This window comes from Acetobacter sp. (assembly GCF_052102375.1).
Taxonomy (GTDB): Bacteria; Pseudomonadota; Alphaproteobacteria; order Acetobacterales; family Acetobacteraceae; genus Acetobacter.
This window is the reverse complement of sequence record NZ_JBQDXI010000017.1, coordinates 1-57,671: the sequence shown is the minus strand read 5'-3', so window position 1 is coordinate 57,671 and position 57,671 is coordinate 1. Positions and strand designations below refer to the sequence as shown.

47 protein-coding genes and 1 pseudogene (1 of these 48 running past the window's edge) are annotated in these 57,671 nt (G+C 53.7%); 20 read left to right on the top strand and 28 right to left on the bottom strand.

All coding sequences use genetic code 11. The features are described from left to right. From ACTIDN_RS08955 to ACTIDN_RS08935, 5 genes are all read right to left on the bottom strand, one after another. Positions 1–2,266, bottom strand: the 5' portion of a protein-coding gene (locus tag ACTIDN_RS08955; protein WP_441376771.1) for an HWE histidine kinase domain-containing protein. 296 nt of this gene lie to the left of the window's left edge; only the first 2,266 of its 2,562 coding nucleotides appear in the window; the start codon lies at positions 2,264–2,266; its stop codon lies beyond the left edge, outside the window. Beyond that, the gene (locus ACTIDN_RS08950) at positions 2,259–2,831 is read right to left on the bottom strand and encodes a biliverdin-producing heme oxygenase (RefSeq protein ID WP_441376770.1); all 573 of its coding nucleotides are present in this window, start codon (positions 2,829–2,831) and stop codon (positions 2,259–2,261) included. Before ACTIDN_RS08950 ends, ACTIDN_RS08955 begins: the two co-directional genes overlap by 8 nt. A 318-nt stretch (positions 2,832–3,149) precedes the next feature. Then, complete coding sequence (locus ACTIDN_RS08945; RefSeq protein WP_441376769.1) at positions 3,150–4,703, bottom strand: PepSY-associated TM helix domain-containing protein; 1,554 nt, start codon at positions 4,701–4,703, stop codon at positions 3,150–3,152. Positions 4,704–4,707: 4 nt separating this feature from the next. Continuing rightward, a complete protein-coding gene (locus ACTIDN_RS08940; protein ID WP_441376768.1) occupies positions 4,708–4,983 on the bottom strand; it encodes a hypothetical protein in 276 nt (91 codons plus the stop codon). Beyond that, positions 4,980–5,264: a hypothetical protein gene (locus ACTIDN_RS08935; protein WP_441376767.1), complete on the bottom strand. Its 285-nt coding sequence runs from the start codon at positions 5,262–5,264 to the stop codon at positions 4,980–4,982. The genes ACTIDN_RS08940 and ACTIDN_RS08935 overlap by 4 nt, the downstream gene beginning before the upstream one ends. A gap of 199 nt (positions 5,265–5,463) precedes the next feature. On the opposite strand from ACTIDN_RS08935, the gene mntR reads away from it, so the two are divergent. The 4 genes from mntR (at position 5,464) to ACTIDN_RS08915 (ending at position 10,986) form a co-directional block, all read left to right on the top strand. Beyond that, entirely contained in the window at positions 5,464–5,910 is a 447-nt protein-coding gene (gene mntR / locus ACTIDN_RS08930) for a manganese-binding transcriptional regulator MntR (RefSeq protein WP_441376766.1), read from the top strand. A gap of 172 nt (positions 5,911–6,082) precedes the next feature. Next, positions 6,083–7,561, top strand: coding sequence for an IMP dehydrogenase (gene guaB, locus ACTIDN_RS08925; RefSeq protein WP_441376765.1), 1,479 nt, complete (start codon positions 6,083–6,085; stop codon positions 7,559–7,561). Between the two features lie 9 nt (positions 7,562–7,570). Then, complete coding sequence (locus tag ACTIDN_RS08920) at positions 7,571–8,893, top strand: RsmB/NOP family class I SAM-dependent RNA methyltransferase (protein ID WP_441376764.1); 1,323 nt, start codon at positions 7,571–7,573, stop codon at positions 8,891–8,893. A 245-nt stretch (positions 8,894–9,138) separates the two neighbouring features. Next, positions 9,139–10,986 carry a cation:proton antiporter gene (locus ACTIDN_RS08915; protein WP_441376763.1) on the top strand — a complete coding sequence of 616 codons (1,848 nt, stop codon included), beginning with the start codon at positions 9,139–9,141 and terminating at the stop codon, positions 10,984–10,986. Here the strand turns inward: ACTIDN_RS08915 and ACTIDN_RS08910 are convergent. Further along, on the bottom strand, positions 10,971–11,486 hold the full coding sequence (locus ACTIDN_RS08910) for a L,D-transpeptidase family protein (protein WP_441376762.1): 516 nt from the start codon (positions 11,484–11,486) through the stop codon (positions 10,971–10,973). The genes ACTIDN_RS08915 and ACTIDN_RS08910 overlap by 16 nt on opposite strands. A 152-nt stretch (positions 11,487–11,638) precedes the next feature. Between ACTIDN_RS08910 and ACTIDN_RS08905 the strand changes: the two genes are divergently transcribed. The 3 genes from ACTIDN_RS08905 to ACTIDN_RS08895 all read left to right on the top strand — a co-directional run bounded on the left by ACTIDN_RS08905 (position 11,639) and on the right by ACTIDN_RS08895 (position 13,154). Beyond that, positions 11,639–12,358, top strand: a complete 720-nt coding sequence (locus ACTIDN_RS08905) for a response regulator transcription factor (protein ID WP_048837146.1) — start codon at positions 11,639–11,641, stop codon at positions 12,356–12,358. 227 nt (positions 12,359–12,585) lie between these two features. Then, positions 12,586–12,954, top strand: a complete 369-nt coding sequence (locus ACTIDN_RS08900; protein WP_441376761.1) for a class I SAM-dependent methyltransferase — start codon at positions 12,586–12,588, stop codon at positions 12,952–12,954. Further along, on the top strand, positions 12,951–13,154 hold the full coding sequence (locus tag ACTIDN_RS08895) for a hypothetical protein (RefSeq protein ID WP_441376760.1): 204 nt from the start codon (positions 12,951–12,953) through the stop codon (positions 13,152–13,154). The genes ACTIDN_RS08900 and ACTIDN_RS08895 overlap by 4 nt, the downstream gene beginning before the upstream one ends. A 26-nt stretch (positions 13,155–13,180) precedes the next feature. Here the strand turns inward: ACTIDN_RS08895 and ACTIDN_RS08890 are convergent, their stop codons facing one another. From ACTIDN_RS08890 to carA, 4 genes are all read right to left on the bottom strand, one after another. Next, on the bottom strand, positions 13,181–14,377 hold the full coding sequence (locus tag ACTIDN_RS08890) for a threonine ammonia-lyase (protein WP_441376759.1): 1,197 nt from the start codon (positions 14,375–14,377) through the stop codon (positions 13,181–13,183). Between the two features lies 1 nt (position 14,378). Then, a complete protein-coding gene (greA, locus tag ACTIDN_RS08885) occupies positions 14,379–14,852 on the bottom strand; it encodes a transcription elongation factor GreA (protein WP_415508454.1) in 474 nt (157 codons plus the stop codon). A 142-nt stretch (positions 14,853–14,994) separates the two neighbouring features. Then, positions 14,995–18,249, bottom strand: coding sequence for a carbamoyl-phosphate synthase large subunit (gene carB, locus ACTIDN_RS08880; protein ID WP_441376758.1), 3,255 nt, complete (start codon positions 18,247–18,249; stop codon positions 14,995–14,997). 104 nt (positions 18,250–18,353) lie between these two features. After that, on the bottom strand, positions 18,354–19,763 hold the full coding sequence (carA, locus tag ACTIDN_RS08875) for a glutamine-hydrolyzing carbamoyl-phosphate synthase small subunit (RefSeq protein WP_441376757.1): 1,410 nt from the start codon (positions 19,761–19,763) through the stop codon (positions 18,354–18,356). 178 nt (positions 19,764–19,941) lie between these two features. Here carA and ACTIDN_RS08870 point away from each other — a divergent pair, with 178 nt between their 5' ends. The 8 genes from ACTIDN_RS08870 to ACTIDN_RS08835 all read left to right on the top strand — a co-directional run bounded on the left by ACTIDN_RS08870 (position 19,942) and on the right by ACTIDN_RS08835 (position 27,817). Next, entirely contained in the window at positions 19,942–20,397 is a 456-nt protein-coding gene (locus ACTIDN_RS08870) for a GatB/YqeY domain-containing protein (protein WP_415508451.1), read from the top strand. Between the two features lie 52 nt (positions 20,398–20,449). Continuing rightward, complete coding sequence (dnaG, locus tag ACTIDN_RS08865) at positions 20,450–22,279, top strand: DNA primase (protein WP_441376756.1); 1,830 nt, start codon at positions 20,450–20,452, stop codon at positions 22,277–22,279. A 150-nt stretch (positions 22,280–22,429) separates the two neighbouring features. Beyond that, on the top strand, positions 22,430–24,400 hold the full coding sequence (gene rpoD, locus ACTIDN_RS08860) for an RNA polymerase sigma factor RpoD (protein WP_441376755.1): 1,971 nt from the start codon (positions 22,430–22,432) through the stop codon (positions 24,398–24,400). Beyond that, a complete protein-coding gene (locus tag ACTIDN_RS08855) occupies positions 24,390–24,971 on the top strand; it encodes a GNAT family N-acetyltransferase (protein WP_441376754.1) in 582 nt (193 codons plus the stop codon). The genes rpoD and ACTIDN_RS08855 overlap by 11 nt, the downstream gene beginning before the upstream one ends. Positions 24,972–25,125: 154 nt before the next feature. Next, positions 25,126–25,596 carry a 30S ribosomal protein S6 gene (rpsF, locus tag ACTIDN_RS08850; protein ID WP_441376753.1) on the top strand — a complete coding sequence of 157 codons (471 nt, stop codon included), beginning with the start codon at positions 25,126–25,128 and terminating at the stop codon, positions 25,594–25,596. 6 nt (positions 25,597–25,602) lie between these two features. Then, a complete protein-coding gene (gene rpsR / locus ACTIDN_RS08845) occupies positions 25,603–25,878 on the top strand; it encodes a 30S ribosomal protein S18 (protein ID WP_048837136.1) in 276 nt (91 codons plus the stop codon). A gap of 11 nt (positions 25,879–25,889) precedes the next feature. Further along, positions 25,890–26,489 carry a 50S ribosomal protein L9 gene (rplI, locus tag ACTIDN_RS08840; RefSeq protein WP_441376752.1) on the top strand — a complete coding sequence of 200 codons (600 nt, stop codon included), beginning with the start codon at positions 25,890–25,892 and terminating at the stop codon, positions 26,487–26,489. Between the two features lie 110 nt (positions 26,490–26,599). Next, on the top strand, positions 26,600–27,817 hold the full coding sequence (locus ACTIDN_RS08835) for a class I SAM-dependent methyltransferase (RefSeq protein WP_415508655.1): 1,218 nt from the start codon (positions 26,600–26,602) through the stop codon (positions 27,815–27,817). Between the two features lie 133 nt (positions 27,818–27,950). Here the strand turns inward: ACTIDN_RS08835 and rsmA are convergent, their stop codons facing one another. The 8 genes from rsmA to cysG form a co-directional block, all read right to left on the bottom strand. Then, positions 27,951–28,784: a 16S rRNA (adenine(1518)-N(6)/adenine(1519)-N(6))-dimethyltransferase RsmA gene (rsmA, locus tag ACTIDN_RS08830; RefSeq protein ID WP_441376779.1), complete on the bottom strand. Its 834-nt coding sequence runs from the start codon at positions 28,782–28,784 to the stop codon at positions 27,951–27,953. Positions 28,785–28,788: 4 nt separating this feature from the next. Further along, a complete protein-coding gene (locus ACTIDN_RS08825; RefSeq protein WP_441376751.1) occupies positions 28,789–30,150 on the bottom strand; it encodes a peptidylprolyl isomerase in 1,362 nt (453 codons plus the stop codon). Positions 30,151–30,230: 80 nt separating this feature from the next. Further along, positions 30,231–32,558, bottom strand: a complete 2,328-nt coding sequence (locus ACTIDN_RS08820; protein WP_441376750.1) for an LPS-assembly protein LptD — start codon at positions 32,556–32,558, stop codon at positions 30,231–30,233. 6 nt (positions 32,559–32,564) lie between these two features. Further along, positions 32,565–33,680: an LPS export ABC transporter permease LptG gene (gene lptG / locus ACTIDN_RS08815; RefSeq protein WP_441376749.1), complete on the bottom strand. Its 1,116-nt coding sequence runs from the start codon at positions 33,678–33,680 to the stop codon at positions 32,565–32,567. 14 nt (positions 33,681–33,694) lie between these two features. After that, positions 33,695–34,843: an LPS export ABC transporter permease LptF gene (lptF, locus tag ACTIDN_RS08810; RefSeq protein ID WP_441376748.1), complete on the bottom strand. Its 1,149-nt coding sequence runs from the start codon at positions 34,841–34,843 to the stop codon at positions 33,695–33,697. 170 nt (positions 34,844–35,013) lie between these two features. Beyond that, the gene (locus tag ACTIDN_RS08805) at positions 35,014–35,841 is read right to left on the bottom strand and encodes an aldo/keto reductase (RefSeq protein WP_441376747.1); all 828 of its coding nucleotides are present in this window, start codon (positions 35,839–35,841) and stop codon (positions 35,014–35,016) included. Between the two features lie 92 nt (positions 35,842–35,933). Continuing rightward, positions 35,934–37,577: a porin gene (locus ACTIDN_RS08800; RefSeq protein ID WP_441376746.1), complete on the bottom strand. Its 1,644-nt coding sequence runs from the start codon at positions 37,575–37,577 to the stop codon at positions 35,934–35,936. Between the two features lie 410 nt (positions 37,578–37,987). Continuing rightward, positions 37,988–39,394: a siroheme synthase CysG gene (gene cysG, locus ACTIDN_RS08795; protein ID WP_441376745.1), complete on the bottom strand. Its 1,407-nt coding sequence runs from the start codon at positions 39,392–39,394 to the stop codon at positions 37,988–37,990. A gap of 250 nt (positions 39,395–39,644) precedes the next feature. Here cysG and ACTIDN_RS08790 point away from each other — a divergent pair. Together ACTIDN_RS08790 and ACTIDN_RS08785 are read left to right on the top strand one after the other, a co-directional pair. Continuing rightward, a pseudogene (locus ACTIDN_RS08790) lies at positions 39,645–41,458 on the top strand (ABC transporter ATP-binding protein). After that, entirely contained in the window at positions 41,455–42,141 is a 687-nt protein-coding gene (locus ACTIDN_RS08785; RefSeq protein ID WP_415508646.1) for a GntR family transcriptional regulator, read from the top strand. Before ACTIDN_RS08790 ends, ACTIDN_RS08785 begins: the two are co-directional and overlap by 4 nt. A 91-nt stretch (positions 42,142–42,232) precedes the next feature. Here ACTIDN_RS08785 and minE read toward each other — a convergent pair whose 3' ends face one another. From minE to minC, 3 genes are all read right to left on the bottom strand, one after another. Further along, positions 42,233–42,529, bottom strand: a complete 297-nt coding sequence (minE, locus tag ACTIDN_RS08780; protein WP_415508645.1) for a cell division topological specificity factor MinE — start codon at positions 42,527–42,529, stop codon at positions 42,233–42,235. Beyond that, entirely contained in the window at positions 42,526–43,341 is an 816-nt protein-coding gene (gene minD / locus ACTIDN_RS08775) for a septum site-determining protein MinD (protein ID WP_415508644.1), read from the bottom strand. Before minD ends, minE begins: the two co-directional genes overlap by 4 nt. 145 nt (positions 43,342–43,486) lie before the next feature. Further along, on the bottom strand, positions 43,487–44,179 hold the full coding sequence (gene minC / locus ACTIDN_RS08770; RefSeq protein ID WP_441376744.1) for a septum site-determining protein MinC: 693 nt from the start codon (positions 44,177–44,179) through the stop codon (positions 43,487–43,489). A gap of 169 nt (positions 44,180–44,348) precedes the next feature. On the opposite strand from minC, the gene fzlA reads away from it, so the two are divergent. Then, entirely contained in the window at positions 44,349–45,017 is a 669-nt protein-coding gene (fzlA, locus tag ACTIDN_RS08765) for an FtsZ-binding protein FzlA (protein ID WP_415508642.1), read from the top strand. A 25-nt stretch (positions 45,018–45,042) separates the two neighbouring features. Continuing rightward, positions 45,043–46,242, top strand: coding sequence for an NAD(P)/FAD-dependent oxidoreductase (locus ACTIDN_RS08760; RefSeq protein WP_441376778.1), 1,200 nt, complete (start codon positions 45,043–45,045; stop codon positions 46,240–46,242). A gap of 3 nt (positions 46,243–46,245) precedes the next feature. On the opposite strand, the gene rsmI is transcribed toward ACTIDN_RS08760, so the two are convergent. After that, a complete protein-coding gene (gene rsmI, locus ACTIDN_RS08755) occupies positions 46,246–47,205 on the bottom strand; it encodes a 16S rRNA (cytidine(1402)-2'-O)-methyltransferase (RefSeq protein ID WP_441376743.1) in 960 nt (319 codons plus the stop codon). Here rsmI and ACTIDN_RS08750 point away from each other — a divergent pair. Then, the gene (locus ACTIDN_RS08750) at positions 47,199–48,575 is read left to right on the top strand and encodes a penicillin-binding protein activator (RefSeq protein ID WP_441376777.1); all 1,377 of its coding nucleotides are present in this window, start codon (positions 47,199–47,201) and stop codon (positions 48,573–48,575) included. The genes rsmI and ACTIDN_RS08750 overlap by 7 nt on opposite strands. Positions 48,576–48,730: 155 nt before the next feature. Here the strand turns inward: ACTIDN_RS08750 and ACTIDN_RS08745 are convergent, their stop codons facing one another. The 6 genes from ACTIDN_RS08745 to ACTIDN_RS08720 all read right to left on the bottom strand — a co-directional run bounded on the left by ACTIDN_RS08745 (position 48,731) and on the right by ACTIDN_RS08720 (position 57,260). Further along, a complete protein-coding gene (locus tag ACTIDN_RS08745; protein WP_441376742.1) occupies positions 48,731–49,924 on the bottom strand; it encodes a lipase family protein in 1,194 nt (397 codons plus the stop codon). Positions 49,925–50,117: 193 nt separating this feature from the next. After that, positions 50,118–50,795 carry a TetR/AcrR family transcriptional regulator gene (locus ACTIDN_RS08740; RefSeq protein WP_441376741.1) on the bottom strand — a complete coding sequence of 226 codons (678 nt, stop codon included), beginning with the start codon at positions 50,793–50,795 and terminating at the stop codon, positions 50,118–50,120. A gap of 125 nt (positions 50,796–50,920) precedes the next feature. Next, complete coding sequence (locus ACTIDN_RS08735) at positions 50,921–52,405, bottom strand: TolC family protein (protein WP_441376740.1); 1,485 nt, start codon at positions 52,403–52,405, stop codon at positions 50,921–50,923. 6 nt (positions 52,406–52,411) lie between these two features. Beyond that, complete coding sequence (locus tag ACTIDN_RS08730) at positions 52,412–53,539, bottom strand: ABC transporter permease (protein WP_441376739.1); 1,128 nt, start codon at positions 53,537–53,539, stop codon at positions 52,412–52,414. Next, positions 53,539–56,277, bottom strand: a complete 2,739-nt coding sequence (gene rbbA / locus ACTIDN_RS08725; protein WP_441376738.1) for a ribosome-associated ATPase/putative transporter RbbA — start codon at positions 56,275–56,277, stop codon at positions 53,539–53,541. The genes ACTIDN_RS08730 and rbbA overlap by 1 nt, the downstream gene beginning before the upstream one ends. Positions 56,278–56,279: 2 nt before the next feature. Further along, positions 56,280–57,260, bottom strand: a complete 981-nt coding sequence (locus ACTIDN_RS08720) for an HlyD family secretion protein (protein WP_441376737.1) — start codon at positions 57,258–57,260, stop codon at positions 56,280–56,282. Between the last annotated feature and the right edge of the window lie 411 nt (positions 57,261–57,671).

Here is a 57,671-nt window from a genome sequence, read left to right as displayed (position 1 = left end):
CCAGGGCCTGCTCAATATCCATGGCGATCAATAGCTGGTCTTCAACAACCAACACGGAAGCCTGCGCCAGCAGCCCTTTGTTCTGCGTGTTGACTGTCGGAATTTCCGTTATCGTATTCATCGGGCTTTCCTCGTGTGTTACCAGTGCAGCATGGCGTCTTGGTAGATCAAAACGAATAAAGAGCCCGTTGGTTCTAAAGTCTTTTGTCGTCTTTCCACCTAATTCATGCGGAATGGCACGATCAACCAGAACAGACCCAAACCCTTTGCGTGTAGACGCCTTGACGGAAGGGCCACCACTTTCCTGCCAAGTGAGCACCCAGTTCTGGCTGTCTTCATCAAACCACCATTGCACATGCAGTTTGCCTTCCCTCCGAGAAAGGGAGCCGTATTTGGCGGCGTTTGTTGCCAGTTCATGAATGACAAGTGCGGAGACAGACAGCGCACGGCCTGTAAGCCATATATCTGGCCCACTCAATTGTATGGTATCTGCTTCAAGCCGATAGGGTTCCAGCTCAGCTTCCAGTAAGGGGCGTAATAAGCCACCGCCGTCAGCGCGTACAACCTGATCGTGCGCCTGAGCCAGCGCGTTGACACGCGCCTTGAGAATTTGGAAATGCTTCTGAGCACTCCGGCCTTCCGGCACGGGGCGGGCCATGAGCGACTGCACGACAGCCAGAATATTTTTGACCCGGTGGCTGAGCTCTTCATTCAGCATACGCTGCCGCACATCTGCCTCAGCGCGTTCCTTGAGCTGTTGCTGGTGATAAGCGCCCATCACCTCAATTAAGGCGGAACGCAACAGACTTGCGGCTTCAAGGTCATTCGCAGTCCAGGGGTACGCGCGCTCCTGAACCTGCTCTTTCCAGATGGCGAAGCTGGTGCGGGGCGTAAGCCGTGGGCCATGAGGGCCGGACTTGTAGGTTTTGTTGGGGTCGCCGCCCCAGTTCAAGGTCTGAATTATCTCTTTCCGGAACAGAAAGAGATAATCCGCAGGTTGGGGAGAAATGGGGATAACCAGCACGCCAGCTATGTCTGGCAATAGGTCACGTGCCCACTCAAATGTTTCGCACAGATGTGTTGTATGCCAGACCTGATGCGCGGCGAGGGTGCCTGCCGCACGGGCTAGTTCAGCCACAATTTCCGGTTTGTTGGGTGTGAGCCCGTGGGATGTCCAATCCTGATCAATCCAGAGGCCAATCCCATCACACGGCACAAGTGGCTCCAGATCCGCAATACGGCTGCGGAGATAGGATGGCATATTGCTCATGGAGACTGAGTCGCGCAGGAAGTTCTCAATCAGGGTATGGGTACGCTGTGTTACCAACAGGCGGCTGGTGCGAAGCAGCACAACAATTCGTAGGGCTAAGAATTCACCAAACATTTTCACAATGACACGTTCGGCAAGTGTCAGGTTTTTGGGGGAGTAGTTATGGCAGGCAATCATGCCCCATAGCTCCCCATCCACAATCAGGGAAATGGACATGGATGCCCCAACACCCATGTTTGTCAGATACTCGCAGTGAATAGGGGATACGCTGCGTAGTTGGGAGAGCGACATGTCCAGAGGTTCGGCGCCGGGCACTTCTTCTAGGGTGACCGGTGTGTAAGAAGCATCTCCAATAACCCGGATCAGGGCGCGGCGGTATAGGTCGCGCGCCTGTGCAGGGATATCTGCGCTTGGGAAATGCTGGCCTAAAAAACTTTCCAGTACGGGGGAGCGTGCTTCTGCCACTACTTTGCCGGACCAGTCCGGGTCAAACCGATAAACCATGATCCGGTCATAATGCAGCAGACCACGCATGAGCTTGACAACCGTGTCAAACAGGCGGTCCATATCCGCAATGTCCCGAATACGGTCCAGCATCATCCGTAACTGGCTGATAACGCGCTGACTGGTTTCTGGTGAGCCTGCTGGCTCACACTCTATGACAACCTCCCGCCCCGAGACGTGCACAGACACGTCAAAATTACGTTGTGGCGAGAAAAAAACATTAAAAAGGTAAGAAGGTCGCTTAAGGGACAAGCTGTTAGTCAGGGCATTACGAATTTCGTGCAGGGTTTCGCCGGGCAGGTGGTCGGATAACGCACTGCCGGGTTCAATAACGGAGAGCCCGAGCATGTCGGCTGCGTTAGTTGACACACGGCGGACGGTAAAATGCTCAAGATCGCAGCTTATCAGGCAACCATGGGGCTGAATGCTGCCGGGAATATGGATGGGCTCTTTATCGCAGCTCGTCAGGTCAGCTTGGCCAAATTTAACCATGTTTTTGCACTTCCAGTGCTGCATCAGCACGGTGAACAGCCGCCATGGCGTAAGAAAAAAGGCTCAGCGCGGTTTCTGTCGCTAATAATTCGTCAAATTCAGGAGCTTGGTCCAACACGGTAAGGAAGTGTGTCCATTGGTCACTCTCTGCAACCTGCTGTGTGAGGTGGCGCGCGCCAAAGTCTGAAGTCATGCCAAGAGAGGCTGCTTGCCTGACAAGAAGTCTTGCTCCCAGTGATGCACCTTCAGTGACATACAAGGCACCCAGAAGGGAGGAAATATTCGAAAATGTAGGTAACGGCTGGGTAGGAGGGGCAGCAAGGCCAAGGTCAGCCAAGTCTTGCTCCATAGCGGCCACAAGCGTGATTGGCCGCCACGTGCCAAAATGCTCGGGCCAAGTGACCTCATGTATTGCGGACTCAAAGCTTTTGCGAAGCGTGTAAACAGCTAACAGATAACGCTTATAGGCAGCCAGAGTGTTAAGCGGCCCGATAAGGGCATCCAGTTCCTGATGTGTGGCCCAAGTGCCTTGGCGAAGGCAGAAACGCCGGGAAGATGAAGACATTTTCTGAGCCGTTTTTGTGAGTGGTTTTATGCAACAAGACGGAACAGAAAATAGGAAGGAGCACTCACTCTATTCAACCCCAGCACATTGCTACACATCATGCCAGCAGCGGAACACAAAGGCAACAGGAGGATATGCAAATCCAAACGCAGCATTTCCTGTAGGCAAAAGGTTGTTTTGCACTTTGGTTCAGAACTACATTCGAAATATTCAGGAGTGCAATGTTTTAGCGGGCAATGCTTTCGTTTTTATATCAACACGTTTCTGTGAGGGGGTGTCCGACCTAAAAATAAATAATACGTTAAGTTTGGAAAGTGCTTATGCCTTTTGGCGTATTTTATACGCCATGAAGAAAAAACTACATGCTGCAAGCGTTGCAATAAGGTTCATAATTTGCTCGGTTGCCCCAGTGACGGGAGATGCGGATAGCCTGATAACATAGGTGCCCCATAGATTGGAGAGGGCAATGCTTAGTGTAATGAGGCCACAAAGGCCAAGAAGATGCCAGCTTGCACGCTGCGATTTTATGATAAAAGCCCATGCAACACAAAGAGTAAAAACGCAGTAATACAGTATGACGCTGCTTATGTCCGGTGATTGACTGTAATGAGACAACCAGCGGGCAGCTAAAATGATTGCGGAAATGCCCGCAATGCAGCCGCTCGTAACCCCCACGGTCAGAGAGCTTAAAATTTTATGAGATAATTTTGGGGGTGTTTGTGCCGCTTGAGAGCCCTTTTTGCGTCGCGTTTCCAGCCACAAAATATTTCCCGAGTAAAAAATGAAAGCCCCAGAGGCACCGAGTATAAAATAAGCCCATAGCATTGCAGTGCCACCAAAGCTGCCAAAATGCAGTGCAAAAAAGCTTGTGAGCACAGCAGAGCTGGTGGATTGCAGGCCCGGCATATACTCCTTTTGCGTGATCGTGCCTGTGTAGGCGTCCAATGTCACAAAACCACCGGTCAACGAGCGCATGGGATGATGAAGGTCCATACCCTGAACTTGCGTCATAACAGAACCATGCGGGCCAGCGTGAGCAGACAGAGATGTTGGTTGGAAATGGGGTGCCTGTACCTTGAGAGCGTTCAGCAATTCTGGTGGGGTCAATAAACGACCGGTTTTGTTTATGGAGGGCGTGGGAGCTCTGGCTGCGGCAAAGGTTTTGTTGAGGTCATGATGATAAAACAACGCATCCTGTGCGGCATAAAACACATCATGAAAGGCAAAGGTTACAGAGGTGAGGGCAATGATAAGATGAAATGGAAGACTGAAAACACCTAAGACATTGTGAATATCCAGCCACATTTTCTTTTTGTTTGTGCCAACACGGACAGCAAAAAGATTCTTTTTGAGGCCTGGTAAGAAAATAACGATACCAGTTATCAGCGCTAGTCCGTAAAGCAGCGCTACCCATCCCATAATGAATTCCGAAATTGTATGGTTGAAGGGCAGGCCAATAGTTTGATGGATTTTATTAATGATTTCTCCAGTATGGGCTGGATTGATTTTTTGGACCTGAAGCGTGTTTGTGTCATCCAGAAAAGCTGTGAATGCTGAAGCCCCCTCATTCCGTCGGCCATGGCCGCCTGTGTAACCAATGAAGGTGCTTTTGTTGCCGTTTGGGTCCATAAGAGTAATTGTATAATTTTTTAAAAGATCACTTCTTTCATCATGTATTTTTTCTAGGAGAGAAGACATGCTGTCCAGAGGGGCCGGGTGCAGAAAGTCATTTTGTACCCACTGATCTATAGCGGGTGAGAACATGGTTATGGCGCCTGCATAAAAGGCAATGAACAGGAATAATCCGCAGACTATGCCAACCCATGTGTGAATTTCTTTGTAGAGCAGGACAAGGCTTGTGTTGATTTTCATGAGTTTAGACGTAGCCAGCAATGAAGAGGATGAGAGCAATCGTGCTCATGAAAAACCATGCGCGATAAGCGGTGGAAAACAGAAAACAAACTGAAAGACAGGCGAGCCAGAGTGGAGGCATAACCCACATGGCAAGCTGCACCGTGACAAGGGAGCGGGATACAAAAACCTGATTGATTAAAATACCTGAAAAAGCCAAGGCAACGGCAAAGCCCATTAATACGCCAGCCATGCTTTTGCCTACCCACCCTTTAAGGGTGTAGATGTGTGGCTTGGTCATGGGCGCTTACCTCCATAAGTATGGCGCACAGCCAGCAACAAGGGGAGTAAGTTGGCGACAATAATAGTCGTGGCGATACTGCATAAAAACGCAATACCTCCTCCCAGAGGTGCATACAGAAACGCAAGCCCAAGGCTCCACAGTATCAAGGCAATCGGAGCACTAAAGCGGAAGGGGATGGGCGTAGCCAAAAGCTTCTGATTGGGGGAGGTTGTGTAGAGCAGCCCAATGGCAACAGCAGTGCAACCGTACCCCACAAGCAGGGTTACTATGTCACTCATTTTTGCGCACTCATATTCTTTGGTAAAAGTTAATAATGATTATCAATATCATAAATGAGTAGAAAGTAAACCTGATCTTGGCGCGTTCTGATAACAAGTTTCGTGCGGAGCGAGGGGAAATTGCCAGCTTTTGCTCTCTCCTGAGTTCCGGTATAGCACCCCAACCCCCTAGCCGACACATGTGACGCGGAGACCTACGGTGAAACAGCAAAAGCCAGTTCTGCTTGATGCAGAAAGCCAAAGCGAAGGATTTCGCCATGCGCGGGAGGCCCGCCGGAACGTCCTGATAGAAGATTACGTAGAACTGATTGATGATTTGCTGGCAGAAGGCCGAGAGGCACGGCAGGTCGATATTGCAGACCGCCTTGGGGTGTCTCAGCCAACGGTAGCCAAAATGCTGACGCGGTTGGTGGCGGAAGGCTTTGTCACCCGTAAACCGTATCGCGGTATTTTTCTGACAGAAGCAGGTGCAACACTGGCTGAGGCTGTGAGAGCCCGGCACCAGATTGTTGAGGAGTTTCTGCTGGCTTTAGGGGTTGATGTCTGTACCGCCCGGATGGACGCGGAGGGCATGGAGCATTTTGTCAGTGATGAAACGCTGGACGCTTTCCGTCGCGCCATGAAAACGGGTCGGCTTGCTCCCTAAAGGTGATTGCAGGGAAAGACATGACAGTTTTAAAAACATGTCAATTCTGCGTCTTTCATCTTGCCTTTCGTGTCCCAACGCCATAAGAGGAAGCGCCAATGGTCAGGTGACCTGAGGCAAACCACTGCTATCGGGTGACCCCAACCGCACTTTAGTTAAGGGCTCCCGTGGTATGACGTCTTCCCCATATAGCCGTGTAATTGAAGCCTTGGCGTTTGATGACGTTCTGGTTGTTCCTGCCGCCTCCGAGGTTGTGCCAAGCCAGACTTCCGTCCGTACCCGGCTGACACGCTCCATTGAATTGAATATTCCTCTGGTTTCCGCCGCCATGGACACGGTAACGGAAGACCAGATGGCTATCGCCATGGCCCAGCAGGGTGGCTTGGGCGTTATTCATAAAAACCTGACACCAGAAGAGCAGGCTGAACACGTCCGTCGTGTTAAACGCTTTGAGTCTGGTATGGTGGTCAACCCCGTGACTGTTGGTCCGGAGCAGACGCTGGCTGAAGTGCGTGCCATCATGCAGAGCAACGGCATTAGCGGTCTGCCTGTGGTCGAGCCAGCAAGCCAGAAGCTTGTGGGTATTCTGACCAACCGTGACGTGCGCTTTGCGACAGACCCTACCCAGCGCGTTTCTGAACTGATGACCCGCGATAATCTCGTGACCGTGCGTGATGGCGCTGATGCGGATACAGCACGCCAACTCCTGCACAAACACCGGATTGAAAAACTGCTGGTGGTTGATGACGCTGAGCGTTGCGTTGGGATTATTACCGTCAAGGACATGGATAAGGCTGTCGCCTACCCACTGGCCATCAAAGATAATTTGGGACGGTTACGCTGTGCTGCGGCGACGGGTGTGGGAGAAGATGGGTTCAGCCGGGCAAAACTTCTGGTTGAAGCCGGTGTGGACGTCTTGGTTGTTGATACAGCTCACGGTCACTCTTCTGGTGTGTTGCGGGCGGTCGAACGCCTGAAAGCCCTTGATAATTCCATCCAGATTATTGCTGGTAACGTAGCAACCCCGGAAGCGGCTCAAGCACTGATTAACTCAGGCGCTGATTGCGTGAAAATTGGTATTGGCCCAGGGTCAATCTGCACGACACGTATTGTTGCAGGCGTTGGCGTCCCACAGTTCTCAGCCGTGCTCGAAACGGCCATTGCCTGCCATGAGCTCAATACACCTGCCATCGCGGATGGCGGTATCCGGACCTCTGGTGACATCGTTAAGGCCATTGGGGCCGGTGCGGATGTGGTTATGGTTGGCTCTCTGCTGGCAGGAACTGAAGAAGCACCGGGTGAGGTTTTCCTGTATCAGGGCCGGTCTTACAAATCTTATCGTGGCATGGGCAGCCTTGGCGCTATGGCTCGTGGGTCTGCGGACCGGTATTTCCAGCAGGAAGTGCGGGATTCCCTCAAGCTGGTGCCAGAAGGTATTGAAGGCCGTGTGCCCTATAAGGGCAGCATGGCAGCCGTCATTCACCAGTTGGTTGGTGGCTTGAAGGCAGGCATGGGCTATACTGGTTCAGCCGAATTGCCAGACCTACAGGCACGCGCCCGTTTCCGCCGTATTACGGGAGCAGGTCTGCGTGAAAGCCATGTGCATGATGTATCCATCACGCGCGAAGCCCCTAACTACCGTCGGGACTAATATTTAATCATGACACCTTCAGCCCGGCTTTCAGCCTCCATTGACCTTCTTGCCGCTATGGAGGCAACGCCCCGTAAACCAGCGGATGCCGTTGCGAACAGTTTTTTTCGTGAACGGCGCTATATTGGTGGCGGGGACCGCCGGGCAGTCTCAGGCCTTGTCTGGGATATTATGCGGGCTTGGCGCCGGATTGGCTGGCATCTGGCAGAAATTGGGGCACAGCCTACCCCGCGCCTGCTGGTTGCGGCCTCTCTGGTTTTAAAAGGCACAGGGTTGGAGGAGGTAAGCGCTCTTTTTGAAGAAGGGCGTTTTGCAGCAGGGGCTCTCACGCTTAAAGAGCGGGATAGCGTACACGCTCTGGCGCGCAGAACCCTTGATATGGAGGGCATGCCCCGCGTCGTAAAGCTTGAACTGCCAGACTGGCTGATGCCGGAACTGGAGGCGACCTTTGGGGATACGCTTGAGCAGGAACTTGCTGCCCTGTCCGAACCAGCAACGCTGGATTTGCGTGTGAACATGTTGCGCGCAACCCGGCCAGAAGCGCAGAAAGCTCTGGCACGGGAAGGATTGCATGCAGAATTAACACCTCTTTCGCCTTGGGGCTTGCGCTTGAGTGGTCGCTTGCCTGTTACGTCTTCAACTCCGTTTCAGGATGGGCGTGTTGAAATTCAGGACGAAGGGAGCCAGCTTGTAGCCGCTATTCTGGGGGCTGCCCCCCATATGCGCGTTCTGGATTATTGTGCAGGGGCTGGAGGAAAAACTCTGGCTCTGGCCATGATGATGGAAAACAAGGGGCATATCGCAGCGTGTGACGTTGCGGAAAAACGTCTGGATGGCGCGGTACGCAGGTTGCGTCGTGCGGGTGTGCACAACGTGGAGCGGCATTTACTGACTGCCGGAGATAAGTGGGCCAAACGGCGGTCTGGGTCTTTTGACCGGGTGTTGGTGGATGCACCATGTAGTGGTACGGGTACGTGGCGCCGCAACCCGGATGCCCGCTTGCGCACGACACGTCAGGACCTTGATGAACTGCTGGTCAAACAGGCGCAAATTCTGGATAAGGCGGCAACATTGGTTAGGCCGGGTGGTCGGCTGGTTTATGCAACCTGCTCCATTCTGTCCGCAGAAAATACACAGCAGATAGACGCATTTCTTAAAAGGAACAGCGGGTTCCACCTTGTGCCGTCTGATAGTACAGAGCTGCCTGAAAGCCTGAAGCAGACGTCCATGTTTGCGCTAACGCCGCACAAAAATGGTACGGATGGTTTTTTTGCGGCTGTGCTTGAACGGAAAGCTGAGCCCGCAACTGCGTCCTTACCAACGGAAAACTAAAACATACGTCCTGCACTCTGCAGCAGCATTTTTCTATTTTTGAAAACTGTTGCAGAGGTAAGCTCTGTTGTTACAATAAAAATAGACTGACGCTGCAAAATATACAATTTTTTATAAGAAGAACGCATTTTCAGAAAACCAATTTGTGCATATTCGTGTAAACTGTAGCATCTTGTCTCGCACGATATCCGTTGCGGTGGTTCTGGTAGAGAGCCCTCCGCAACACAGCAGCACATTGGATCACCATGACTGAAAGCGTACTTCTCAGCATCTTTTTTGTTCTTGGCGGAAGCATGCTGGCGCAGTGGACTGCGTGGCGGTTCAGGTTGCCTGCCATTGTTTTATTGTTCGCCCTAGGGTTGTTGTACGGCCCGGTGCTGGAAGTCTTGCATCCAACACGCATGATAGGCCCGGCCTTTCACTCTCTTGTCTCGCTTGCTGTGGCGCTGATTGTCTTTGAGGGTGGGCTCGCGCTGGATTTCAGGCAGTTAAAGGAAGCCGGGGAGGGCGTGTTGCGTCTGACCTTGGTAGCTCTGCCTATTAATCTCATTCTTGGTACTGTTGCCGCGCATTATATCGGTGGGATGAGCTGGGGCGCTGCTTTCCTGTTCGGGGCGATTATTGTGGTTACCGGGCCGACTGTGGTTCTACCGTTGTTGCGCAATGCCAAGCTACACCCGCGCGTTGCTGCTTTCCTGCGATGGGAAGCGATTGTGAACGACCCTATAGGGGCTATTCTGGCGACCTTGGTGCTCGAAGTGCTGCTCATGCGCCCAGACGAGGGGTCTGGCACATTTTTCGGGTTTATTCTGCCGCACATGATCGCCAGTGCAGGGCTGATGATTGCATTGGGCATTGGTGCGGCATGGGGTATGCGCTGGCTCTGGGTGCGGGACATGATGCCAGAAGTCCTGAAAATTCCAGTACTGATTACATCGGCGCTCGTTTTGTTTTCACTGGGAACGCTTGCCATGGATGGTGCTGGTCTTATGGCGTCTACTGTTTTTGGTATGGCTCTGGTGAATTTGCGTATTCCCGGCATGGCTGAAATCCAGCGCATGAAGGAAGCGCTGGTAGTGCTGATTGTCTCCATTCTCTTTGTGCTGCTTACGGCTGATTTGCAGCGTGCTGAACTGGCGCATCTTTCATGGTCTATCGGTGCGCTTACGCTTGCTGTGCTGTTTCTCGTGCGGCCATTGGGTATTCTTCTGGCAACAGCCCGCTCCAGCATGCCGTGGGCAGAGAGAATTTTTGTTGGTTGGATTGCACCGCGCGGTATTGTCGCGGCGGCTGTGGCTGGTGTGGCCGGTCTGCGTTTGCAGGATGCGGGGTATCCCGGTGCAGGGCAGGTGATGCCAGCGGTATTTGCTGTTATCGCCTCAACCATGATCCTGCATGGCTTTTCCCTCGCACCTCTGGGTCGTAGGCTTAAGCTCACTTTGTCTGATGAGCCTGCGCTAGCCATTGTCGGGGCAAACGACTGGTCCAGCAAGCTGGCTATTGCCGTACACAAGGCGAATGTGCCGGTTCTTCTGGTTGATAATTCCTCGCTTGATCTGACACGCGCACAGGCTGCCGGTGTGCCCGTGTTGCCTGCGGAAGTCCTTTCTGAAGAAGGCGCAGAAAGTCTGGAAGAACGTCCCGCGGACTATCTGATATGCACCACTCCAGACGCCATTTACAACGGGCTTGTCTGTGCTCATCTCACGCCGCATTTTGGGGGGCAACGTGTGTATCAGGTCAGCCCCGGCATAGCCCGGCTTGACCAGTATCGTGGTCTGAGCCGTGAAGCGAGGGGTAAGGTGCTTGGTGAGCCTTCGTGGAATTTCACCTTGCTTGAAACTCTGGTCAAGGAAGGCTGGCGTTTTATCAACCTGACAGTAACGGACGAAAACAAGGAGGCTATTTTTTACGAAGGAAGCAATCTTCTGCCTTTTCTTGTTTTACAAAAAGGCGTCTCCATTACGGTTCTTTCTGCTGAAGACCAAGCGCGTCCTCAGCTTGAAAATGGACATTGTGTGGTTGCCCTCGTACCCCCTGACTTTTCAGAGAATTCCTTGTTTCAGGATGCATCTCATCACGTTGGGGCATGAATAAGAATATGCGTAGCCTGACTGGCTAGTACAGCCAGAAGGTCAGATTCACTTAGGGCTACGCATCCTTCTGTAGGGGAGCGGTCAGGCCGTTGCTTGTGCATGAAGATGGCGGAGCCACGCCCCGCTTGTACCGGGTCATCATTATAACCAATCACGACAATAATGTCGTACACATCATCATCCCGCCACAGAATTTCGTGCCGAGCTTGGTTGGGTAAGGTCAATTTTTCATTATAATACGGGGATGTAGAGTCATCGCACCATCCGTCTGTCCGGCTTATGGCTTCTGTTGGCAGGCAAGTTTGTGGACGGGCGATTTTATCTGCACGGTAAAACACCCGGCGGAGGGGGAATAGCCCTAAAGGGGTTGCATTGTCTCCCTCTTGTTTACAAGGGGTTACACCATTTTTACCTATAATCGCGGTCATGATTTTGTGTCCGCAATGCAGTTGTGCATTGTGGTTACTGCGCGCGGCAGGGTGAACGTGTATCATCATCGAGATAACAAAGCCTATATCGTATCTTATGAAGAAAAAGCGGATTATGCTTGAGCTATTGGTTTGAAGCGGAATTCGTGAGAGAGTTCTAAAATCAAAAGGTTGAGTCCGCCAAGAGACTTCGAGGCTGACACGAAGGAGAAGAAACACTCATGACAGGTGCACGTCCCATATTGGTTGTCGATGATGATCAGATACTTCGACAAACACTTGTCGAGCAATTGCAGCTTGATGGTGAATTTGCCGTCAAGGAAGCAGCCAGTCTTGCTGAAGCCCGCGAAAAACTGAAAGCACCAGATAGCCGTTTTGATGCCGTTTTGCTGGATGTCACCCTCTCTGATGGAGACGGGCGTGACTTCTGTGCGGAGTTGAGAAAAGACGGTTTCCGCATGCCAATCATCATGCTGACAGGCTCTGACGATGAGGCAGACATTGTGCGCGGGCTGGATGCCGGGGCCAATGATTATGTTGCCAAGCCTTTCCGTATTGCCGAGCTGCTGGCGCGACTACGGGCGCAGCTTCGCCTGTTTGAAAACAGTGAGGACGCAGTCTTCTCTATTGGGCCATATACGTTCCGCCCTTCAGCCAAGCTGTTGCAGGAGCCGGTTAAAAACAAGCGTATTCGTCTGACAGAAAAAGAGACGGCTATTCTGAAGTTTCTTTACCGCGCAGGCACACGCCCAGTGCCACGGCAGGTGCTTCTGAATGAAGTGTGGGGCTATAACGCTGCGGTGACAACGCATACGCTTGAAACCCATATTTATCGCCTGCGCCAGAAAATTGAGCCGGATCCGACCAACGCCAGCCTTCTGATAACGGAAGGTGGTGGTTACAGGCTTAACCCGGAAGCAAAAACGGGTAGTGCGGTCTAAGTTACCAAGAGCAGAGGATAACCCCTCTGCTCTTTCTTTATGAGAATAAAAATTACTGCATTTTAATATTATTTTTCGCTACATCAAAGGTCCCGGTTACGGCCCTCTCTCTTCCTGCAGTTCCTCCTCTACCCAAGAGGTTTTTACGGAACGCTCGTCTTCTGCCAAGCCGTGATGATATTCTTCCATTACTGCCAAAGCATGCTGTTATTGCGGAAGTAGGCCTAATGAAAGGAGCATTTTCCAGAAAAATACTGGATGTATGCAAGCCTTCCACTTTTTACGCTATTGACGAATATAGGGTGCATACGCTGCCAGAAGTTTGGGGGTGCCCCATAACGGAATTTTTTGAAGGCAAAACACATCGGGGCTTTTTTGAAAGTAAGTTTGGCGCAGACATAGCGACTGGCGTTGTGAAAGTGCTTGAGGGTGATAGTGGCGCTATGCTGAACGCTCTTCCCGATAAAAGCGTGGACGTTATTTATCTGGATGCCGACCATAATTATCTGGGCGTTGTACGTGACCTTGAAGTTATACGGCGCAAGATCAAGCCGGTGACTGGGCTGATTATCCTGAATGATTATTGGGAATCATGAGAGATGATAACGGCCCTTATGGTGTTATTCAGGCCGGTCATGAATTCATGCTGCGTGATCGGTGGGAGATGGTCGCTTTTTGTTTGGAAGAAAAAATGTATTGCGATGTTGTTATTCGCAAACTGTCCGATAGCCGTGTTCGGCGTATTATTCAAAGCTTGGCGTATAATCTTGGGTACGAAAAGCTGGGGCGGTTCTAGGCCACGCCCAGCATTTACGGGTAGTTTTAGGCGCGCCTGACAATATAGGAATGGCCAAGTGCTTTGGTAATTAGTGCTGCGTGTTCAGGATCTCGTGCCTCAATCATCACCTCAAGTTCGGCAGCTTGGACGGACGGAGCCGCAAATAGCCTTTGATGTGAGACCTCAATAATGTTCCCGCCAGCTTCACCAATTGTCTTGGAAATATCGGCCAGTACGCCAGGGCGGTCAGGAATTTCCATTACCAGACGCAAAATACGGCCATCGCGCAACATGGCGCGGAGGAGCGTGTTGGCAAGAATGCGGCTGTCGATATTCCCACCAGAAATAGGGAGAGCGACATTTTTCCCGCGGAACAGGTCCGGGTAAGTCAGAATGGCAGCCAAACCGACAGCGCCAGCACCCTCACTAACCTGCTTTGCGCCCTCAGCCAGCAGCGTAATGGCATTTTCTACAGCACATTCAGGCACAACCAGTACTTTGGAAACCAAATTGCGGATAACTTGGTCAGGAGCCTTGCCTATCTGGAGAACGGCAATGCCTTCTGCAATGGTTGAGCCACCATTAGGGCGTGTGGCTGCGCCGGGAAAGGCTGACAGTGAATTGTAATTTTCAACCTGTACGCCAATCAGTTCGACATCGGGACGGATGGCCTTGCTGGCAACAGAACAGCCACTGAGCAGGCCGCCACCACCAATGGGCGCTACCAGCATATCCAATGGTCCCGCATCTTCCAGCAGTTCTAGGGCGCATGTTCCCTGACCAGCCATAACTGCGGGGTCATCATAAGGATGAATAAAGGTTCGGCCTTCACGCGCCTGAAGATCCTGAGCGAACATGAGAGCTTCTGCAAAGCTTTCACCTTCCAAAATAACGCGCGCACCCCAGTTGCGGGTACGGACCACCTTACCGGCCGGTGTGAACTTTGGCATGACAATAACTGCGTCAATACCAAGTAGGCTGGCATGGCGTGCAACGCCCTGTGCGTGGTTACCGGCAGAGACGGCAATAACACCGCGCTGCCTTTCCTCTGGCGTGAGCAAGGCCAGCTTGTTAGCAGCCCCACGCTCCTTGAAAGAGCCAACGGCCTGAAGGTTTTCAAGCTTTAGGGTGATGTTGGCTCCCGTAGCTTTGGAGAGGGCGTGAGAGGAAATCGTGGGCGTGCGGAGTACCTTGCCCTTGATCCGTTCCGCGGCCGCCGTGATGTCCTCAAACGAGATCATATCAGATGAATTTCACAGAAAGAATTTCGTAAGTTCGGTCACCGCCGGGAGCAGGAACGGAGATGGTGTCGCCTTCATGTTTGCCAATCAGGGTTTTGGCCAGAGGGGAGGACACGGAGAGGAGCTTCTGTTTAATGTCAGCTTCGTAAACGCCAACAATCTGATAGGTCGCTTCTTTGTCGGTATCTTCATCAACCACCGTAACGGTGGCACCGAACTTGACCTGATCACCGGAAAGGGTGGTGGGATCAATGACCTCGGCTGTCGAAACAATTTCTTCCAGCTCGAGAATACGCCCTTCTACAAACGACTGCCGTTCACGCGCAGCGTGATATTCTGCGTTTTCTGAAAGGTCACCGTGGCTACGGGCTTCCGCAATGGCGCGGATGATAGCCGGACGTTCTTCGGACTTGAGTTTGCGCAGTTCGTCTTCAAGCCGCTGCAAGCCCTTGCCCGTCATCGGAGTTTTCTGCAAGGCGTATCCCCAGAGTAAAGCTGCCGGCAACATGCCGGCAGAGAAGTTACACAGATAAGCGGACACCTACCGCACAGCGAAAACGCAGGCAGTTTTCAGTCCGCAACAGAATGGGCGAGGGGGTTAGCCCCGCCCGGTCTGCTTAGAATGTTCCACTAAAGTATGACTGAAGTGGCGCAACATCAAGCGGTCCTTCCCGCATGGCCGCAATTGCATGAATTGCAGCCCGTGCGCCTGCAACCGTTGTGTAGTGTGGAATGCCCAAAACAAGCGCTGAACGGCGGATGTCAAAGCTGTCTGCTACGGACTGTGCGCCGCGTGCCGTGTTAATAACCATCTGCACTTCACCTGAGCGGATGGCATCCACACAGTGTGGGCGGCCTTCCAGCACCTTGTTGACGACGGTTACGTCAATCCCTGCTTCGCGCAGTTGTTTGGCAGTGCCGCGCGTTGCCAGAATTTTCAGACCCATGCGGGCAAGCTGACGCCCCAGAGCCGGCAGATGCACCTTGTCATTATCCCGTACGGACAGGAACACCGTTCCTTCTGTTGGCAGGCGGACACCAGCACCAAGCTGGGATTTGGCAAAAGCCCGCTCAAAAGAGGTGTCAAGCCCCATGACCTCACCGGTGGAGCGCATTTCCGGACCAAGGATAGTGTCCACTTCCGCAAAGCGGTTGAAGGGGAACACGGCTTCCTTAACCGCGACATGCGGGGTCACTGCGCGGTCATCAAGGTTAAAGCTGGTCAGTTTGTCGCCAGCCATAACGCGGGCACCAATCTTGGCAACCGGCACCCCAGTGGCTTTAGCCACAAACGGTACAGTGCGGGAGGCGCGTGGATTGACCTCCAGCACGAAGATATCCTGATCCTTTATGGCGTACTGAACATTCATCAGACCGACAATGCCCAGCTCACGGGCCATGGCTTCGGTTTGTGCCTTTAGCTCTGTTACGATCGCAGGGGAGAGAGTGTAAGGCGGCAGGGCGCAGGCGCTGTCACCAGAGTGAATACCTGCTTCTTCAATGTGCTCCATCACCCCGGCAACATACACTTCCGTGCCGTCAGAAATGCAGTCAACATCGGCTTCAATAGCATCGTTCAGGTAATGGTCAATCAGCACGGGGCCGTTGGCAATATCCGCTCCGGCCAGTTGCAGGGCAACGCGCATATAGCGCTGAAGGGCCTGACGATCATAGACAATTTCCATGGCGCGACCACCCAGAACGTAGGATGGGCGTACTACCACGGGGTAGCCAATGCGTTCGGCAATTTCTTCCGCTTCCTGCGGGTTACGGGCAATGCCGTTTGCTGGCTGCCGCAGCCCTAGCTTGTGGAGCATGGCCTGAAAGCGCTCCCGGTCTTCAGCGCGATCAATGGCGTCTGCCGGTGTGCCCAGCAGTGGAATACCGGCTTTTTCCAGCGCATGAGACAGTTTGAGCGGGGTTTGCCCACCATACTGAACAATGCAGCCTTTAATCTTGCCTTTCTGCTGCTCACACCGGATCAGTGCAATGACGTCTTCCGCTGTCAGTGGTTCGAAATACAGGCGGTCCGATGTGTCATAGTCCGTTGAAACAGTTTCTGGGTTACAGTTGACCATAATGGTCTCGAACCCGGCTTCACGCAGGGCATAGGCTGCGTGCACACAGCAATAATCGAACTCAATACCTTGACCGATACGGTTAGGGCCGCCGCCAAGAATAACGATTTTTTCACGGTCGGTCGGGTCTGATTCGCAGACCGGCGGCGCAAACATGCCTTCATAAGAGGAATACATATACGGCGTGCTGGATGCGAACTCACCAGCACAGGTATCAATGCGCTTGTAAACCGGAGTGACGCCTGCGTCCGTGCGCAGTTTGGCAACTTCTTCAGCCTGTAGGCCGGACAGCCGAGCCAGTTGCACATCAGAGAAGCCGAGGGCCTTCAGGCGGCGCAGGCTCTGTGCATCGCGCGGCAGGCCGTGGTTTTCAACCTGACGTTCTGCCTGAATCAGTTTTTCAAGCTCGCGCAGGAACCACGGTTCAAAGCGGCAGGCTTCATGAATGTCTTCAACAGACAAACCAGCGCGCAAGGCCTGTGCTGCCATGAGGATGCGCTCTGGCCGTGGCTGGGAGAGGGCCGCGCGGAAGGCATCTTCTCCGCCGTCACCAGGAATTTCCACAGGGTCCAGACCATGCAGGCCGGTCTCCATCGAGCGCAGGCCTTTCTGCAAGGCTTCAGGGAAAGAGCGACCAATGGCCATAGCCTCCCCAACAGACTTCATGGAAGTGGAAAGCAGAGCTGGCGCACCGGGGAACTTTTCAAAGGTAAAGCGCGGGATTTTGACGACCACATAATCAATCGTTGGCTCAAAGGAGGCCGGTGTTGTTGTGGTAATGTCGTTTTTCAGCTCATCCAGCGTGTAGCCAACAGCCAGTTTGGCGGCAATTTTGGCAATGGGGAAACCGGTTGCCTTGGAGGCAAGAGCGGAGGAGCGGGAAACACGGGGGTTCATTTCAATAACCACCATGCGGCCGTCTGCCGGGTTTACGCCAAACTGCACGTTGGACCCGCCGGTTTCCACCCCGATGGCGCGCAGGCAGGCCAGAGAGGCATCCCGCATACGCTGGTATTCTTTATCCGTCAGCGTCAGGGCAGGGGCAACGGTAATGGAGTCACCCGTGTGGATGCCCATGGGATCAATATTTTCAATGGAACAGACGATGATGCAGTTGTCCGCTTTGTCGCGCACAACTTCCATTTCGTACTCTTTCCAGCCCAGAACGGATTCTTCAATCAGCACTTCTGTCGTGGGGGACGCATCAAGACCAGACGCGACAATCTGCTCAAACTCTTCACGGTTGTAAGCAATACCGCCGCCAGAACCGCCCATGGTAAAAGAGGGGCGGATAATGGTGGGGAAGCCAATTTCCTTCAGCGCTTCATTGGCTTCTGCCATGGTGTGCGCAATCAGGCTGCGTGGGCTTTCAATGCCGATAGCATCCATGGCTTCACGGAATTTCTGGCGGTCTTCAGCGCGGTCAATTACTTCCGCATTGGCGCCAATAAGTTCCACACCGTGTTTTTTCAGAAAACCTGAAGCATCCAGCGCCATGGCGGTGTTCAGGGCCGTCTGGCCACCCATTGTTGGCAGGACTGCGTCGGGCTTTTCCTTCAGGATAATGCGCTCAACACATTCCGGCGTAATAGGCTCCACATAAGTGGCATCGGCCAGACCGGGGTCAGTCATGATGGTGGCGGGGTTGGAGTTAACCAGAATAACCCGGTACCCTTCCTCGCGCAGGGCCTTACAGGCTTGCGCGCCGGAATAATCGAACTCACACGCCTGTCCGATCACAATGGGACCAGCGCCAATAATGAGGATGGAGCGAATATCTGTCCGTTTGGGCATGGTACGTTCAGTCCTGACAGGCAGCCCACACGGGGCTGGATAAGCAAAAATGAGGGCGAATGCAGGCTTCCACCATGCGGTGAGGCATGGCAGGCCGGGGCTGGTTAGTTTTTGCTGGCATGAGCATCAATCAGCGCCACAAACTGCTCGAACAGGTAAAAACTGTCAGAGGGGCCGGGGCTGGCTTCCGGGTGATACTGGACGGAAAAAGCCGTGTAGCGGTCAGATGCCAGACCTTCGTTGGAACCATCGAACAGGCTGACATGCGTGACATGCGCATCAGATGGCAGGCTGTCTGCATCAACCGCAAAACCATGGTTCTGGCTGGTGATCTCAACGCGGCCTGTAAGAAGATTTTTGACTGGCTGGTTGGCGCCACGGTGGCCGCGTGTCAGCTTGTATGTTGTGCCGCCCAGAGCTTGCGCCAGAAGCTGGTGGCCAAGACAAATGCCAAACAGCGGAATACCTGCATCCAGCACGCCTTTAATGGCAGGGACAGCATAGGTTGCTGTTGCAGCAGGGTCACCCGGACCGTTGGACAGGAAAACCCCTTCAGGCTTCAGGTCCAGAATTTCCTGTGCGGTAGTAGTGGCGGGCACCACTGTAACATCGCACCCGGCGGCGACAAGGCAGCGCAGGATGTTGCGTTTTGCGCCGTAGTCCACAGCCACAACCTTGCGGCGTTTGCCTTCAACCGTGCGGGTGCCGTTAGGCCATTCCCAAACGCTGTCGGACCATGTGTAGGGCGCTGCACATGTGACTTCTTTTGCAAGATCCATACCTTCAAGGCCAGGCCATGCCTGAGCGGCAGCCAGTATGCTGGGGAAGTCAAACCGGCCATCTTCAGGGTAATAAAGAGCCGCAGTCTGCGCGCCTTTGTCACGAATTTTCAGGGTGAGGGAGCGCGTGTCCACCCCGGCAATACCCGGCACATTACGCTCTTTCAGCCAATTTTGTAGGCTGTCGGTTGCGCGCCAGTTGGCCTGCTCCGTCACATCTTCCTTCACAACCAGCCCGCGTGCACATACTTTAGTGGCCTCATTATCGGCATCGTTCGTGCCAACATTGCCGATATGCGGGAAGGTGAAAGTAATAATCTGACCGGCGAAGGACGGGTCTGTCAGGGTTTCCTGATAACCTGTCATGCCAGTGGAAAAGCAAATCTCGGCCAAGGCGGGCTGCTTGGTAAAAGCACCAAAGCCTTTGCCCCAAAGAACGGTTCCATCTGCAAGAACAAGGGCGGCTGTTGCGCCATCCGGGCGGGCGTGGGGCATGGATGATCCTGTTGTGCTGCTGCCCTGTGTTGGGGCTGGAGAGGCTGTGTTGGCTGCTTGTGCGGGCTGTAGTTCTGCCAAAGACAGGCCAGTTGCCTGTGCAATGACTGGCCAATGACGGGAGGGAATGGCCTGTGCCTGCCGCCATTTGCGGATAGCTTCTGTTCCAACGCCCGTCAGGCGGGCTGTTGCATCCGGTCCGCCAAGGCGGGCGATTATGGTGTCGATTGACATAGGCATAGGGTATGTTGTTCCTCCCGTAGTCTGTCCTTTACCAGTTTGTGATGTCCGTGGGAAGAAATTTCCCACCGCACGCTGAGTGATGGGGTGGGTTATGGGAAATTTTTTCCCACCGCTAAAAACATGCTCTGCAGACAATATGCGGAGCCTAATTTTAAAAACGGAAGTAGGAGTGATCATGTCTTTACGCGAACGCCTGATGACGGACCTTAAGGCGGCAATGAAGGCCGGAGAAAGCGGGCGTGTAGGCGCCATCCGCATGATCACGGCAAAAATGAAAGATGTGGAAATTGCTGCCCGTGCAAAGGGTGGCGAAGGTCTGGATGAAAATGAGGCTATTTCCGCCCTGCGCGGAATGGTGAAGTCTCGTACCGAGTCCGCCACAATGTATCGTGATGCGGGGCGGCCAGAGCTGGCGGAAAAAGAGGAAAGCGAAATTGAGATTATTCGCAGCTACCTGCCGCCGGAAATGGACGAAGCCGCTCTGGATGCAGCCGTGAAAGACGCGATTGCTGAAGCCGGAGCAACCAGCATGAAGGAAATGGGCAAGGTTATGGCTGTGTTAAAAGCCAAATTCGGTGCCGCGCTGGACATGGGGCGTGCCAACGGGCTTGTGAAAGCGCAGCTAAGCTAAGCAACGTGATCGGGGTGGATGTGCGTAAACAGGATAGACGGCTGGAGTATTTATGGCGATAGAGCCGGGTTTTCTGGATGAACTGCGCGCACGTACCCCGCTGGCGTCCGTTATCGGGCGGCGTGTCAAGTTGGCGCGCTCAGGGCGGAACTGGAAGGGCTGCTGCCCATTCCACGGGGAGAAAACGCCCTCTTTTTACGTTTACGATGATCACTTCCATTGCTTCGGCTGCGGTGTGCATGGCGATGTCATTTCATTTGTTATGCAGATGGAAGGGAAAAATTTTCCGGAAGCCGTGGAGGAACTGGCAGGTTCCGCGGGCATGGAAGTGCCCAAGGATACGCGGCGCACGCGCGAAGAGGTGGCGCACAGCCAGTCTCTGGAGGATGTGCTTGAACACACACAACAGATTTGGTCTCAGGCGCTCTATTCTCCTGCCGGAAAAGCCGGGCTTGATTATCTGACACGGCGCGGCCTGACGTGTCAGACCATTGAGGAGTTTGGATTAGGGTGGGCTGCTGAGGGGCGTGGCGCCCTGACAGAGGCTCTGGCCCCGAAAGGCATTACGCCCCAGATGATGGCCGAAGCAGGCCTGATGCGTATTGATGAGGATGGGCGGCCTAAGGGTGAGCTTTTCTGGGGGCGCGTGACTTTTCCCATCCGGGACCGGAAAGGGCGGCTTGTTTCCTTTGGTGGGCGCATATTGGGCGACGGGCAACCAAAGTACCTGAATGGCCCTGAAACCTCCCTGTTTTCCAAGCGCCGTTTGCTTTTCGGGCTGGATAAGGCGCGGGCAGCGGTCAGGGCGCCCCGTCCGAAAGGTGTTGCTCCCACAGACCTGATTGTGGTGGAGGGCTACATGGACGTTATTGCTCTTCATCAGGCTGGTTTTCGGGGGGCTGTAGCGCCTCTTGGCACAGCCTTGACGCCCGAGCAGCTTGAAGTGTTGTGGCAGGTCGATCGCGCTCCCATTCTGTGTTTTGACGGGGATACCGCAGGGCGGCGTGCCGCCGCACGGGCTGCGGAGGTTGCCTTGCCGCTGGTCAAGGCGGACCATTCCCTACGGCTATGTTTGTTACCAGAGGGGGAAGACCCTGACAGTCTGGTGCGCTCCAAAGGCGCGCAAGTTGTTGGTGAGATGTTTGCAACCGCCAGCCCGTTGTCTGAAGTGCTGTTCGATTTGCTGACAGTCGGCGTCAGTAATCCGGGGCCAGAAGAGCGCGCAACCCTGCGGCATAAGCTGGTAGAGGTTGCCGGGCTTATTCCCGATAAGGCCTTGGCCTCCGAATATCGCTCAACCCTGCTTGATCGGTTCTTTGAGACCTTTCGGCGGAAGAAAAGCGGAACACGCGGCGGTGCGGTTGCCCCAGCACGCTCTGTGGTGCGGGATAGTGGGCCTGTAGCCCTTAACGCCATGGAGGAACGGCAACGTATCCTGCTGGCACTCCTGTTGCGTTATCCAGAAGTGGTGCCGGAAGTGGAGGATGCCCTCTGCCGTCTAGCCTTGCCCCCTGCCTTTGCTGAGGTGAGAGACCTGTTGCTTGATCTTTCAGCAGAGGGCATGTTGCCGGAAACGGGGGATGCACTGTTGAGCAGCCTTGAAGGGCAGGATGAAGAAGAGGTTGTGCAAGGCGTTCTGACAGGGGGTGGTCTGCCGCTTGCACTGGAGGAAAAAGATACTTCTCTGGCTGTTGCCATCAGAACACAGTGGTGGCATTTCTACGGTTTGCTAAATTTTTCTCAATTCCAGCAAGAGGTTGAGCAGGAAGTGGCTCGTTTTACGGTGGAGGGGGGAGATTTGGCAGAATGGAGGCGGTTACAGCCGCGTCTGGAGGCATTAGCACGCCTCAAACGTGGCGAAATGGAAGAGTTTGAGGCGTAAGGAATAACGACGTTCAGGCGGTGTTCCTCTTGACTTCCGCGGCTGGATACCCCACGTCCTGCCCGCCCTTGGAAAACTGAACAGTATGTATGGTGAACTGGTCGTTCTGCATTCTTTTCAGGATGTGGGCGGGGAGGGAGCAGGTCTGGTATGGCAACTAAAACAGCATCAGGTAACGTAGCGCAGGCAGAGCAGGATGGTGACACCACCACGCTCGACACGCAGTCCGGGGCGGTCAAAAAACTGATCGCAAAGGGGCGTGAGCGCGGCTGTATCACGTTCGATGAGTTGAATGCTGTTCTCCCTCAGGACAAAATGTCTTCTGAACAGATAGAAGACATTATGGCCATGCTCTCAGAGATGGGCATTCAGGTTGTTGAGAACGAGGAGAGTGACGACTCCGAAGGGGCTAAAGGCGAAAAAGCCGAGGATGACGAGGAAGCGGAAGAAGATTCCGAGGCTTCGGAAAGCCCTGCCGGTAACGTCAACACGGAAAATCTCGGCCGCACGGATGATCCAGTGCGCATGTACCTGCGCGAGATGGGCACTGTTGAGCTGCTCTCCCGTGAAGGCGAAATTGCCATTGCCAAGCGTATTGAGGCTGGCCGCGATGAAATGATTGGCGGGCTGTGCGAAAGCCCCCTGACATTCCGCGCCATCATCTCCTGGCATGAAATGATCTGTAACAGCGAGATGCTGCTGCGTGACATTGTTGACCTTGAAGCCATGCAGGCTGGCGGAAACCCGCCGGAAGAAGCCGAGTCTGGTTTTGACGGCGAAGAGAATGAAGACACCGAAGAGCCGGATGCCGAAAATGAAGGCGAAGGCGAGGCAGAAGGTGAAGGCAGTGGCCTCTCCCTCTCCGCTTTGGAAGAAAAGCTGAAGCCTGAAATTCTGGCGCACTTCGACGATATCGGTCCGCTTTACGAGAAACTGCGCAAGGTACAGGTTCTGCGTATTGAAGCGCTGACTGCTGGTGAAGAAGTGCAGGATCAGTCTGAAGCTGATTACGCAGCCCTGCGCGATGAACTGGTGGGCAAGGTTGAGCAGATTCATCTGCATAGCAACCGGATTGAAGATCTGGTTATGCAGTTGAAGGAAATGTTCCGGAGCCTGAACGTACTGGAAGGGCGGATGCTGCGTTTGGCAGAAAGCTGCCGCGTATCCCGCGAAGACTTCCTGCTGAAATACCGTGGCCGTGAACTTGATCCCACCTGGATGGAAATGATCTCCGGTCTGCCAGGCAAGTCATGGAAAAACTTTGTCGCAAAACACAGTGACACTGTTGTTGACCTTCGGAACCAAGTTGCGGAACTGGCGCAGGAAACTGGCCTGCCTATTGGTGAATTCCGCCGCGTTTATGCAACTGTTGCCCGTGGTGAGCGCGATTCTGCTCGCGCCAAAAAGGAGATGATCGAGGCTAACCTGCGTCTGGTTATCTCTATTGCCAAAAAATATACCAATCGTGGGCTTCAGTTCCTTGACCTGATTCAGGAAGGCAATATCGGCCTGATGAAGGCTGTGGACAAATTTGAATACCGGCGTGGTTATAAATTCTCGACCTACGCCACATGGTGGATACGTCAGGCTATTACGCGCTCTATTGCGGATCAGGCTCGTACCATTCGTATTCCTGTGCACATGATTGAAACCATCAACAAGCTGGTGCGGACATCTCGCCAGATGTTGCATGAGATCGGTCGTGAACCGGCTCCGGAAGAACTGGCTGAAAAGCTGGGGATGCCGCTGGAAAAAGTGCGTAAGGTTCTGAAGATCGCCAAAGAGCCGATCTCTCTTGAAACCCCGATCGGGGACGAGGAAGACAGCCATCTGGGTGACTTTATTGAAGATAAAACGGCTGTTATTCCGTTGGATGCGGCTATCCAAACCAACCTGCGTGAAGCGACAACCCGTGTTCTGGCCTCCCTCACGCCGCGTGAAGAGCGTGTGCTGCGTATGCGCTTTGGTATTGGCATGAATACGGACCATACGCTGGAGGAAGTCGGGCAGCAGTTTAACGTGACGCGTGAGCGTATTCGTCAGATTGAAGCCAAGGCCCTGCGTAAACTCAAGCACCCAAGCCGGAGCCGTAAGCTGCGCTCTTTCCTGGATGACAACTGAGATAACCATAAGGCCACTTGAGCCAACGACCCGCATGAAGGTGTGCGTCACCTTCATGCAAATGGCAGCGCCTCCCAAAGGTGCGGTATTGCCCTTGCCTGATGGCTGGAGCCTGAAGCTTATTAAGCCATCGGTTGCGTATTATCGTTACCTTCAGGACCATGTTGGGCGGGCGTATTGCTGGTGGATGCGTCAGGCCAGTACGGATGCTGTTCTGGCAGGCATATTAAATAATCCGGCAGTTCAGATCGGTCTGCTCATGCAGGATGAAACCCCTTACGGGTTTTTCGAATTTGACATGACAGCCCCACAAGATATCAACCTTTCCTATTTCGGGCTTTTTCCTGAAGCAGTGGGGAAGGGGATAGGCCGCGCGTTTCTGGATGCCGTGGTGCGTCTGGCATGGTGTTATGGGCCGTCTACACTGCGGGTAAACACCTGCACGGCGGATCACCCCCGAGCTTTGCCTTTTTACCAACAGGCTGGTTTTGTTACTGTGAAAGAGGTTGAGGAAGTGTGGGACGTTCCTCAAAGGCTTGGCCTATCTATCCCGGAACGTTTTTTGGCCTGAATAGCTTGCCTTTTGCCGTGAAGTGTGAAAGACACGCCATCTTCCCTGCCGGATGCGTGGCATCGCTCCGGCTATACCCGTGGCCTCTTTAAGGGGCGCTGTTAGCCGGAAGGGTTCGGCGCAGTCGGGTTGACCTTATCCGAAGGGAGACATTATGCCGCTTTATGAAACCGTGCTTATTGCGCGGAATGACATCTCTCAGCAGCAGGTTGACGCCATCATTGATGGTGTTGTTGCTCAGATCGAAGCAGACGGTGGTAGCGTCCAGAAGCGCGAATACTGGGGTCTGCGTACGCTGGCTTATCGTATCAAAAAGAACCGTAAAGGCCATTATGTGCTGCTCGGTCTGGATACGAAGTCTGAAACGCTTAAAGAAGTTGAACGCCAGCTGTCTCTTAACGAAGACATCCTGCGTCAGCTGACACTGCGCGTTGACGAAATTGACGAAGCCCCATCACCTGTTCTGTCCCGCAAGGGCGAAGACCGTGGTGAACGTGGTAACTTCCGTGGTCCGAAAACCGCAGGGCGCTTTGAAAGCGGCCGTGGCCGTCGTTCTTCCGAAGATCGTGAAGAATATCGCGCTCGTGATGAAAAAGCAGCTGACGCTGCTGACGAAGGGGAATAATCCAGAATGTCTGACACGATGGAAATCAATCCCGCCGCTCGTCGTCCGGCCGTCGGCGCTCGTCGTCCGTTCTACCGTCGTCGTAAATCCTGCCCGTTCTCCGGTGCTAACGCTCCGAAGATCGACTACAAGGATGTACGTCTGCTGAGCCGTTTCCTGTCCGAACGAGGCAAGATCGTGCCTAGCCGTATCACGGCGGTATCCGCAAAGAAGCAGCGTGAGCTGGCACAGGCTATCAAGCGTGCTCGCTTCCTTGCTCTGCTTCCCTACGTTATGAGCTGAGGGAGACGATCATGGCTGCTACAGAAGTGATCCTGCTTCAGCGCGTTGACCATCTGGGACAGATGGGCGATGTGGTGAAGGTTCGTCCGGGTTATGCCCGTAACTATCTGCTGCCGCAGGGCAAGGCTATTCGTGCAAACGAAGCCAACCGTTCACGCTTCGACCGTGAACGTGCTCAGCTGGAAGCACAGAACATCAAACGTCGTGAAGAGGCAGAACGCCTGTCCGAACGTATGGATGGTCTGGCTGTTATCCTGATCCGTCAGGCTGGTGACAGCGGCAGCCTGTATGGCTCCGTGTCCCCACGTGACGTCTCTCAGGCTGTGACAGACGCTGGCTTCACCATCTCCCGTCAGCAGGTTTCCCTTGCTCATCCGATCAAGTCTCTTGGTCTGTATGAAGTTAAGGTTGCTCTGCATCCGGAAGTTGTTGTGCCGGTTATCGTCAACGTTGCTCGTTCTGCTGAAGAAGCTGAGCGTCAGGCACGTGGCGAAGCAACCAGTGTGGAAGAAGAAGCTGAACTGGCTGGCGATGAAGCCCTCATTGAAGGCGAAATCGTTGCTGAAGACGCTGACACCGCAGTTGCTGAAGAAGAAAACACTGTCGCCTGATAGTTGTTTTTTCCATATCTGACTGAAAAAGAGCCCGGAAGTATTTTCCGGGCTCTTTTTTTTGGCTTATTGTGTGCGTCATACAGATGGGCACAATGGAGCCAAGACAGATGAAACGACTGCTGGACCAGATTTTACGCCATTTTATTTCATCAGGACGTTTGCACGTTACCTGGCCGGAAGGTGATAAAACCGTTTATACCGGGCGCAATACAGGGCCTGAGGCAGGCATGGTACTGCGTGATGCCGCGGCTGAGCGCAGTTTGGCTCTTAACCCCGGTTTGGCCTTTGGGGAAGGTTACATGAATGGGAGCATTGCTCCTGTAGGCTGCACGCTTTACCAGCTTCTTGACCTTCTGATGCTGAACGCCATGTCACCCGGTCATTTGCCGGAACAGATAGCGGCGAGTTTCCGTTTTGCGTGCAGAAGCTGGATACAGTTCAATCCAATCCAGCGTTCACGCCAGAATGTCGCGCACCATTATGACCTAGATAGCCGCCTTTATGAGCTCTTTCTGGATAAAGACCGCCAATATTCCTGCGCCTATTTCCGCACCGGGCAGGAAACTCTGGATGAAGCACAAAGCGCTAAAAAACATCATATAGCGTCAAAGCTTCTGCTCAATCGTCCGGGGCTGGAAGTGTTGGATATTGGTTGTGGTTGGGGCGGCATGGCGCTTACGCTGGCACGGGATTACGGTGCGATTGTAACGGGCATTACCCTGTCAGAAGAACAGTTGAGCGTTGCCCGCCAACGTGCGCGCGATGAAGGCTTGGAAGGGCGTGTACGCTTTGAAATGCTGGATTATCGTAAGCTTCAGAGGCGGTTTGACCGTATTGTTTCTGTTGGTATGTTTGAGCATGTCGGGGTACGGCACTATCAGCAATTTTTTGATATTATTAAAAAAAGCCTGGTGCCAGATGGGGTTGCTTTGGTCCATTCCATTGGCCGGATGGATGGCCCCGGCACGACCAACCCGTGGATCAACAAATATATTTTCCCAGGCGGTTATTCTCCCGCCTTAAGCGAAGTGTTTGCCGCGACAGAAAAATCAGGTCTGTGGGTTACGGATTGCGAAATCCTGCGCCTGCACTACGCTAAAACAATTGCCATCTGGCGTGAACGGTTTGCCGCTAATCGGGCTAAAGCTGTTGCCTTGTATGATGAGCGTTTCGCGCGGATGTTCGAATTTTATCTGGACGCAGCAGAGCTTTCATTCCGTGTGCAGGGGCATATGAATTTTCAAATTCAGCTTTCGCCAGCCATAGAGGCGGTGCCGTTGACACGTGATTACATGACAGAAGCAGAAAACGCAGCGGCGATTTAGAGACTAGTTCCTGTATTCATGTGTTTTCCTGCCTTTACGCATGCTGCTCTTATTGAAGGGCTTGTGTGAAGGCAGAGCACAGCGAGGTTTAAATTGCTTTGACGCGTTTTACTGTAAAATAGCGGTAGTTGGATCAGTTTTTGCGGCAAAGAGACAAGTGCGCTTTTGCCAAAAGATCAAATTCAGCAATTGTCAGGGTTTCGGCGCGGCGTGTGCCATCGATCCCTGTTGCTGCCAGCAAAACTTCCCCATTCAGGCTTTTTAACGAGCCGCGTAGCATTTTGCGGCGCTGGCCAAATGCGGCTGCTGTAACTCTTTCCATCGCTTTAAAAAGCGCAGGCTCAGGTTGTTCTGCATGGGGGATGATGCTGGCCACCGCAGACCATACTGCTGGGGGAGGCGAGAATGCACCCGGGGGTAGTTTCATTACAATGGCGCACTGCGCACACCATTGCGCCAGAACACCCAGACGGCCGTAATGGTCGCTTCCGGGGGCTGCACAGATACGTTCAGCGACCTCAAGCTGGAACATCAAGGTCAGGCGTTCCCATGCCAGCCCCTGCCGTAACCAGCCAATAAGCATAGGCGTAGCAACATTGTATGGTAGGTTGGCTACAATATGCCGGGGCGCCGGACAAAATTGTGTTAGATCCTGTTTGAGCGCATCGGCCTCAACCACAGTCAGGCGGGTGGGGAAAACTGTTGCCAGTTCGCTGATGACCGCTACGGCACGGGAATCAAGTTCAACTGCTGTCACGCTCTCGGCGGGTGTTGCAAGCAGGGCGCGCGTAAGGCCACCGGGGCCCGGTCCAACCTCGATAACATGGCGGCCAACCAGTGAGCCTGCCAGAGACGCAATGCGCGTGGTAATATCCGGATCCAGCAAGAAATGCTGCCCAAGAGCTTTGCGCGCATCAAGACCATGGCGGCTGATAACCGCGCTTAGGCTTTCAAGTTGGGGAAGCAGGGCCTTAAACTCCCTTGAGCTTCACGCGCTTATCAATCATGGCACGGCGGTGCAGGTCGCTGTCCAACTGGCGGGCCGTCTGTTCCACACGTTCGTTCATGAGCTGGTCTGCAATTTCACTTGGAGCCCGGTCCGCAAAGTTTTTCTCTTTTTTGTTACACACCATCAAAAGAGCAATGCCATCAGGTGCCACAAGTGGGCGAGAAACTTTGTTGAGAGGCAGAGTAGCCAGCAGGTCACGCATCTGGGGGTTCAAGCGTTCTAACTGGAGTTCGCCCGGGTCGCTGGGACGTTTCTCACCGTTGGCTTTGTTAATGGCAGCTAACTCATCGCAGGACTGTACACTACTGATATAGTGCATGGCCTTTTGCAGGGTCTGTTGCTGCTGAGGAGTAACCTGCTGTGGGTTTAGCTGCGTATCAAACGGCAGAAAGGCTTGCCGAATAGAGATCAAGTGCCCCATCTGATGGCCAATGACGCGTTTACCATTGACCGTTACGATAACAAACCCGCCCGGTACCTTGATGGGATTTGAGATAGCATTCACACCCACAGGCATCTGCTTGACGATGGCGACCACTGCCGGGTCGAGCTCATCTTCCTGCACCCAACCCATGGAGCCGCCGTCAAGCGCTGTCTGGCTTTGTGAAAACTGTGCGGCCACAATTGGGAACGGCGCGCCCTTACGCAGTTCCTGAATAATGGTATTGGTAAAGTCTAGCTCTTCTTCCGCATGGCGCGGGTCATCCACCTTCACGAAAATCTCGCTCAGGTTGAATTCTGTCCGACCATCTTCACGCTTCAGAGCTTCTTCACGCTGAGCAATTTCGTTGGCGTTTACGCGGCCTCTGGCCCCGAGTTCCTGACGCAGAACCTGAATCCAGCCAATCTGCACCCGGATCTGGTCAATCAGTGTCGTAAGGGACACGCCATCCTGTGCCAGCTTGTCGCGTAGGGCATTGGCGGGCATGCCGTTGCGGCGTTCAATGCCGGCAATGGCCGCTGCGATTTGCTCAGGCGAGATATCAATGTGGCGGCTGAGAATTTCCTGCGTTCTCAGGCGTTCATCAATCAACTGCCGGATGATCTGCGGACGCAGGCGGGTCATGAGTTCGGTGTTGACCGGTAGGCCGGTGGAAAGCGCAAAAAGCTTTCCGCGATTATCAACGTCCCGCTTGGTGAGCGGAATACCGTTCACGACAGCCAAGATCATGTCATCGGGTTCAGGCGCGGCTGGTTTGACCACTTTCGCCTTGGTTTTGTCCTGTGACGTGGCGTGGGGGGCTGCCCATGCCGCAGGGCCAGATGCTGGCACAACGGTGAGCGCAGCCAGAGAGCATGCCAGAGTAAGGGAGCGCAAACGCATACAGGACAGTCTTTCAGCTTTCTGCCAGAAAAGGAGCACGATCTCTGATAACCGAGCTTTAGCCTTTTTTGAAGCAGTTCTTATTTCAGGCCAAACGAACCAAGTGTTTTAAGGCTTACTGTGAAAAGGAAAGTCGAGTTACGCTGCTGGCCACCAATGGTGGTGTATTGCTTAAGATACATCAGATCCAGACCGAAGCAGTCGTTTGTATAACCGATATTGCCACCCAGCGATACAAACTGCTTGCGGGAGAGGCTGCGGCGCGCAAAGCCCGACATGTACCAGTTGGCCCAATTGGTTGAGACGCCACCGCTGAGCTCATTAACCCGCTCATAATAAAGTTGGGTTGGGTTAGATGAGCGATAGTCATTCACGTAATAATAGTAAGGGGTTACTGGCTCAAACACATACCCGCCACGGATACGGAAATGTGGAACGCCAGCACTGAACAGTGCATCGCCAAAATTGATTTTGGACGTATGAGGGTCCAGACGCATACGCGCAGTGAAGTCAAAATACTGATTAGGCGAGACGCGCGCTCTCATGACAACATCAGAGGCATGGTGGTCCAGCCCGGAATAGGGCTGACGGTCATGCGTAATATGTTCCTGAAAACTCTCTCCCGCCAGCAGATCAACTTCGTGCCCATCCCACGTCCAGTTGGCATGAACGCCTACATTGCCACGTAAGCCGCCATCCAGCCTGTCGGTACCCTGAAAGCGATTGAGAGAGAAAAGTGTGGAATCGGAAAATTCGTAAGAAAGACTGTCTTCGTTTGGCAGGTAGTCATTTGCTCCGGCACCGGTGTTAGGTGCGTAGATACCCTGCACAATGGGTTCAAGAATTTGCGTGCCGCGCCCATGCTCGAAGGTCCGCACGAAAGGCCAGTTTGTTTTAAGCGCTATGGTGGGCAGAACCTGCCCGCTCGTCATGGATTTGCCAGTTTTGTAGTAATTTGGCTGTTGGTAGAGTTTGCTGGCGCGATACAGCATGGAATCAAGGTGCAGGGTGAGCAGGAATTGCTGACCTAACTTGTTACGGAAGGGGCGGTCCCAGTTAAGGGCGACCTGACCACGGACGTCTGATGTGCCGTTCGCACGCTTAACGTTAAAGTCCGTGGTGGAAATGCCAAAGCGTCCGCCCCAGGCATCAGGTTGTCCGAGAAAGCTGTAGGTGTAGCGTGGTAGCACAAGTGGCAGATCAGAGTTACGGATAACGCCTTGGTTCAGCCCTTGGTAGAACTGCCCATCCAGACGGCTATATGCACCCGTTCCGAACCCTTCGAGATAGGCGTTGGAATTCAGTGTGTCAGACCCGTAACCCTGAACACGGTAGTTGCGCATGTAATCTGCTGAGGTAGCAACATTTATATTGGTACCTGCGCGCCAGTGCTTGTTGAGTGAGGCCTGGAAATTGGCAAAGAGGTAGCCTTGCAGACCATGCCCGTTCCCGCCTTCTACATGCTCACCAAAACCATTGGTGAAGGAATTTGAGCGCAGAGAACTATAGGCCGCACCACCCTGAATATTGAGGGAGCCAAAATTGAATCTGTGACGATATTGCGCGCTCAATTGCGGGTTGGTTTTGGTGGAAAACAGCGCCTGAATCGTCGCGTCAGATTGGTCGTCTATTACCCAGTAATAGGGGATGGTGAAATAGGTTCCCAAGTAGCGGTCATGCGGTGTGATGCCAGGCATCAGGAACCCACTGTGACGCTTGGCTGAGGGATCTGCCATAGAGAAGAACGGGAGGTAGAGAACGGGAATGCCAAAAATATCCAGGTAGGCATCTCGGAAGTCTATTTTCTCGTGCTCCAGATCCTGCGTGGCGTCATAGGCTCTGAACTGCCAGAAGGGGGCGCGGGTCTTGTCTTTTTCGCAAATTTCACAGGCTGTATAAACAGCGCGGCTCATATCATTGATCTTGCCGCCTGTACGGCGGAGACCATTAGCTGCCAATTTGGCATTTTCTGGCAGGGAAGCGTTAACATGCGTCATGATTCCGTCACGCATGCCGCCGCTTAGTTCTGCATAATGTGCGTAAAGGACAGATCCGTCTGATTGGACTGTCGCGACATTCCCACGTGCCGCCACGACACCGGTGTCCCGGTCATACACAATTTTGTCGGCCCGCATAACGTGGTCACCCTGCCAGACCTGAACATTTCCGGTCCAGGTTACAGTGTGCTCGTTATCATCATAATCAACCTTGTCAGACTGAAAGGTTGCAGGTTCGTCAGAGGACGAGGTGCGGCCTGTATTGAGGTGCATTGGGGCGGGCCGGAACTGCGCATGGGCAGTACGGGGTGCTTGCAGGACAACGCAGGTTGCAACGCTTCCCAACGCCGTGGCAGCCGCCAGCGCGTATCGACGGCGCAACAGCAGCGCGCGGAAAGGCCGATGGGCCACGGTCAATCAGCCATCCTCCAGATGAAGCAACAACGAAATAGCAAGGCACAACCCAGCAACAGTAGGGGCCCATGCCGCCAGAACAGCAGGCAATGCTCCTGAATTACCAAATTGCTCCGCAACTTTCGAGACTGTGAAAAGCAGAAAACCTGCGGCAACACCAGACCCGATCATACGTGCAACGCCACCACGACGCGTGGGGCGCATGGAAAAACCAGCCGCAACCAGCGCCATCGTGCCTGCCAGCATAGGGAGTGCAAGCAGAGACTGGAAGTGAATACGGTGGCGAATGGAAGAAAAACCTGAGCGTTCCAGAAGTTTAATAAAGCTTGGAAGTGCCCAGATGGATAAGGTTTCTGGTGAGGCAAAGCTTTCCTGTACGCGGCCAACTGTCAGGTCCGTAGGGAGGGTCAGTTGGCCTACAGAATGGAGAATTTCGTAAGGACGGACGGTCTGGGCGTTTTTCAGAATCCAGGCGCGGTCAGCCAGATAGCCCTCTGGAGATTCGATTCTCAGAATAAGTTTGTCGTCGTGGTCCAGACGAAAAATGCTGATGTCCCTGATTCGCAGCACCCCATCCTTACCAAGCTGCACTCCGCGTGCATTCAGCAGCGCAACACCATGAGGGTCGAACTGTGTATCTGCCTGACGCAGCCATAACGCACCACTGGAAAGGCTAAGAGGCCCCCCTTCCGTGCGGAGATATTGCTGATCCAGTTCCTCGGCTTTTCGATAAAGGGATGACGAAACTGGAGAAATAATGGTTGTTGCGAGTGTACCAATCATCATGGCACAGGCGAGCGGGCCTGCCAGAAACTGCCATGCAGAGATACCCGCAGCACGCGCTACGACAAGTTCTGATGAACGGGTAAGCCGCCAGAAGCAGACAATGCCTCCCAGAAGAATACCGAAAGGTAAAATTTCAATGGAGAAATGGGGGACGTGCAAGGCCGCAATTTCCGTCACCACATTTGTGGACACGTGAGGTTTTGTGGCTACACGGCGGAGCAGATCAATAAAATCAAACAGACAAACAATGCCTGTAAGAGATGCAATCATGGCGGCAACGGAAAAGACGAACTGGCGCGCGATGTAGAGCGAGAGTGTAACAGAAACAACCATGCTGCTTCCTGTTCTCAAGCCGTGTGGGGCTGGTTACGCCCCGCTCGTAGTTCCGGGCCAAACAGGATGACCGAGCATACAACACCGGGAAGTACGGCCAGAAGTGGGATCAGGGGAATTAGCGCCATATTGCGGCTTGCAAGATTTTGCAGCACCAAGTTCAGCGCCAGAAGGCCCACAACACTGAGTACCGCAGCCAATGGCCGCTTAATATTGCCGTGCCTTGAAAAGACACCTCGTAGGATGGCAAACAGACCAACCATGGCGAAAGAGAAGCAGGTCAGGGGAGAGGTCAAACGCCTCCATCCCTCAACCTTGCGCTTGCCAATATCATTTTTGGCAATCTGTTTTGTGTCTGGGTGTAGTAGGTCATGCAGGGACATCTCGGCTGCATCGGCATCGCGTGTATCTTTTTTTCTACTGGAAGACAGGTCCATTGTGTCCTGTTTGAATACAAGCATATCCAATCGGCCTGTCTTGCGGTCAATAACCTGACGGGAACCATCATACAGCACAACGCGCGGCGCGTCGTTGACAATAACCATGGAGCCACGGTTGGCCAGAATAGTGGCATGCCTGTCTGGTTGCCGGTCATCCTCCACGACAATACCGTGAAGCATGCCATCATGCGTACGGGAGCGGATGTAAACCGTCATTACGTCCGACACCTTGGTGAAAACCCCCTCCTGGAGCATGAAGGCCGCCATCTTGTTTCTGATCTGGTATTCGTACTGGCGGAAGGCATGATAGGAATGCGGCACGACCCATAAATTAAGGAAAAAACCGGCGCAGGTTGCGGCAACAGCGCAAGCAAGCCCCGGTCTTGCCAGAGAAAGCGGGGACAGGCCCGCAGCCCGCATGACTGTCAACTCTCGATCTCCGGCCAGCCGCTGATACACGAACAGACTAACCACGAAAGTCGTGATGGGCAGCACGACAGCCACAAAAGATGGAATGAGCAGACTGGTCAGCTCAATAAAGACCCGGAGTGAAAGCCCACGGTCTACTACGAGCGAGACAAAATGAAGGGATTGCATCAACCAGATAAGCGCCGCCAGCCCGCCGGTTGTGGCCAGCAGGGCAATAAAGAGCTGATGAAAAATATAACGGTCCAGAGTTGGAACGTGCTTCTTCAACCAGAGCTGAAATGAACGGGCGGTCATCAGCCTTATCTACCCCCTCCTGCCACAAGGGCAACACCCCTTGCGGGGTCAGATCTTACGTGAGGAGGGGATATGTAGCAAAGATGCGGCTTTAACGTGGCTTATACCCGGAAAATAAAAAAAGTTTTTTTGACGCAGGGCTCAACTATGCCCCGTCAAAGCTGGCTCATTCAGAATTCTTCATGTGTGTCTGGGTCTCCGCCTAAGCGGTTGTTCGTGTCCAGTTTGGCAATTGCAGCCATATCTTCAGCATCCAGCGTAAAGTCAAAAATATCCAGATTGGCGCGCATACGGTCCGGGTTGCCGGATTTGGGAAGCGGGATAACGTTAATTTGGGTTTCCCAGCGCAGCATGATCTGGGCGGGGTTACGGTTATGCTTTTCTGCCAGTTGGGTGATGGTGGGGTTGTCCATCAGGTCTTTTCCCAATGGGCTCCAGCCCTGCGTAAGAATGTTATGGCGGGCATTGAAGGCGCGCTGTTCATTCTGTGGGAAATCTGCGTGAATTTCGATCTGGTTAACCACCGGCACTACACCAGTTTCCTGCAGCAGCCGTTCCAGATGGGCTGGCTTGAAATTGGAAACCCCGATTGACCGGATTTTCCCGTCTTTCTGGGCGGCGATCATGGCCTTCCAGCTTTCAACGTACAGGTCCTTGGCAGGCAGGGGCCAGTGAATGAGGTACAGGTCAACATAATCGACATTCAGGCGCTGGAGGCTTGCATCCAACCCGCGCAAGGCGACGTCATATCCTTGGTCAGCCCCACGGAGCTTGGTGGAGAGAAAAATGTCCTTACGCTCAACACTGGAGGCATTCAGGGCATTGCCTACATTGGTTTCGTTTTCGTAGCTGGCGGCTGTATCAATCAGCCGGTATCCGGTCAGGAGCGCCGCCTGGATGGCAGTTTCCAGTTGCTGGTCTTTCATTGGGTAAGTTCCAAACCCAACGGACGGAATGGAGCGACCATCGTTAAGCGGAAGGAGCGGTGCTGTTGGCATGGTGACTATCCTTTAACAAAACGTATGAGAGACTGTTTTGCCAACGCACGGTTGGCTGGGATGTTCCAAGCAACCCAGCCAGAACCTGATGATCAGAACAGAAGGATAACCCCGCCAGAGCCTGAATTATCGCTATTATGGTTGCCGCCATGAGCTGCTGAATTGGTATGGGCAAATTCAGCGACAAGGTTCAGCCAGTCCGTCAGGCTGTAATAGGCGGCCCCCACTTCCGACTGGTTGCGTCGGACGAGCATGGAGTCATTTTCGCCCGGAGCCTGATACAGATTGCTGACGCCGTAGCTCCCCACCAGTTTGAATTTCTTGGTGAAGTTATACATGGCCTGCACATAATAGCCTTCTGATGAGCGTTTGCGGCCGTTGGCGGCTACACCGTCAAAGAAGAGAGCCGTGGTGCCCAAGCCGCTTCCACGATAATAATATGCAACGCCCTGAAAGTTTCTGTAGGTGAATTTTGCGCCAATTTCGCCAGCTTCCGCCATGGCGCTTCTATGTTCGTTTTCGGTGATCGTATCGCTGGTCAGGCCTTGATGATGCTGGATCAGGAAGCTGGCCCAAAGGCGTGTTTTTATACCGCCAATAGCAAAGTCATAGGTCGCCTTGCCTTGCACCATGGGTGAAGAATGTTGCTGAGATTGAGCCGAGAGGCCTTCGCCGGCGAAATTGAACTGGTCCAGTGGCTGGAACACGCCCACAGATCCCTGTAGCCCGTGATAGGTTGGAGAGACGTAGGAGATTTGTGGGATCCAGTCCGCATAAACATAACCGACACCGATACGGCCCAAAGAGGTATTGCCGGGGGCGGCATTACTGCCTGTTGAACCCACGCTGAGCAGCGTGGCATCGTTCAGGATGGCATCGCTCCCGAAAATGGCCAGATCACGCCCGACCTTGAATGTTCCCACCTGTTTGGTGCCAAACGTGACGTATACTTGACGCAAGTCTATGCCAGCAGTGCCCAAGCCAACTGGGCTACCGCCTGTATTGGCGTTGAAGGCGCCGTTCTTCGCGTTGTTCACGCCGGGATACATGCCCAGCACAGCAGACATATCAATGCCGGACTGCGTGGTACTGAGCTTAAGGATAAAGCCCGCCGGGAGCAGACCATTGCGTACTGAGGAGGAGTCAAAGCCGCTTGACCCAGTGGACACACCACCCGCTACCGGGCGGCCACCTGCAGGGCTGTTATAGGTATAAAAACCATTTACGAAGCCGGAAAAATTGATGTCAACCGGGCCAGCCTTAAAGGTTAAGCCTTTGCCGGGCACGTATTTGGCCACCCGCACAACGCTGGAACTGTTAAGGGCGTTCTGGGTAGAAAGCATGGCCTGTTGCGCGGACCGTGCACTGGCTTCAGCTCGATCAGCCGCGTTCTGGGCGCGGAGCGTGGCACTGTCTTCCTGTCCGGGGTCAAAACGGATGCCGTCTTCATAACCTGCCCGTACTGTGTGAGCGGAGGCATGCGTTACGCCGCGCCGTGCGGATGGTGCGGGGGCTGTGCGCACGGCTGTACGTGTTACGTGTTGTGGTGCTGCCGCACGGTGAATGTGCTTGGACAGCAATGTGTCATACTCGTGCTGGGTCAGGCTGCCTTTTGCGCGCAGAATGTCCAGCAGGTCACTATAATCATCTGCCAACCCAACTGACGGGCAGGTAAGCGGGAAACAAACCGAGGCGGCAAGAAGGGTCGAGAAAAAAAACGGCTTCTTGTGAGCCATAGCGGTATGCTCCTTGGGGTGATTTCCTTTCTGTTGAGGAACAGCCCCGTTGCCGTCAACATGGTGAGGACTACACAAACATGTGTAGGCAAACCTGACGTTTTTCCCGTCCATTCAAGCAAATGTTATGAATGAACGGGTATCCCGTGCGTGCTGCCAGAAACGTCAGAAGTATGATAAAACGCGAAAGCATGGGAAAACTATTTTAAATCAATTAGTTAATGAAATTTGTTACGCATAAAAAATGTTATAACACGATGTAAGTAATGGTGCTCTGCAAGCTTTCCCCCGTGAAGAAGAAAGGGGAGGTATGATAAGATCGAAGCTTGCAAACTGAGCGAAAATTTGCAGTGCCATAAAAACCGGGGCAGAATTCTGATGCGAATAGCCCCGTCATCACGATTATTTTATCAAGTACGAGACGCCGGAACCACTCTGTGCCGGACCACTTCCCCCACGATAAGAAGGGCAGGGCTCGTTACGCCGTTGCCTCGGGCTATGTCCGGTAGGGATGCCAGAGAGCCGGTGAAGACACGCTGTTCAGGGGAGGTGCCTCGTTCCACAAGTGCTGCTGGCCAGTCAGCAGGCAGGCCGTGTGCTTGCAGTTGTGCGCACAGGTCAGGCAGCATGCTGAGGCCCATATAGATAACAACAGTTTGCCCCCGGAGGGCTATTCTGTCCCACGCCAGTTCCAAAGTGCCATCGGCGCGTGCATGACCCGTTATGAACAGACAGGCCTGAGCGCAATCCCGATGGGTTAGGGGAATACCAGCATAAGCGGCACAGCCATTGGCTGCAGAAATACCCGGCACAATGCGGAAAGGCACCCCGGCAGCAACAAGTGCCTCCATTTCCTCTCCGCCACGACCGAAGATAAAGGGATCTCCTCCCTTTAGCCGTAAAACACGTTCACCGGCTTTGGCGCGGCGGATCAGTTCTTCATTAATTCCTTCCTGAGGCAGGGTGTGCCGGTTGCGCTGCTTGCCAACAAACACGCGCTCCGCGTCTCGTCGGACATAATTGAGAATATTTGGGCCAATCAGGTTATCGTATAAAACTGTATCGGCATCCTGCATCAGGCGGAGTGCTGCCAATGTCAGAAGGTCAGGGTCTCCGGGTCCGGCGCCCACAAGCCAGACTTCACCCTGTGGCGTATGGCCCTGCGTAAGGTGATCCAGCTCTTCCGCTGCGGCCTGTGTTTCACCTTTCAGAGCCAGATGCTGGCCTCGGCCATCCAGAAAACGCTCCCAGACCTGCCTGCGGTCAGAGGAGGCGGGTAGTTTTTCACGCAGAGGCAGGCGCTTGTCCTGCATAAACTCTACCAGCCTATGCAACCCGGCAGGTAGTACCTCCTCAATCCGGGCTCTTAGGCGGCGTGCTAAAACCGGAGCTGCTCCACCTGTGGAGACGGCCACCTGTACAGCGCCGCGTATCGATAGAGCGGGCGTTATGAAACTGGAAATCCCGGGATCATCCACTGCGCACACTGGCACATTTTGCGCCTGACAAACGGATGCTATGTCGCGGTTCAGAGTGGCATCGTTTGTTGCCACATAGACCAGCCTGCACCCGACCAATCGTGCTGCGACATCCTGTGGCGTTACGTCTATTGCCACGTGATGGATGGCGCCATCTTCGGCAAGGCGCTGCAATTCTGGTGTGAGGTTTTGGGAAAGAACCTCAATTTTCGCACCGGTGGGGGCAAGTAGCTGTATTTTATTGGCCGCGACATTGCCGCCACCAATAACAAGCACACGAGCGCCGTCCATGCGGAGCACGATAGGGAACCAGGTTGTATGCGATGATGATCGTTGCATAATCAGATCAGCAAGCAGGCTTGCGCTTGTATGGCAAGTCTTGAAGGCGAAAATGACTGGAAAAAAATGCTATTTCTCGCTGTATCAGTCTTCTGCCATCATGGAGCCGCTATCGGGCAGGAGATAAGCGGGGATACGGGCCCGACTCTGCTTTTTTTTCCAATGTGTTTAGTCTGACCCAATTACAACGCGTTATGGCATTGAGCGACAACAGCTTGCATTTGAGCACAGAGGATCAAAAAGGAAACGCATGACATCTTCCACGACCGTTACAGTGCCGGATAATGAGCTGCCTCAGTATGCTGGGCATCCTGTCAGGTTTCTGCTTCGCTATATGCGGCATCGTGCTTTTGCGCATGTCATGGTTTTTGGTGCCGTGGGGGTGGCCATTGCGTGCTCCGTCCTGTCGTCTTACGGCATTCGGCATCTGGTGGACATCATGACGGCCTCTGGTGCCGGTAGTCCTGGCCGGAGCGTCTGGCAGGCCGTCGGGCTGTTGATAGGTCTGATTATCGCCGATAATATTTCCTGGCGTATCGCTGGCTGGTTTGCCTCTGGCACGTTTGTAGCAGTAACGGGGGATATACGGCAGGATCTGTTCCGTTTTCTGACAGGCCATTCTCCAGCCTATTTTGCAGACCGGATGCCAACGTCCCTTGCTGTAAGCATTGCCACGGCCGGTAATGTCAGTTTTGTTATGGAAAACATGCTGGCATGGAATGTGCTGCCGCCCGCACTGAATGTGCTGCTGTCTGTTATACTCATGCTTTCGGTTAGTGGCACGATGGGGTGCGTTACCGTAGTGACGGCACTTGGCCTGTGTTTTCTTATGTTCAAGCTGGCAGTCAGGGGCCGCAGGTTGCACGGCCTATATGCAGAGGCAGCCGCCGGACTTGAAGGCGAAACATTGGATGTTATGGGCAACATTGCTCTGGTGCGCGCTTTTGGGATGCGTAGCCGTGCGCTTTTGGGATGCGTAGCCGTGAGCGCATGCGCTTTAATATGCTGGCTCAGCATGAAATGGGGCAGAGGCTGAAGTCTCTGCGCTACATGGAGCGGTTGCGTATGGTGCATGCGGCCATGACCGCTGTGCTGACTACCGGTTTATTACTGTGGGCAGTGCTGCTGTGGCAGTGGGGGCAGGCCACCGTCGGGCAGGTTGTTATGGTTATCACGCTGGGTTTTGCCATTTTGCATGGCACGCGTGATCTTGCGATGTCCTTGGTGGAAACAATCCAGCATAACGCCCGCCTGTCAGAAGTGCTGTCAGCACTTCTGATCCCGCACGATATGCCAGACGCTGCCGATGCCACAGTGATGGCAGGGCCTGTTAAAGGGGATGTGGATTTTCGGGATGTCAGTTTTTCCTATCCCAATGGCTCTCAGGTCCTAAACGACTTTAACCTACACATTACGCCCGGTACCCGTGTCGGGCTGGTTGGGCGCTCGGGCTCAGGTAAAAGTATGGTGCTGGCATTGTTGCAGCGGTTGCGTTTTGTGAATGGCGGTAAAATTCTGATTGATGGTCAGGATATTCGCGGCCTGACAGATGATGCGTTGCGTAGCTGCCTGTCCATAGTGCCGCAGGATGTGTCTCTCCTGCACAGAAGTGTGCTGGAAAACATCCGTTATGGCCGCCCTGACGCAACAGATGCCGAAGTGCAGTCCGCAGCGCAGGCTGCCGGGTGCCGAGATTTTATTGAGGCCATGTCAGAAGGATTTAACACCATTGTGGGGGATAGGGGGGTCAAGCTCTCTGGTGGTCAGCGGCAGAGAATTGCCATTGCCCGAGCCTTCCTACGTAATGCTCCCATCCTTATCCTAGATGAAGCCACCAGTGCCTTGGATACAGAGAGCGAAGAGCATGTTCAGCAGGCGCTGGATCGCCTTATGATCGGGCGAACGGTGATTGCTGTTGCGCACCGGCTTTCAACATTGCGGAATTTTGATAGAATTGTCGTGATGCAGGACGGCAAGATTGTGGAGGATGGCCCTCCCAGTGTGCTGGAGCAGCAAGACGGCCCGTATAACTACTTCTTGAGTAAACAGGTAACCCACGCATGACCATGCAGGATGCAGCCCTTTCTTCCCACGCAGACCGTCCGTCAGGGCGGGGGGCTCTTGCGGCCTATGCGTACCAGCAAATTAGGGACCGGCTAATTCATAGCCAGTACAGGGGTGGGGACAGGCTTGTACTCCGGCCACTAGCAACATCCCTCAACCTTAGCCCTACGCCTGTGCGTGAGGCCTTGTTGAGGCTTGTGTCAGAGCAGGCGCTGGAACTGGATGAGCGGAATACAGCGCGAGTGCCAGCAGTCTCTCGCGCCATTTTTCTGGAAATTCACGCCTTGCGCGCAGATATTGAAGAACGTCTGGCCCGCGACGTGGCAGAGCATGCAACCGTAGAGCAGATAGATATTCTGAAGGAACGGCATGATGCCTTTATACAGGCGTATCAGGCGGAAGATTCACACGGGACGGCTGTCGCAAACGCGGCGTTTCATAATGCTGTGGCAGATTTTTCCAACCTAAGCCTGACAGCCGGTATTGTGCATGGGCTCTGGACGCGTATTGGCCCAATTTATGCCGTGGCAAATGGTCTGCCAGATATCAGCCCGGCAGATGCGCACCATCCTCATTTACAGCTTATTGAGGCGTTTAGTCAGCATAATCCGGCTGCTGCGGGAGAGGCTATGCGCAAGGACTTTGCTCAGGCTCAGTCTTGGCTGGAGCCGTTCCTGCCGTAATAGGACGAAAAGATAAAAGCCCAACAAAAAAAAGCCTGACACATATCTGTGCAGGCTTTTTTAGTATCATGCCATTTGTAGCGTAGTGGCGTTATGCCTTTGACGCTTCTGGCGCTTTGCTTTTAGCGTCGGTCAGGCCGGGGACTTCCACATCAATCTCAAGTGTGGAGCAATGGGCACCGCGATCAAGCTTGATCTGAACCTTGTCCTTATCAACTGCAACGTGGCGTTGAATAACTTCCATAATCTCACGGTGAAGCTGACCCAGAAGGTCATCTTTCCCATCGCCTACGGAAATGCGTTCATGGGCAAGCAGGATCTGCAACCGATCGCGCGCGACGGGAGCTGAAGAACGCTTTTTAAAAAGACTGGAAAGAAAGGAGCTCATGCAACTCTCCTTTTGAAGAGCCAGTCGAGCAGGCCCTTACGTTCTGTAGGGATGGTTACTTCCAGCTTTTCACCGTTCAGGCGGCGTGCAGCATCCGTGTAGGCGCGGGCAGGCGCGCTCTCAGGTTCAGCAATAGTTACCGGCGCACCGACGTTGGAGGCGCGCAGTACATCGCCACTTTCAGGGATGATACCGAGAAGGGGAATGGAGAGAATATCCAGCACGTCATCTGTGCCCAGCATGTCACCGCGCGCTGCGCGCTGTGGGTCATACCGAGTAATCAGCAGATGCTTATCTATCTTATCGCCTTTTTTGGCATGTGCTGTCGTGCTGTCCAACATGCCGATAATGCGGTCGCTGTCACGTACGGAGGACACTTCCGGGTTGGTGACAATAACGGCCACATCGGCGTGGTACATGGCCATCTGTGCGCCGCGTTCAATGCCGGCGGGGCTATCGCAGATAACCCAGTCGAACTTTGAGCGGAGTTCGTTGATAACTTTTTCAACGCCTTCAGATGTCAGGGCATCCTTGTCCCGTGTCTGGGAGGCAGGGAGGAGCGACAGATTTTCGACGCGCTTGTCTTTGATCAGGGCCTGCGCAAGGTTGGCATCACCCTGAATGACGTTGATCAGGTCAAACACAACCCGGCGTTCTGCTCCCATGACTAGGTCAAGGTTACGCAAACCAACGTCAAAATCGACCAGAACAACTTTTTGGCCTGCTTTGGCAAGCGCGGCCCCCAGGGCGGCGGTTGTTGTCGTTTTGCCGACCCCACCTTTTCCTGACGTGACGACCAGAACCTTTGACATTGGTCTTTTTTCCTCTTTGTCTTACGCGGCAAGTGCCATCATCAGGATATGACAGCTATGTTGAGGCTAGGATACAATCTACCGTTAAAAAGGGAACGGAGAATATGGTACAAAATCTTAATAGTTTCAGATAAAACGTTTGTTATTACGTAACGGAACGAAAAACGATGGTTTCACCATCAAGAAGTACCTGTGTTGGTTTGCCATTGTGGTCTGCTCCCATTTCTTCCGCTGTTGCGTAAAACCCATCAATAGCTACCAATTCGGCAGCAAGATGGCGGGTGAAGATCCGGGCGTTCGCGTGGCCACCAATGCCAGCAATGGCACGCCCCCTCAGAGCGCCATAAATATGGATAGACCCTCCAGCTGAGACTTCCGCCCCGGATGAGACGGAGCCAAGAATAATGACATCTCCATCTGGCCAGACAATATGCTGGCCAGAGCGTACCGGTTCCTCAATAAGCAGGCTTGTGGGCGGCGGCGGGGGGATGTTCTCTTCGGGAACTTCCATCTCTCCAGAAGAGCGGCCGCCAACAAAGCTCTCGGGCCATTCCCAATCGGCAAAGGCTGGCCAGTCTCTGTCACCATTTTCTATGCCGATAATACGAACGCCGCGTTCTTCCAGAGCACTTTTCAGGTAAGGCAGATTGGGCGTGTCTGCGGTGACACGGCTGAGGTCTAGAATAATAGGCTTACCCGAAAAAAAGCCTGCTGAGCGTGCCAGTTGAGCATCAAGGGCGTTTAGCCAGTCTACCAAAGGGGCTTCTGGCGTGAGGGTAAGGGCCAGAAAAGACCGGCCAGACAATCGGATACGGGGAAGAGAGGACGTGCCGGACAAAGGGTATGGTCTCGCTGGATAAGGTCGGGTCAATACAGCCTAGTGGTATAGGCCAGCCCGCGCTCTGTCGAGTATCCGGGGCTGTGCACTGAAAGTTTAAGCACATTTGATGGTGCTTTATGTCATTTAACCTCTGGCAAGAGCGGAGACAATGTCATAAATCTGTTGCATGCGTACCCTCTTTCATCATCCCATTTCTCCCTATTGCCGCAAGGTGCGCCTTGTACTGGGTGAAAAACGTCTGCCGTTTGAAGCTGTTGTCGAACGGGTGTGGGAAGAACGTCCCGAGTTTTTAGCTCTCAATCCCGCAGGGGAAGTGCCTGTGCTTGTTGAGGATAACGGGCTGATTGTTCCTGACTCGCACGTGATCTGCGAATATCTGGAAGAAGCGTATTCAGATACGCCACTGCTCGGCCGGACATTGGCCGAACGTGTAGAGGTACGGCGGCTTGTTGCGTGGTTTGATGGCCATTTCGCTAAGGAAGTGACGAACCGTTTCATTACGGAGCGCGTACTGAAGCGCCTGAGCGGCCGTGGCAACCCGGATGGCACCGTGCTGCGCGAAGGTTATGCCGCCATGAAGCCAAACCTGAAATACATGAACAGTCTGGCTGAAAACAGGAACTGGCTGGCTGGGAACTTCCTGTCTATGGCGGATTTTGCCGCTGCTGCGCACCTGTCCTGTCTTGATTTTATTGGTGATATTGATTGGTCGCGCGCACCTGCGGTGCGGGACTGGTATGCCCGCATGAAGTCTCGCCCCTGTTTCCGGCCCCTGCTGGCGGACCGCGTTTCTGGCATTACACCGCCGGATTATTACGCCAACCTCGATTTCTGAAGAAAGTAACGCTCTCTTGGTAGATATGCATGGCGTGGGTGTACGCACGCCAGACGTGCTGATTATTGGTGCCGGGGCTGCAGGCCTTATGGCCGCCTTTACCGCCGCCCAAAAAGGCAAGCAGGTTATTGTTATTGATCACTCACCGGAAATTGGGCGTAAAATCCTTATTTCTGGCGGTGGCCGCTGTAATTTTACCAATAGAGATATCAAGCCTGAGCGCTTTATTTCTCAGAACAAGCACTTTGCCCGTTCTGCCCTGAGCCGCTACAAACCGGCAGATTTTCTGGCTTTGGTTGAAAAGCACCGTATCCCTTGGCATGAAAAAAAGCTTGGGCAACTTTTTTGCGATAATTCTGCACAAGATATCCTGTCTATGCTGTTGGCTGAATGTTCTACCGCCGGTGTGCGTCTGTTTACGGATGTACGGGTCAGGGACATCAGTCGTTCAGATAAGTTTAGGGTGGAAACGTCACGCGGGACCTTTGTAAGTCCTGCGCTGGTGCTGGCTACAGGTGGCCTGTCCATTCCTAAAATTGGTGCAACAGGCTTTGCTTACGATGTGGCAAAGCGCTTTGGCTTGCCAATAGTTACGCCCGAACCAGCCCTGGTGCCATTTGTTTTTGGCGGGATGGATCAGGGATGGATGCACGAACTGGCTGGTGTGTCTCTCCCGGTAAAAGCATCCTGCGGAAAGATCGCGTTTGAGGAAGCCCTGCTGTTTACGCACCGGGGGCTATCTGGTCCGGCGCTTTTGCAAATTTCGTCCTACTGGCATGCGGGAGAGCCAATCAGGCTAGACCTTCTGCCGGGGCAGAACGCAGAGCAACTGGTAGGCGCGTTGAAGGCAGCCAAAGGTAAAATGCGTGGTCCGGCGGCGCTTGGGCGGTGGTTGCCGCAACGCCTTGCGCAAGAGATGGCTCGGCAACATGTGCCCGATCGGCCGGTGGTTGAGTGGCCGGACAAAACTATTCGTGCGTTGGCGGCCTCTCTCCATCGTCTCGATATTTATCCAACCGGTACGGAGGGTTTTGCCAAGGCGGAGGTTACGCGCGGTGGGGTTGATACGAGAGCCCTTTCGTCCAAAACCATGCAGGCAGAAAGTGTTCCGGGGCTTTATATTATTGGGGAAGCTGTGGACGTCACAGGGTGGCTTGGTGGCTATAATTTCCACTGGGCATGGGCAAGTGGCCACGCCGCAGGCATGGCCATTGCTGAAGGGTAACAGCTAACCTTCTTTTTTGCGTTCTGCCGCAAGCTCAAGCGCCCGCGCATAAACTGTGCGGCGTGGTAGCCCTGCGGCTGTTGCCGCCAGCGATGCTGCGTCTTTTACGGAATGTGTTTCCAGCAGGGTGCGCAAAGTTGTGTCCAGATCATCCTGCGTGGTTTCCGTTTCCTCCGCTGGGCCAAGAAGAAGCGTGATTTCTCCACGTGGCGGATTTTCCGCGTAAAATGCGGCAAGCTCTGCAACGCTTGCCCGTTTGACTTCCTCAAAACGCTTCGTCAGTTCCCGGGCAACGGCGGCAGGGCGTGTGGGGCCAAAAATTTCCGCCATATCAGCCAGCGTTTCTGCCAGCCGGTGCGGGGCTTCGTGCCATATTAATGTTGCTGAAAGGCCAGCGCGCTCAGCGGCATGAAGTTTGGCAAAGCTTTCCTTACGTGCGGCAGAACGCGGAGGGGGGAAACCGACAAACATGAAGGGGTGCGGGGGCAGGCCAGACAGAACCAGCGCAGTCAGCGCCGCGTTGGGGCCGGGAATAACAGTAAGTGACACGCCTGCATCAATTGCAGCACGTACCAGCCTGTAGCCGGGGTCTGAGAGCAGAGGCATACCTGCATCAGAAACAACGGCAATATGGGTGCCGTTTTGCAGTCGCTCAATCAGTGCTGGCACACGTTGGCGTTCGTTATGTTCATGCAGGGCTTCGGTACGCACAGAAATCCCGTTTTCGATCAGCAGGCGGGCCGTGGTGCGTGTATCTTCGCACAAAACAACGTCTGCGGCGGCAAGAGCCTGTACAGCGCGTGGGCTGAAATCACCCAGATTACCAATTGGTGTGGCAACAAGTGTCAAGCTGAAGGCACGAGGGGCATGACTTGGGCTGCGTCCTTCGCTATGGATAGCAGGGTCCCGGTCGCATTGTGCATCAGACCGGTTGTTTTCGGAGGACGAACTGGATGATGACACGCGCCTATTCTTTCCTGTCAGAGGTTGGCTTGACCAAGCAGCCGTATGGTGGTCTGGCGGCAAACGGCTTAACACGCAAGAGCGGAATGGCTGTACTGGGTACAATGGGCCTGCTGCTTGCCGGATGTGCCGACCACTCTGGCCCTGCTGGCTCCAGTGTTGAGCCTGCAAAAATAAGCCACAAGGTTGGTGTGCTTCTGCCGCTGACTGGCCCGAATGCGGGGTTGGGGCGCGAACTGCTGTCTGGTGCGCAGCTTGCACTGGGGGATGCGCCCGCTCAGCCGACAGTACCGTCTGCTCCGAAAGCGGCGGTCCTTCCAGCGCAAATGGACGTGCATGATACTGCCGGACCAGGTGGGGCCTCTGCTGCGGCTGCGGCTGCTATTGCAGCAGGTGACGGTATTTTGCTTGGCCCCTTAACGGCAGGAGACACAGCCGCGGCGGCGCCAGCGGCCCTAAGCGCCAACGTACCCGTTCTGGCGTTTACCAGTGACATCACGCAGGCCAAACCGGGCGTTTGGGTTATGGGCATTACGCCTGAAGACCAGGTGCAGCGTCTGGTGGCTCTGGCTCACAAAACAGGCCGGAGCCGTTTTGCGGCTCTGCTTCCGGATAATCCTCTTGGCCATGCTCTGGGTAACGGATTACGCGCCGCCTGTCAGGAGCAGGGGCTTATTGCGCCAACTGTTATTTACCATACAGGCACCGAGACAAATATTACGGCTATGATGCGCCAACTAGCGGCCTATGACAGCCGTCTGGCTGAAGCAAAAGCCACTACAGGCGATGTAAAACCCGATACGGACACGTCTTCAGACAAAGCATTGCCAACAGACCTTGCAGCAGCCCTCAATTCCAACGGCGCAGATACGGCCGCAGCACCAAAGCTGGGCGCGCCGCCATTTGATGCGCTGCTGCTGGGTGATACCGGGCTAGCTTTGAAAAATGTAATATCTGCCCTGAATGATTCTCAAATTACGTCGGATAAGGTTCGTATTCTTGGCCCAGGCCTGTGGGCGGCGTTTGCAACCAAGCTCGGAGCATTGAAAGGTGCTTGGTATGCTGCGCCAGATCCATCTTCCCGGCAGACATTTGCGACCCAGTTCATGGCGCGTAACCACCATATGCCACGCCCATTGGCCGATTTGTCTTACGATGCCGCCATGGTCGCTAAAACCACAGCGCAAATTGCTCCCTCCGGCTATCCAGTTGACGTGCTGACCCGCCCAGAAGGCTTTGCCGGGGTGGACGGGCACTTTACCTTGCAGCCTAATGGGCAGGCCCGCCGTGCACTGGGTGTGTTTGAAGTGACTGGCGGTGGAAATAATGCCAAACTGATTGCGACCTCCTCCTCTCAAGTTGCCGGTTGAGGAAGAGTATTTTTAGGGTGACGTATAAAACGGCACCCTAAAAACGAACGGTCTTTTCAGTTTGGAGTGTGGTATAAATTTTTCAAAAATTATTGAAATACACACTGTGTTTAAAAAGGCATCTTATTGAAAAACAATAAGATGCCTGACAGGTCTTAGTTATTCAGCGCACCACAAGTGGACGCAACGGGTTTGCCTGCCATGACGGCTGCGGTGAATGTTGCAGAATCAGGCAAAGAGGCATTGACGGTCTGGCTATGGTCTAGCCCTTTGTAAACATGGGCTTGCACGTTTGAACCGGCCGTACAGGCGGCTTTGACAAGTGCAAATTGAAGTGCAGGCGGAACATCTCTGTCTTCAGACCCTGTGCCGACAAATAGAGGCTGAGCCAGTTTGAGCGTGGGATACCGCATATCTGCAATAGCGGGTGCCATCAGTTTGCTGAACTCGGGTTTGATGGCATTCTGGAAATTAAGGCCCTCATTTCTCACCTGTTCTGTCAGCTGGCTCACGCAACTTTGCGCTGCTGCGCGATAGGCAGGCATGGCTTTAGCCGTAAAGGCTTCCTCCGGCGTAAAGGCTGCGTCATGCGCTGCAAGGCCGTTGGCAAGGTACAGCGCGTAAACAATGAGCGGGTTAAAGCCAGTTTCAACCTTTCCATCAGCAGGTGGCTTCAGGAGTGCGGCCATCAGGGCAGGGTCCAGATAGGGAACGCCAGTTGCAACCGTGCCAGGGATATCAATATCTGGGGCATACTCTGGTGCAAAGGATGCTGAAGCCACTGCGGCACCACCCCCTTGAGACTGCCCGACTATCATGACTTTATTTTTGAGAGGGTAAGAGGAAAGGGCTGCCCGTACACCATCCAGCACGCTGTAAGCTTCAACACGCGTATTGAGATAAGGATGTACGCCCGATGTGCCCAGCCCCTGATAGTCTGTGGCAACAATAGCAAAGCCACGCTTCATCCATGCTAACAGATAGATGCGGTTACGCTCGGTATAAGGAGCCAGAGAGGGGGCGCACTGGCTGTTAACACCTACAGTACCATGGGCCCATGCAACAATTGGCCAGCCGCCTTTTGGTGCTTTTCCTTTGGGTAAAATAACTTCTTCAGTCACCGGAACCAACCCCTTCTGGGTCAGGCCATCTGTTGAAAGATAGGTGACACGGTAGGCTGTGCCCGCATCTGGCAGACTGAAAGCAGGGGAAAGCGGCTCAGCGCTTATGACATGTCCCGCTGTTTGGGCAGATAGCGCGGGTTCAGCATGGGCAAGTGCTGTTGTGGCCAATAAAGCGATACCAGCGGCACAGTGGCGTGTGATTTTTTTGACTGAAAAAGAATGCATGCAGATAGTCTCATTTATTCAGGTTTTACGTTGCGAGTTAAAGACAACGGAAAGCCAAGTTGCTGAGAGAACTCTAAAAACAAGTAAATCGTATTGTAAATTATTTTAGGTGTCAAACAGCCATAGTGCTGCACATTAAAAAGTAATTTTTGAAATGGAATGAATGTTTTGTGAAAAACGGATGTACGTTTCCTTATGCGGGAGGCGTGTGCTCAGGTGACAGAACTTTTACCGCCCCCCGGATGTTCCCCGCGGCCATGCTACCAGCAAGAAGTGCTGTCTCATCAATATCAAGCAACGGGTTGCGCGCCATATAAAGCAGGGATTCCAGACCCATGGTGAGTGTGGAGGCAGCAATAAACGTCATGCGGTCGGGAGAAATTGTGGAAATAGGAATAAGCCGTAACAGGTGCTGTTTAAGATTATCCAGCATGTCCCGTGTTTCTTTCATGGTGAACAGGCGGGCACGAATATGGTGCTGGTTTAGTTCAAAAAAGCTTGGGGCACCGTTTATGCTTAAAAGTTCACGTAACACCGCGCCATGACTTTTGGTCAGCATGGTTTCAAGGTCATCGGCTTCAGTGCGCGTTTGCAGAACGGTCTGTTTGACGCGTTCTGTAACGCGGACCAGAAGAATATCAAAAATCCGTTCTTTTGTTTTATAGTAATTATAAAAGCTACCGGGTGATACATTGCTAAGAGAAACAATGTCCCGCACCGTTGCCGCATCCAACCCCAAAGAAGAGAAAATCTTCCAGGCAGCACTTTCAAAAGCTTCTTCTTTGAAAGACCGCGTCATCTCCCGTTTTTTTGACGCCCGGTAAGACTTGCGTTTTGTAGGAGTGGCGTTGGAAGAGGAGGGCTGGGGCATGCTCAATGGCTTCTGTGCTCCTTTGTTGCCCGCGTACTGATGGGCGGGCAGAAAAGGGAAAAGGGGAAGTATTTTCTAATACGAATTATGTCATAACGCTACGCGATAAACCCTTAAAAAATTTATCACTTCTGCCCAGCGTCAGGCCGCGCAGAAGTGCTTGGCCATTCATTGGCATTCCAGCCTCCGCCAAGTGCGCGCGCGAGTTGTACTGTTGCCAGCGCGCGTTGTGTTTGTGCAGTGGCAAGATCATCCTGCGCGGCAATTTTCTTCATACGGGTTGTAAGAACATCCTGCATGGTAAAACGTCCGCCTTCATAAAGCCCTTTGGCCTGAGACGTTGCTGTGGTTAAGGCTGCAACTTGCGCGGTCAGATGCGTCGTATTTTGGTCTGCACTGAAGCGGTTTTCGTAAGCGTCTTCAATTTCACTTAAAGCGGTGAGAACTGCTTTGTCATAATGTGCCACGGCTTGATCCAGTTGGGCATCTGCTGCGTTAATCTGAGCATGGATGCGTCCTGCTGTAAAAAGCGGAAGGTAAGCATTCACGGCCATTAATCCGCCGGAGCCGGAAACACCGGGCAGGCCGTCAAAACGAAGGCGACCGTCTCCGCCAAAAAACTCTAACCCAAAGCGCGGGAGCAGATCTGTCTTAGCGCTGATCAGGCGCTGGAAGTTGGCTTCCAGAATATTCTTTTGTAACCGGACATCAGGCCGCCTTTCCAGCACGGTTGATGGCAGGGTAGCGGTGGGCACGGCAGGGACGGTGTACGGTAAGCCGCCAGAGAGCGGTAGTTCAGGGGCCTGCTCCGGCGGAACACCTGCCAGAATAGCAATACGGTGACGGCATGCATCCAGATAAGCGTGCAACAGAGGTTGCTGTGCCAGAGCACTGTCTATTTGCGCCTGAATGGTCTGAACATCAGCCTGAGTTGTCTGGCCTGCGTTGAAGCGGGCTGAGGCATAGTGCTTGAGGCTTTGCAGTGTCGTAATTGACTGCTCCAGCAGGGCTAGTCGTTGCTGGAGCCCCCGAGCCGTCAGGTAATTGGCGGCCACATCAGCGGCAATGGCCATATGTGTACCGTGCAAAACTTCCTCGGTTGCCAGAGACATATGTTGGGCAGCCCGTTTGGTCGCTGTTTTACCACCCCAGATGTCAGGCTCCCATGCCATGGTCAGCCCTGCTATATGACCATCTGTTGCAGGGTCCTGAATGTCGGGGGAAGCCATTTTCAGCAGGGGTGGTACTGGGTGCCGCCAATCCATGCCGCCACCCATCATAGACCCCATAACGCCCACCGTAGGGTAGAGGGCGGATTTCGCTTCCTTTGTATAAGCTCGGGACTCCCGCACACGTGCTTGGGCACTCTTTATATCCAAGTTGGCAGCAAGCGCCTGCTCAATAAGGTGGGACAGCAGAGGGTCCTGCCACGCGGTCCACCATTTGGTCAGGTCCGTGTCAAGCGTTGTTGAGGGAAGAGCCGCAAAGTGGCTGGGAACCGTCACGCTTGCTGTTGGATGTGGCGTTGTGAAAGGTGAGCAGGCCGCAAGGCTGGTACATACAAGGCTGGACAGCAGCAGGCGGGCGGAATGCACGGGTAAAGAAGGCATCGGCGTTCAGTCCTGACGAGCAAGCATGGAGCGAAAACGAGCAAGCGCCATGACAAGGAAAAGAGTGGAAGACAAAATAATGGCCAGCAGGGAGGGCCAAATGCTCTCAAGCCCCGCACCGCGATAGAGAATGGACTGCGCAATTTTTACGAACTGCGTGGTCGGAAAAAACCGGACAAGAGATTGGATAAGGTCGGGCATGCTTTCAAGCGGTGTGGCTGCGCCTGACAACAGGTAGGCCACGGCATAGACTGGTACAACCAGAAGCCCGAACTGCGGCATACTGGGGGCAATGGTTGCCAGCATCATGCCAAGGGATGTGACTGAAAACAGATACAGCACCAGACAGCCTGCAAAAAGCAGTTGTGACCCCGCGATAGGCACGCCCAGCCAGAGGTGAACGGTGAGCCATAGGGATAGCAGGCTGGCAATGAAAATAACCGCCCCGTTGGCCAGAATTTTACCAATGGCAATCTGGCTGGCGGAGACAGGTAACACCAGCAAATGCTCCATGGTTCCATGCTCGCGTTCACGAATAACCGCAGCTCCGACCAGCACGATTGAAAGAACTGTTGCGTTGGTGACAACCTGCATGACGGAGGTAAACCAAGCTGACTCACTGTTGGGGTTGAAGCGGATGCGGCTGTCGATTCCAAACGGCATCAGGCTGGTTATAGAGGGTAAATGAAGTTGAGCCTGAACTTCACCCAGAAAAATTTGTTGTAGATACACGGCACCAAGCCCGGCCTGCGTCATAGCTGTGGCGTCAATCAATTCCTGTACGTCCGGGGTGCGGCCTGCCAGCACGTCCGCTTCAAAGCGGGGGGGAATATCGACAACAAAATTGAATGTCCCATCATCCATGCCAGCACTGGCGTGGGCGCGGTCTGTCAGGGTTGGCGGCTTGAAATAAGGAGGCAGAACCGCAGACCGTAAATGGCGGGAGAGCGCAGAATGATCTTCATCAATAAACGCCACTGTTGCGTTTGAGACATCAATTTTCACGCCATGCGCAACCTCAATGATAGCAGCGGAAAAGGAAAACACGATCAGTCCCAGCAGCACGAAGTCGCCCATAAGGCTGTGAAATTCCTTGCGGCACAGCAGGCTGACATTAATAAACCAGCGCAGCATTACGTATCCTGCTTTTTAAGGAAAAGGCGGGCTCCGGTCATGTAAAGAGCAGCAAAGCCAATAAGGGCTGCATACATGCGCCAGAAAGCGTTCAGCTCCAGCCCCTTTGTAAAACACCCAAGACTGATAAGCTGGAACCATGATGCCGGAAAAAACTGGCTGATCAGGTACGTAACGCCAGACAGGGTAGAGACCGGGTACAATAACCCGGAAAAATTGGCGGAGAGGATAAGGCAACTGATAGCCGTGCCAAAAATGGCCGCCACCTGAGAGCTGACGAACGTAGAAATAAGCAGCCCAAACCCCGTGCAGGCAAAAATATACAGCGTGGCCCCAATAGTCAGCGCAACAAAAGAGCCCTTAAGGGGAACGCCAAGCAACGTGGTGGAAAGCAGGACGAGCACCAGATACGCCAGCACGGCAAGGGCAACATAGGGCAGTTGTTTGCCTATGAGATATTGTCCTGAACTGGCCGGGGAGGCGTACAGGTTCATGATGGAACCAATTTCTTTCTCACGCACCACGCCAAGGGCTGTCAGCATGGTGGGAACCAGAATAAGCGCCAGCATGATGGTGCCCGGTGTCATGGCGTAGATGCTGCGAAATTCCTGATTGTAGACAAAGCGTGGTGTAATGCTGACAGGCATAAGGCTGGACGAGACAGAGCGTGGCAGTGTTTTCTGCATTGAGGCCGCGTAACTGAGCAGCACCGCATCGACATAAGAGCGGACATTGGCGCTCAGAAACGGCATAGAGCCATCAATAATAACCCCTAGCCCGGGGTGGCGTCCTGCAGCCATGTCCCGCCCAAAATTGGCGGGAATATCCAGACCAAATGCTACTTTTCCCTGCTGAATACGGTTCTCCACGGTCTCCCAGTCTGGGGCATAGGAGACTTCATGAAAATACCGAGACCCGCGGAACTGCTCAACCAGTTCGCGGCTGGCGTGGGTTTGGTCATGATCCGCCACAGTGTAGCGAATGGAGTTAATGTCAAACGACACACTGTAAGCAGAAATGAGCAACAGAATGGTTGGCCCAAGAATGGCAAACATCAGGCGTAGGCGGTCACGGGTCAGTTCAACCCCTTCTCGGCGGGCAAAAGCCCAACAGCGAGAAAACCAGCTGATGAAAGGAGAGATCGTTTTGGTCTCAGCGTCCGGAGTTTCTAGTGGGGCAGGCGGAGCAGCGGTAACACCTGCACTGTTACCCGCAGTTTCCAGGCACTTAATAAACGCGTCTTCCAGCGTTTGCGTGCCAGCCTGTTGGGTAATCTCTTCAGGTGTGCCCATGGCCAGTACTTTCCCTTTATCCATAAGAGAAATACGGTCACAGCGTGCAGCTTCGTTCATGAAATGGGTGGAGACAAAAATAGTGACATGCTGCGCACGGGATAAGGTAGCCAGATGCTTCCAGAACATATCCCGCGCCGCAGGGTCTACACCAGAGGTGGGTTCATCCAGAATCAGGATGTCGGGGTTGTTAATGCAGGCTGCGGCAAGCTGTAGCCGCTGGCGGTAACCAAGAGGCAAACCGGTAGGCCGACTGTCCGCTTCCTCCGCCAACCTGAAGCTTTCCAGCATGGTTGTGACACGCTGCTTGGCTTCAGCTTCGGACATACGGAAAAGCCGGGCCTGTAGCATGAGGTTCTGGCGTACTGTCAGTTCTTCGTAGAGAGAAAAACCTTGTGACATATAGCCAATGCGCATGCGCGTTGTCATGTCACCTGCTGTGACAGGGTGCCCGAACATTTTTGCGGTGCCACTACTAATATCCAGCAGTCCGGTCAGCATTTTCATGGTGGTGGACTTGCCGCATCCGTTCGAGCCAAGAAACCCGAAAATCTCGCCACGGCGAATACGGAAGCTTACATCATCCACGGCTTTGAAAGACCCGAATTGCCGGGTCAGATTTTCAGCATCAATGACCGGAGGGCTGCCGTCATCCTGATATGGCGGGATGGTAAAACCAGCAATTTCCTGCTGGTCTTCCTGCGGAAGCAGGGACGTATAGGCGTCCTCCACACTGGTCGTGTTGGTCTGGCTCTTGATGGCTTGTGTGGTGTCAGAGGCCAGAATGCGACCGCCATTCATGGCAACAAGCCACGAGAAACGCTCAGCTTCATCCATGTAGGCAGTTGAGACAATGACGGTCATGGACGGGCGCTCAGCGCGCATCTGGTCAACAAGTGCCCAGAACTGCCTGCGCGATAAGGGGTCCACACCGGTTGTCGGCTCATCCAGAATAAGCAGGTCCGGATTATGCACGAGCGAGCAGCATAAACTGACTTTTTGCTTCATGCCGCCAGACAGTTTACCTGCAGGCCGGTCAGGGAAGGGGGCAAGGCCTGTGGCGTCCAGCAAGTGCGTAATACGGCTTTCGCGCGTAGCGGCATTCAGGGCAAACAGACGGCCAAAAAAATCAATATTTTCCCGAACAGAAAGCGTGGGGTACAGGTTTTTCCCCAAACCCTGCGGCATGAAGGCCAGCCGAGACAGAAAAGCCTCGCGCTCAGGTTTGTTTCGGACATTAACGCCAAGGGTATGCACCTCCCCCTGTTGGAGGTGCCTTACCCCAGCAATAAGGCCTAGCAGTGTAGATTTACCAACCCCGTCCGGCCCTACAAACGCAATGGTTTGTCCTGCTGGTAGGCGGAGGGAAATATTGTGCAGAACCTGCTGGCCACCATAACTGTGGCAAACGCCTTCCAGCCGGATTTCAGAGGTATTAGGGCTCATACTTAAATGCCATTCTGTTGTGCGGCGGTGGGCCACGCAACGTCCTGCCGTTCACGAATATAGCCGTTGCCGGTCATGCCTGCTTTCAACACGCTGCCCAGACGCTTCTGCTCCGCGGCAGTGACACGGAGCTTGACGCGGTACATCAACTGCTCACGCTCGGTTGCTGTTTCAACATATTTGGGCGTGAACTGGGCCTGCGTATCAATAAAGGACACAGTGGCGGCAACCGGCTGGTCAAGCCCGTCAAACTTGATGCGGGCTTCATCACCGGTTTTCAGGCCACTGATGGCTTTGGTCGGGAAAAAGAGGGTCATGTATGGGTCAACGGGGTCCAGCATGGCGTAAACCCGGCCGCCGGGGGCAAGAACGCTGCCAGTCTCCACTACCCGGTATTCAATACGGCCTGCCACAGGAGCGTGAATGGTCATATCATCCAGTATGGACTGAATCTGCTGCACTTGCGCGGTAGCACCAGCTTGCGCGTGCTGAGCCTCCTGCACGGCGGCAGTTGTAGCGGCCACGGCGGATTGTGATGTTTCAACCTGTGTGCGGCGCTGCGTAACTTCCATATCGGAAATCAGGTTCTGGCGGCGCATGGCCTGAGCGTGGCGGAGTTCATCCTGCGCCAGCCTGAGGGCTGACTGTCGGGCTGTAAGTTCAGCCATTGCACGTTGGGCAGAGCTTCCAGCCCGGTCCAACTGCGCTTGCGCCTGCGCACGCTGGGCAAGTACTGTGCCAGTATCTTCCTGTGCCAGCACTTGACCCGCAGCCACAGTGTCACCCTCATGAGCGGTCAGGCTGATGATGCGGCCGGGATATTTTACGGCAACATCTACCCTCGTGAACTCAAGACGACCATTACCATAAATAATACCATCAGGAATGCGGTTTGTTTCTTGCTGGCGGTGCCACGCATAAGCCCCCCCAATGAGAACAAGAGCGGATGCGGCAATAAGCGTTATTTTGGCAGGAGCTTTCACAATAAACCTTGCGTGGCAAAAAACAGATGAGGAACGAGGAAGAGGGGTTTGACGTGAAGAACGAACTATCTATAATTTATGACAGAAACGTCAAGTTATTATTTTAGAATTTGAATGGGAATAGAGAACCAAATAAGTCCTCATTGAAGGTAAATAGTTTTTCCTGTTTCTAAGTAAATTCGTATTTTCAAAAATAATATTGTCATAAAAAACAATCAAATTTAACCCATTTAAAATTGACAAGGTGTTCGTTTTTTATATCCTTGTCGGCACTTTGTTAACGATGCCTGCGCGTGAGGCTGATGTTTGTTTTTGCAGAGGCATCATGCCACGCATGCAACGGGAGAGCGCATAATGTTGTTGATTTTCACTGAGAACTGGGTTCTTCCGCACTTTTCGTGATGGGTATTT

Excerpts from the sequence above, each read along its gene's own strand:
- ACTIDN_RS08950 (WP_441376770.1), bottom strand. The coding sequence starts at position 2,831 with ATGTCTTCATCTTCCCGGCGTTTCTGCCTTCGCCAAGGCACTTGGGCC.
- ACTIDN_RS08945 (WP_441376769.1), bottom strand. The coding sequence starts at position 4,703 with ATGAAAATCAACACAAGCCTTGTCCTGCTCTACAAAGAAATTCACACA.
- ACTIDN_RS08940 (WP_441376768.1), bottom strand. The coding sequence starts at position 4,983 with ATGACCAAGCCACACATCTACACCCTTAAAGGGTGGGTAGGCAAAAGC.
- ACTIDN_RS08935 (WP_441376767.1), bottom strand. The coding sequence starts at position 5,264 with ATGAGTGACATAGTAACCCTGCTTGTGGGGTACGGTTGCACTGCTGTT.
- guaB (WP_441376765.1), top strand. The coding sequence starts at position 6,083 with ATGACGTCTTCCCCATATAGCCGTGTAATTGAAGCCTTGGCGTTTGAT.
- ACTIDN_RS08920 (WP_441376764.1), top strand. The coding sequence starts at position 7,571 with ATGACACCTTCAGCCCGGCTTTCAGCCTCCATTGACCTTCTTGCCGCT.
- ACTIDN_RS08915 (WP_441376763.1), top strand. The coding sequence starts at position 9,139 with ATGACTGAAAGCGTACTTCTCAGCATCTTTTTTGTTCTTGGCGGAAGC.
- ACTIDN_RS08910 (WP_441376762.1), bottom strand. The coding sequence starts at position 11,486 with ATGATGATACACGTTCACCCTGCCGCGCGCAGTAACCACAATGCACAA.
- ACTIDN_RS08905 (WP_048837146.1), top strand. The coding sequence starts at position 11,639 with ATGACAGGTGCACGTCCCATATTGGTTGTCGATGATGATCAGATACTT.
- ACTIDN_RS08900 (WP_441376761.1), top strand. The coding sequence starts at position 12,586 with ATGAAAGGAGCATTTTCCAGAAAAATACTGGATGTATGCAAGCCTTCC.
- ACTIDN_RS08895 (WP_441376760.1), top strand. The coding sequence starts at position 12,951 with ATGAGAGATGATAACGGCCCTTATGGTGTTATTCAGGCCGGTCATGAA.
- ACTIDN_RS08890 (WP_441376759.1), bottom strand. The coding sequence starts at position 14,377 with ATGATCTCGTTTGAGGACATCACGGCGGCCGCGGAACGGATCAAGGGC.
- carB (WP_441376758.1), bottom strand. The coding sequence starts at position 18,249 with ATGCCCAAACGGACAGATATTCGCTCCATCCTCATTATTGGCGCTGGT.
- carA (WP_441376757.1), bottom strand. The coding sequence starts at position 19,763 with ATGCCTATGTCAATCGACACCATAATCGCCCGCCTTGGCGGACCGGAT.
- ACTIDN_RS08870 (WP_415508451.1), top strand. The coding sequence starts at position 19,942 with ATGTCTTTACGCGAACGCCTGATGACGGACCTTAAGGCGGCAATGAAG.
- dnaG (WP_441376756.1), top strand. The coding sequence starts at position 20,450 with ATGGCGATAGAGCCGGGTTTTCTGGATGAACTGCGCGCACGTACCCCG.
- rpoD (WP_441376755.1), top strand. The coding sequence starts at position 22,430 with ATGGCAACTAAAACAGCATCAGGTAACGTAGCGCAGGCAGAGCAGGAT.
- ACTIDN_RS08855 (WP_441376754.1), top strand. The coding sequence starts at position 24,390 with ATGACAACTGAGATAACCATAAGGCCACTTGAGCCAACGACCCGCATG.
- rpsF (WP_441376753.1), top strand. The coding sequence starts at position 25,126 with ATGCCGCTTTATGAAACCGTGCTTATTGCGCGGAATGACATCTCTCAG.
- rpsR (WP_048837136.1), top strand. The coding sequence starts at position 25,603 with ATGTCTGACACGATGGAAATCAATCCCGCCGCTCGTCGTCCGGCCGTC.
- rplI (WP_441376752.1), top strand. The coding sequence starts at position 25,890 with ATGGCTGCTACAGAAGTGATCCTGCTTCAGCGCGTTGACCATCTGGGA.
- ACTIDN_RS08835 (WP_415508655.1), top strand. The coding sequence starts at position 26,600 with ATGAAACGACTGCTGGACCAGATTTTACGCCATTTTATTTCATCAGGA.
- ACTIDN_RS08825 (WP_441376751.1), bottom strand. The coding sequence starts at position 30,150 with ATGCGTTTGCGCTCCCTTACTCTGGCATGCTCTCTGGCTGCGCTCACC.
- lptG (WP_441376749.1), bottom strand. The coding sequence starts at position 33,680 with ATGGTTGTTTCTGTTACACTCTCGCTCTACATCGCGCGCCAGTTCGTC.
- lptF (WP_441376748.1), bottom strand. The coding sequence starts at position 34,843 with ATGACCGCCCGTTCATTTCAGCTCTGGTTGAAGAAGCACGTTCCAACT.
- ACTIDN_RS08805 (WP_441376747.1), bottom strand. The coding sequence starts at position 35,841 with ATGCCAACAGCACCGCTCCTTCCGCTTAACGATGGTCGCTCCATTCCG.
- ACTIDN_RS08800 (WP_441376746.1), bottom strand. The coding sequence starts at position 37,577 with ATGGCTCACAAGAAGCCGTTTTTTTTCTCGACCCTTCTTGCCGCCTCG.
- cysG (WP_441376745.1), bottom strand. The coding sequence starts at position 39,394 with ATGCAACGATCATCATCGCATACAACCTGGTTCCCTATCGTGCTCCGC.
- ACTIDN_RS08785 (WP_415508646.1), top strand. The coding sequence starts at position 41,455 with ATGACCATGCAGGATGCAGCCCTTTCTTCCCACGCAGACCGTCCGTCA.
- minE (WP_415508645.1), bottom strand. The coding sequence starts at position 42,529 with ATGAGCTCCTTTCTTTCCAGTCTTTTTAAAAAGCGTTCTTCAGCTCCC.
- minD (WP_415508644.1), bottom strand. The coding sequence starts at position 43,341 with ATGTCAAAGGTTCTGGTCGTCACGTCAGGAAAAGGTGGGGTCGGCAAA.
- fzlA (WP_415508642.1), top strand. The coding sequence starts at position 44,349 with ATGCGTACCCTCTTTCATCATCCCATTTCTCCCTATTGCCGCAAGGTG.
- ACTIDN_RS08760 (WP_441376778.1), top strand. The coding sequence starts at position 45,043 with ATGCATGGCGTGGGTGTACGCACGCCAGACGTGCTGATTATTGGTGCC.
- ACTIDN_RS08750 (WP_441376777.1), top strand. The coding sequence starts at position 47,199 with ATGACACGCGCCTATTCTTTCCTGTCAGAGGTTGGCTTGACCAAGCAG.
- ACTIDN_RS08745 (WP_441376742.1), bottom strand. The coding sequence starts at position 49,924 with ATGCATTCTTTTTCAGTCAAAAAAATCACACGCCACTGTGCCGCTGGT.
- ACTIDN_RS08740 (WP_441376741.1), bottom strand. The coding sequence starts at position 50,795 with ATGCCCCAGCCCTCCTCTTCCAACGCCACTCCTACAAAACGCAAGTCT.
- ACTIDN_RS08735 (WP_441376740.1), bottom strand. The coding sequence starts at position 52,405 with ATGCCTTCTTTACCCGTGCATTCCGCCCGCCTGCTGCTGTCCAGCCTT.
- ACTIDN_RS08730 (WP_441376739.1), bottom strand. The coding sequence starts at position 53,539 with ATGCTGCGCTGGTTTATTAATGTCAGCCTGCTGTGCCGCAAGGAATTT.
- rbbA (WP_441376738.1), bottom strand. The coding sequence starts at position 56,277 with ATGAGCCCTAATACCTCTGAAATCCGGCTGGAAGGCGTTTGCCACAGT.